This is a genomic window from Bradyrhizobium sp. P3_C3 (genome assembly GCF_056402655.1).
Map to the genome: position 1 here is coordinate 1 of NZ_JBFUGY010000021.1, position 55956 is coordinate 55956.

The 55956-nt window shown below is 64.8% G+C and carries 51 protein-coding genes (1 of these 51 only partly in view); 18 read left to right on the top strand and 33 right to left on the bottom strand.

Translation table 11 applies throughout. From position 1 onward, the window contains the following. Window positions 1-159 precede the first annotated feature (159 nt). Entirely contained in the window at window positions 160-915 is a 756-nt protein-coding gene (fliP, locus tag AC1DW2_RS23280) for a flagellar type III secretion system pore protein FliP (RefSeq protein ID WP_063982286.1), read from the top strand. A gap of 162 nt (window positions 916-1077) precedes the next feature. Here fliP and AC1DW2_RS23285 read toward each other — a convergent pair whose 3' ends face one another. The 5 genes from AC1DW2_RS23285 to AC1DW2_RS23305 form a co-directional block, all read right to left on the bottom strand. After that, window positions 1078-1314 carry a hypothetical protein gene (locus AC1DW2_RS23285; protein WP_063982285.1) on the bottom strand — a complete coding sequence of 79 codons (237 nt, stop codon included), beginning with the start codon at window positions 1312-1314 and terminating at the stop codon, window positions 1078-1080. A gap of 81 nt (window positions 1315-1395) precedes the next feature. Further along, complete coding sequence (locus AC1DW2_RS23290; protein ID WP_283017040.1) at window positions 1396-5157, bottom strand: tetratricopeptide repeat protein; 3762 nt, start codon at window positions 5155-5157, stop codon at window positions 1396-1398. A gap of 232 nt (window positions 5158-5389) precedes the next feature. Continuing rightward, on the bottom strand, window positions 5390-5584 hold the full coding sequence (locus AC1DW2_RS23295; RefSeq protein ID WP_135214595.1) for a hypothetical protein: 195 nt from the start codon (window positions 5582-5584) through the stop codon (window positions 5390-5392). Window positions 5585-5620: 36 nt separating this feature from the next. Continuing rightward, window positions 5621-6394, bottom strand: coding sequence for a tetratricopeptide repeat protein (locus AC1DW2_RS23300; protein WP_245328614.1), 774 nt, complete (start codon window positions 6392-6394; stop codon window positions 5621-5623). A 144-nt stretch (window positions 6395-6538) separates the two neighbouring features. Then, on the bottom strand, window positions 6539-7231 hold the full coding sequence (locus AC1DW2_RS23305; RefSeq protein ID WP_084795356.1) for a FecR family protein: 693 nt from the start codon (window positions 7229-7231) through the stop codon (window positions 6539-6541). A gap of 371 nt (window positions 7232-7602) precedes the next feature. Between AC1DW2_RS23305 and AC1DW2_RS23310 the strand changes: the two genes are divergently transcribed. After that, window positions 7603-11007 (top strand): VCBS domain-containing protein, encoded by a 3405-nt coding sequence (locus tag AC1DW2_RS23310; protein WP_354130457.1) that lies wholly within the window; start codon window positions 7603-7605, stop codon window positions 11005-11007. A 22-nt stretch (window positions 11008-11029) separates the two neighbouring features. On the opposite strand, the gene AC1DW2_RS23315 is transcribed toward AC1DW2_RS23310, so the two are convergent. The 5 genes from AC1DW2_RS23315 to fliL form a co-directional block, all read right to left on the bottom strand. Further along, window positions 11030-11227 carry a hypothetical protein gene (locus AC1DW2_RS23315; protein ID WP_187388008.1) on the bottom strand — a complete coding sequence of 66 codons (198 nt, stop codon included), beginning with the start codon at window positions 11225-11227 and terminating at the stop codon, window positions 11030-11032. 660 nt (window positions 11228-11887) lie between these two features. Then, window positions 11888-12649: a MotE family protein gene (locus AC1DW2_RS23320; RefSeq protein ID WP_071912216.1), complete on the bottom strand. Its 762-nt coding sequence runs from the start codon at window positions 12647-12649 to the stop codon at window positions 11888-11890. 9 nt (window positions 12650-12658) lie between these two features. After that, window positions 12659-13105, bottom strand: coding sequence for a DUF6468 domain-containing protein (locus tag AC1DW2_RS23325; protein ID WP_063982280.1), 447 nt, complete (start codon window positions 13103-13105; stop codon window positions 12659-12661). After that, window positions 13102-14304 carry a flagellar motor switch protein FliM gene (fliM, locus tag AC1DW2_RS23330; RefSeq protein ID WP_063982279.1) on the bottom strand — a complete coding sequence of 401 codons (1203 nt, stop codon included), beginning with the start codon at window positions 14302-14304 and terminating at the stop codon, window positions 13102-13104. Before fliM ends, AC1DW2_RS23325 begins: the two co-directional genes overlap by 4 nt. 19 nt (window positions 14305-14323) lie before the next feature. Further along, window positions 14324-14824, bottom strand: coding sequence for a flagellar basal body-associated protein FliL (gene fliL, locus AC1DW2_RS23335; RefSeq protein WP_063982278.1), 501 nt, complete (start codon window positions 14822-14824; stop codon window positions 14324-14326). A gap of 381 nt (window positions 14825-15205) precedes the next feature. On the opposite strand from fliL, the gene flgF reads away from it, so the two are divergent. From flgF to flgH, 4 genes are read left to right on the top strand one after another with little or no spacing between them, the layout of a single operon-like run. After that, window positions 15206-15967, top strand: coding sequence for a flagellar basal-body rod protein FlgF (gene flgF / locus AC1DW2_RS23340; protein ID WP_283017042.1), 762 nt, complete (start codon window positions 15206-15208; stop codon window positions 15965-15967). Between the two features lie 16 nt (window positions 15968-15983). Continuing rightward, window positions 15984-16772, top strand: a complete 789-nt coding sequence (gene flgG / locus AC1DW2_RS23345; RefSeq protein WP_014494004.1) for a flagellar basal-body rod protein FlgG — start codon at window positions 15984-15986, stop codon at window positions 16770-16772. 10 nt (window positions 16773-16782) lie between these two features. Beyond that, window positions 16783-17925: a flagellar basal body P-ring formation chaperone FlgA gene (gene flgA / locus AC1DW2_RS23350; protein WP_354130458.1), complete on the top strand. Its 1143-nt coding sequence runs from the start codon at window positions 16783-16785 to the stop codon at window positions 17923-17925. A 3-nt stretch (window positions 17926-17928) separates the two neighbouring features. Then, a complete protein-coding gene (gene flgH, locus AC1DW2_RS23355; RefSeq protein WP_063982276.1) occupies window positions 17929-18693 on the top strand; it encodes a flagellar basal body L-ring protein FlgH in 765 nt (254 codons plus the stop codon). Between the two features lie 146 nt (window positions 18694-18839). Here the strand turns inward: flgH and AC1DW2_RS23360 are convergent, their stop codons facing one another. Beyond that, a complete protein-coding gene (locus AC1DW2_RS23360) occupies window positions 18840-19619 on the bottom strand; it encodes a 2-keto-4-pentenoate hydratase (protein WP_063982275.1) in 780 nt (259 codons plus the stop codon). A gap of 102 nt (window positions 19620-19721) precedes the next feature. Then, the gene (locus AC1DW2_RS23365) at window positions 19722-20750 is read right to left on the bottom strand and encodes an SDR family oxidoreductase (RefSeq protein ID WP_063982274.1); all 1029 of its coding nucleotides are present in this window, start codon (window positions 20748-20750) and stop codon (window positions 19722-19724) included. Between the two features lie 94 nt (window positions 20751-20844). On the opposite strand from AC1DW2_RS23365, the gene AC1DW2_RS23370 reads away from it, so the two are divergent. Further along, a complete protein-coding gene (locus tag AC1DW2_RS23370; protein ID WP_187388007.1) occupies window positions 20845-21243 on the top strand; it encodes a winged helix-turn-helix transcriptional regulator in 399 nt (132 codons plus the stop codon). Between the two features lie 297 nt (window positions 21244-21540). Here AC1DW2_RS23370 and dksA read toward each other — a convergent pair whose 3' ends face one another. Next, window positions 21541-21906, bottom strand: coding sequence for an RNA polymerase-binding protein DksA (gene dksA / locus AC1DW2_RS23375; RefSeq protein ID WP_008554760.1), 366 nt, complete (start codon window positions 21904-21906; stop codon window positions 21541-21543). Between the two features lie 213 nt (window positions 21907-22119). Further along, window positions 22120-22731: an NAD(P)-dependent oxidoreductase gene (locus AC1DW2_RS23380; RefSeq protein WP_063982273.1), complete on the bottom strand. Its 612-nt coding sequence runs from the start codon at window positions 22729-22731 to the stop codon at window positions 22120-22122. A gap of 164 nt (window positions 22732-22895) precedes the next feature. Here AC1DW2_RS23380 and AC1DW2_RS23385 point away from each other — a divergent pair, with 164 nt between their 5' ends. Further along, complete coding sequence (locus AC1DW2_RS23385; protein WP_063982272.1) at window positions 22896-23267, top strand: winged helix-turn-helix transcriptional regulator; 372 nt, start codon at window positions 22896-22898, stop codon at window positions 23265-23267. Here the strand turns inward: AC1DW2_RS23385 and AC1DW2_RS23390 are convergent. After that, a complete protein-coding gene (locus tag AC1DW2_RS23390) occupies window positions 23264-23677 on the bottom strand; it encodes a flagellar assembly protein FliX (RefSeq protein WP_063982271.1) in 414 nt (137 codons plus the stop codon). The genes AC1DW2_RS23385 and AC1DW2_RS23390 overlap by 4 nt on opposite strands. Before the next feature lie 270 nt (window positions 23678-23947). On the opposite strand from AC1DW2_RS23390, the gene AC1DW2_RS23395 reads away from it, so the two are divergent. The 4 genes from AC1DW2_RS23395 to AC1DW2_RS23410 all read left to right on the top strand — a co-directional run bounded on the left by AC1DW2_RS23395 (window position 23948) and on the right by AC1DW2_RS23410 (window position 26471). Then, the gene (locus AC1DW2_RS23395; RefSeq protein WP_028148517.1) at window positions 23948-25072 is read left to right on the top strand and encodes a flagellar basal body P-ring protein FlgI; all 1125 of its coding nucleotides are present in this window, start codon (window positions 23948-23950) and stop codon (window positions 25070-25072) included. Next, window positions 25072-25440 carry a flagellar assembly peptidoglycan hydrolase FlgJ gene (gene flgJ / locus AC1DW2_RS23400; protein WP_028148518.1) on the top strand — a complete coding sequence of 123 codons (369 nt, stop codon included), beginning with the start codon at window positions 25072-25074 and terminating at the stop codon, window positions 25438-25440. Before AC1DW2_RS23395 ends, flgJ begins: the two co-directional genes overlap by 1 nt. Window positions 25441-25451: 11 nt before the next feature. Beyond that, window positions 25452-25949 carry a hypothetical protein gene (locus AC1DW2_RS23405; protein ID WP_063982269.1) on the top strand — a complete coding sequence of 166 codons (498 nt, stop codon included), beginning with the start codon at window positions 25452-25454 and terminating at the stop codon, window positions 25947-25949. A 159-nt stretch (window positions 25950-26108) separates the two neighbouring features. Further along, on the top strand, window positions 26109-26471 hold the full coding sequence (locus AC1DW2_RS23410; protein ID WP_063982268.1) for a hypothetical protein: 363 nt from the start codon (window positions 26109-26111) through the stop codon (window positions 26469-26471). A 52-nt stretch (window positions 26472-26523) separates the two neighbouring features. Here AC1DW2_RS23410 and flaF read toward each other — a convergent pair whose 3' ends face one another. From flaF to AC1DW2_RS23425, 3 genes are all read right to left on the bottom strand, one after another. After that, window positions 26524-26892 carry a flagellar biosynthesis regulator FlaF gene (flaF, locus tag AC1DW2_RS23415; protein WP_014493991.1) on the bottom strand — a complete coding sequence of 123 codons (369 nt, stop codon included), beginning with the start codon at window positions 26890-26892 and terminating at the stop codon, window positions 26524-26526. Between the two features lie 290 nt (window positions 26893-27182). After that, on the bottom strand, window positions 27183-28790 hold the full coding sequence (locus AC1DW2_RS23420; protein ID WP_028148522.1) for a flagellin N-terminal helical domain-containing protein: 1608 nt from the start codon (window positions 28788-28790) through the stop codon (window positions 27183-27185). A gap of 244 nt (window positions 28791-29034) precedes the next feature. After that, a complete protein-coding gene (locus AC1DW2_RS23425) occupies window positions 29035-30639 on the bottom strand; it encodes a flagellin N-terminal helical domain-containing protein (protein WP_063982267.1) in 1605 nt (534 codons plus the stop codon). Between the two features lie 322 nt (window positions 30640-30961). Between AC1DW2_RS23425 and flbT the strand changes: the two genes are divergently transcribed. Then, the gene (gene flbT, locus AC1DW2_RS23430; protein WP_063982266.1) at window positions 30962-31387 is read left to right on the top strand and encodes a flagellar biosynthesis repressor FlbT; all 426 of its coding nucleotides are present in this window, start codon (window positions 30962-30964) and stop codon (window positions 31385-31387) included. A 79-nt stretch (window positions 31388-31466) separates the two neighbouring features. Here the strand turns inward: flbT and AC1DW2_RS23435 are convergent, their stop codons facing one another. The 9 genes from AC1DW2_RS23435 to AC1DW2_RS23475 form a co-directional block, all read right to left on the bottom strand. After that, on the bottom strand, window positions 31467-32966 hold the full coding sequence (locus AC1DW2_RS23435; RefSeq protein WP_063982265.1) for a pyridoxal phosphate-dependent decarboxylase family protein: 1500 nt from the start codon (window positions 32964-32966) through the stop codon (window positions 31467-31469). Further along, the gene (locus AC1DW2_RS23440) at window positions 32963-34216 is read right to left on the bottom strand and encodes an ATP-grasp domain-containing protein (RefSeq protein WP_063982264.1); all 1254 of its coding nucleotides are present in this window, start codon (window positions 34214-34216) and stop codon (window positions 32963-32965) included. Before AC1DW2_RS23440 ends, AC1DW2_RS23435 begins: the two co-directional genes overlap by 4 nt. 1 nt (window position 34217) lies before the next feature. Beyond that, entirely contained in the window at window positions 34218-35867 is a 1650-nt protein-coding gene (locus AC1DW2_RS23445) for a hypothetical protein (protein WP_283017047.1), read from the bottom strand. Continuing rightward, on the bottom strand, window positions 35857-36639 hold the full coding sequence (locus AC1DW2_RS23450) for a methylenetetrahydrofolate reductase (protein ID WP_063982262.1): 783 nt from the start codon (window positions 36637-36639) through the stop codon (window positions 35857-35859). Before AC1DW2_RS23450 ends, AC1DW2_RS23445 begins: the two co-directional genes overlap by 11 nt. Window positions 36640-36711: 72 nt before the next feature. Then, on the bottom strand, window positions 36712-38586 hold the full coding sequence (locus AC1DW2_RS23455) for a flagellar protein (RefSeq protein ID WP_354218419.1): 1875 nt from the start codon (window positions 38584-38586) through the stop codon (window positions 36712-36714). A gap of 20 nt (window positions 38587-38606) precedes the next feature. After that, on the bottom strand, window positions 38607-40490 hold the full coding sequence (gene flgK, locus AC1DW2_RS23460; RefSeq protein ID WP_063982260.1) for a flagellar hook-associated protein FlgK: 1884 nt from the start codon (window positions 40488-40490) through the stop codon (window positions 38607-38609). 34 nt (window positions 40491-40524) lie between these two features. Then, window positions 40525-42804: a flagellar hook-basal body complex protein gene (locus tag AC1DW2_RS23465; RefSeq protein WP_063982259.1), complete on the bottom strand. Its 2280-nt coding sequence runs from the start codon at window positions 42802-42804 to the stop codon at window positions 40525-40527. Between the two features lie 292 nt (window positions 42805-43096). Further along, window positions 43097-43609 carry a peptide-methionine (R)-S-oxide reductase MsrB gene (gene msrB, locus AC1DW2_RS23470; protein ID WP_477007188.1) on the bottom strand — a complete coding sequence of 171 codons (513 nt, stop codon included), beginning with the start codon at window positions 43607-43609 and terminating at the stop codon, window positions 43097-43099. Between the two features lie 108 nt (window positions 43610-43717). Continuing rightward, window positions 43718-45154 carry an NAD(P)/FAD-dependent oxidoreductase gene (locus tag AC1DW2_RS23475; protein ID WP_354130462.1) on the bottom strand — a complete coding sequence of 479 codons (1437 nt, stop codon included), beginning with the start codon at window positions 45152-45154 and terminating at the stop codon, window positions 43718-43720. A gap of 93 nt (window positions 45155-45247) precedes the next feature. On the opposite strand from AC1DW2_RS23475, the gene AC1DW2_RS23480 reads away from it, so the two are divergent. Continuing rightward, on the top strand, window positions 45248-45784 hold the full coding sequence (locus AC1DW2_RS23480; RefSeq protein WP_038956013.1) for a SixA phosphatase family protein: 537 nt from the start codon (window positions 45248-45250) through the stop codon (window positions 45782-45784). A gap of 60 nt (window positions 45785-45844) precedes the next feature. After that, on the top strand, window positions 45845-46270 hold the full coding sequence (locus tag AC1DW2_RS23485) for a universal stress protein (protein ID WP_231142320.1): 426 nt from the start codon (window positions 45845-45847) through the stop codon (window positions 46268-46270). A gap of 150 nt (window positions 46271-46420) precedes the next feature. On the opposite strand, the gene AC1DW2_RS23490 is transcribed toward AC1DW2_RS23485, so the two are convergent. Beyond that, window positions 46421-46657 carry a DUF1127 domain-containing protein gene (locus AC1DW2_RS23490; RefSeq protein WP_038933822.1) on the bottom strand — a complete coding sequence of 79 codons (237 nt, stop codon included), beginning with the start codon at window positions 46655-46657 and terminating at the stop codon, window positions 46421-46423. A 184-nt stretch (window positions 46658-46841) separates the two neighbouring features. Between AC1DW2_RS23490 and AC1DW2_RS23495 the strand changes: the two genes are divergently transcribed. Next, on the top strand, window positions 46842-48185 hold the full coding sequence (locus AC1DW2_RS23495; RefSeq protein WP_063982256.1) for an aminotransferase-like domain-containing protein: 1344 nt from the start codon (window positions 46842-46844) through the stop codon (window positions 48183-48185). 70 nt (window positions 48186-48255) lie between these two features. Here AC1DW2_RS23495 and AC1DW2_RS23500 read toward each other — a convergent pair whose 3' ends face one another. Then, window positions 48256-48855, bottom strand: a complete 600-nt coding sequence (locus AC1DW2_RS23500; protein WP_354130463.1) for a YdcF family protein — start codon at window positions 48853-48855, stop codon at window positions 48256-48258. A 62-nt stretch (window positions 48856-48917) separates the two neighbouring features. After that, on the bottom strand, window positions 48918-49505 hold the full coding sequence (locus AC1DW2_RS23505) for a hypothetical protein (RefSeq protein ID WP_063982254.1): 588 nt from the start codon (window positions 49503-49505) through the stop codon (window positions 48918-48920). A gap of 79 nt (window positions 49506-49584) precedes the next feature. On the opposite strand from AC1DW2_RS23505, the gene AC1DW2_RS23510 reads away from it, so the two are divergent. Then, window positions 49585-50019, top strand: a complete 435-nt coding sequence (locus AC1DW2_RS23510) for a hypothetical protein (protein ID WP_063982253.1) — start codon at window positions 49585-49587, stop codon at window positions 50017-50019. 3 nt (window positions 50020-50022) lie between these two features. Here AC1DW2_RS23510 and AC1DW2_RS23515 read toward each other — a convergent pair whose 3' ends face one another. The 3 genes from AC1DW2_RS23515 to AC1DW2_RS23525 form a co-directional block, all read right to left on the bottom strand. Then, entirely contained in the window at window positions 50023-52422 is a 2400-nt protein-coding gene (locus AC1DW2_RS23515; protein WP_063982252.1) for a bifunctional diguanylate cyclase/phosphodiesterase, read from the bottom strand. Window positions 52423-52526: 104 nt separating this feature from the next. Then, window positions 52527-53960 (bottom strand): MFS transporter, encoded by a 1434-nt coding sequence (locus tag AC1DW2_RS23520; RefSeq protein WP_477007189.1) that lies wholly within the window; start codon window positions 53958-53960, stop codon window positions 52527-52529. 143 nt (window positions 53961-54103) lie between these two features. Continuing rightward, window positions 54104-54610 carry a YciE/YciF ferroxidase family protein gene (locus tag AC1DW2_RS23525; RefSeq protein ID WP_439035215.1) on the bottom strand — a complete coding sequence of 169 codons (507 nt, stop codon included), beginning with the start codon at window positions 54608-54610 and terminating at the stop codon, window positions 54104-54106. Window positions 54611-55054: 444 nt separating this feature from the next. On the opposite strand from AC1DW2_RS23525, the gene AC1DW2_RS23530 reads away from it, so the two are divergent. Further along, window positions 55055-55956: the 5' portion of a lysylphosphatidylglycerol synthase transmembrane domain-containing protein gene (locus AC1DW2_RS23530; RefSeq protein ID WP_063982249.1), read on the top strand. Its footprint extends 181 nt past the window's final position; 902 of the gene's 1083 nt are visible here — the first part of the coding sequence; its start codon is at window positions 55055-55057; the stop codon falls past the right edge of the window.

Genomic DNA, 55956 nt, shown 5'->3' on the forward strand with positions numbered 1-55956 from the left:
CGCCGCCGCCGCCCCGCGCCCGCCGCCGCCGCCCCGCGCCGCGCGCAGCGAGCCGCCGGCACCCCCGGCTCCGCCCGCAAAGCCGGCCGCGGAGAAGACCAGCTTTGAAAATCTCGAAGACGAGATGGCCTCGCTGCTCGGCCGTCCGAAGCCGTCTTCGTGAGGCTGCCGGCCCTCCCGCGTAGAGTTGTTTTTCTTTCTGTCCTGATCGCCGCGGCTTCGCTCGCGATGCCTGCGCATGCGCAGGACATCAGCATCAATCTCGGCGGTCAGGGGGGCGGCGTCACCGAGCGCGCGATCCAGCTCATCGCGCTGCTCACGGTGCTGTCGATCGCGCCGTCGATCCTGATCATGATGACGTCATTCACGCGCATCGTGGTCGTCTTGTCGCTGCTGCGCACCGCGATGGGCACGGCGACCGCGCCGCCGAACTCGGTGATCATCGCGCTCGCGATGTTCCTCACCTTCTTCGTGATGGGACCTGTCCTGCAGAAGTCCTACGACGAGGGCATCCGCCCGCTCGTCGCCAACCAGCTTGGCGTCGAGGACGCACTCCAGCGCGCTTCCGTCCCCTTGCGCGGCTTCATGCAGAAGAACGTGCGCGAGAAGGACCTCAAGCTGTTCCTGGATCTCTCCGGCGAGCCGCCGCCGGCCACGCCGGACGACCTCGCCCTGCGCATCCTCGTCCCCGCCTTCATGATCTCCGAGTTGAAGCGCGCCTTCGAGATCGGCTTCCTGCTGTTTCTCCCCTTCCTGATCATCGACCTCGTCGTCGCCTCCGTGCTGATGTCGATGGGCATGATGATGCTGCCGCCCGCAACGATCTCGCTGCCGTTCAAGCTGATCTTCTTCGTGCTGGTCGATGGCTGGTCGCTGGTGGCGGGAAGCCTGGTGCAGAGTTACGGGGGCGGATAGCTGCGGCTCCATCCGCCGTCATGCCCCGGCTTGACCGGGGCATCCAGTACGCCGCGGCCTTTCGATTTCATCACTGCGGTCTCTGGAATACTAGATCGCCCGATCAAGTCGGGCGATGACACCGAGAACGTGGCGTACAGTGAGACGGCGTCGACAGCGCCCCTACCCCTTCACGTCATACTGCTTGCTGAGGTGATCGCCGATCTGCACCAGCATGGCGACGCTTTCGGGGAAGCCCGGCTTATCCGTCGCGGCCTGGTCGGCATCGGCGCGGAATTCCCAGCTATCGCCGTCGCGGACGATCAAGATGACGAGGTCATCCGGACCATCGGCATGGACCTTCAATTCGGCCCGCGCCATGGCGATGAGTTCGGCTTCGGTCTTGGCAGGCTTGCTCATATCGACGCTCTCCCGGCATGAAGACGCGCAGGTTGCCGCTTCAACGGGCACCTGTCGAGAGGCCTCGTAGTAGCAGGGTTCCTACCGCGTCATCTTGATCTGCCGCACGACGGGGATCGTGGGCAGCGAGCCGGTGTGGTCGGCCTCGTCCTTGGCTTGCGGCGAGGCCGGCGCGCGGGCGGTTGCGTCGGGGAAGCGCTGCTTCATCTCGCGCAGGAAGCCGTCGAGCGTGTCGACGCTGGCAGCGAGCTTGGCGATCTCGGCAAATTCGGCGCTGGAGGACGCTGCCGGCTTGCTCGCGATGTCGAAGGCGACCCGGTCCGCACTCTCGCTCATCAGCGGCGCATATTTCTCGCGGAAGCGCGACAGGCCGATCGAATCGTCGGCGAGCGCATAGCCGACGGCGGCGCGGATGATGTCGCTCTTCTCCACCGCGTTGAGTGGCTTGAAGTCGCGGAAGCGGTCGCCGTAATAGAGCTCGATCTGCTCGGCGGATTCGCGCCAGCGCCGCGCCGCCCAGAAGATGTCGGAGCGCAGGCGGAGCACCTCGCGTCCGGAAACGTTGGAGACGATGTCGAGCGCGAGATCGTGGCGGCCGACGTCGCTCTGCGCGCGCGCCTCCAGCAGCAGCCGCTGCTGCCGTAGCTCACCGGAGAGATCGCTGATGCGGCTCGCGCGCAGCGCCGAGATCGCCATGTCGGGCTTGCGGTTGGCGAGGTAGATCATGGACAGGCGCGCGGCGACCTGGGCGCGGGCTGCGCCTTCGAGGCGATGGTCGACCTGGTACTGCAACAGTTCGGCGGCCTGGTCGAGCAGGTCAATCGAGGCGAGACGGTCGGCGAGGCGGCGGATCAGTTCGTCGCCGCGGCGGCCGATCGGCGTCAGTTCGCGGAACTCGTAGAACATCCCGAGCGCCTCGACCGGCGGCAGCTCGTCGCCCTTGGGCCCCAGGAAGATCTGCGTGAACAGGTCGGAGGCGAGGTCCTGCGCCTGACGCGAGGCCTCGGCGTTCGGCTGGAGCCTTGTCGCGGTGCGCGCCGCCCTGAGCGCGTCCCGGTAGCGCCCGTTCTCGGCATATATCTGCGACAGCATCTGGAGCGTCTTGACCTCKATCGAGTCGCCCCGCCAGGTCATCGACAGCGTCTCGAGCTCACGCAGCGCGTCTTCCTTGCTGATCTCGTCGCGCTTCTGCCGCAGCGCCACTTCGAGCTGCTTGGCCTCGGCCGCCGCCTGACGATCGTTCGAGGCGACCGCGAATTTGTAGTCGTCGAGCGCATCCCTGTCGTGCCCGAGCGCCTCGGCGAGCCGGCCGCGCAGCACGGCGAAGCCGGGCGCCGCCTCTGGCGATATGCCGACCACCTCGATCTCGCTGCGGCGCTTGGAGGCGCCGGCATAATCCTTCACCTCGAGCGAGGCGCGCATCGCCTCCATCGTCACGATGCGCTGGATGTCGATCGGCAGCGAGGCGATGGCGAATTCGACGTTCTTGAACTTCTCGCGCGCATCCGCCCACTTGCCCTGGCGCGCATAGGCGAGCGCCTTCCAGAGTTGGGAATCGTGGCTGTTGCCGATCACGGGATTGGCGAGGTCCTTCAAGCCCTGCGCCGGCCGGCCGATCAAGATGTTCGCGATCGCATGCATGATCAGCGCGCCGCTCTCCTCCTTGTTGAGGGGATCGGCCAGCATCAGGTCGGTCACCGACTTGGCTTCGTGGTACATGGCGCGCGACATGTAGAACTGCGCGAGATCGAGCCGCGGCAGCGAGCGCTGCGCCGGCTCGACGGCCGCGATCGCCGTGATCAGACTGCCCTGGCGCGTCCAGAAATCCTCCGACTGGCCCTTGCGCCAGCCTTCCGGACTGAAGACCGGCCGCACCGCGGTCGGCGCGCGCTCGGCGGAGATATCGACCGGCGACAGCGTCAGTCCGCCCTTCTTGCCGAGAATGACCTTGTCGGATCCGACCTCGACGCCGACCTCGTCGGAGTTCGGCCGGATCGCGATGCCGTGCGCGGATTCCAGCAGCGAGAGATCGACGAGATCCTGCCGCTTGATGAAGCCGCGCACCGGCCGCTGCCCGGTGACGACATAGAGCGTGTCGCCGGCGTCGGGATCGGTCAGCTTGTGCAACAGGCCCGGATTGGCGAAGGGGATCGCGATATTGGCGAGTGCGGGGTCGGTGATGTTGCGCGACATCATCAGCGGCAGCGGCGTCGCCTGGATCTTGTCGGCGAGCGTCAGGAGCCAATTGGTCTCCTTGCCGACCTCCTCGCTCGTCAGCGAGTAGACCAGCGGCCGGGTGAGACGGATGCGGACCGCCTGCCCCTTGTCGAGCGGCATGCGGCTGACCTCGCCGATCATCGCACCGCCCCGACTGCGGATCGCCTCGACGTCGATCGGCTTCGGCGTATCGAACACCAGCCACACCGTATCACCGCGGCGGAACGCCGCCGCAGGCGTTGCCACCTGAAGCGGGAAGATCACGCGCAAGCCATCGCTGTCGCGGCGCACATCGACGCTGGCCACGGTGGGCTGCGGCGCAGCCGGCGCCTCGGCAGGTGCGACCTTGACGCTGTCCTTGACCGGCTTTTTCGCAGCCTCCTTCACGACCTCCTTGGGCGCTTCGGACACCGCGGGCTTGACGGGCGCGACCACAGCTTCCGTTGCCGACGCCGCAGGCTTCGACACGTCCTTGTGCGGTTCCGCGGCATGCGGTGCTTCGGCCGCTGGAGCCGGCGCAGGCTTCGGTGCTTCGGCCGGCGGCATCGCCGCCGGAGCTTCCGGCTTCACCTCGGGCTTGGCTTCGATCTTGGCTTCGATCCTGGCTTCGCGCGCGATCGTCTCGGACGTCGGCGGCGCGATCTCGCGATGGACCTCCTTCGGCTTCTCCGCCGCCGGCTTTTCCGCCGCCGGCTTTTCCGGAGCCGGTCCATGGCCTTGGGCCATAGGCTTCGCCTGCGCGATCACCGCCTCAGCCGTCGCGGCGGTCTTGCCCTTGTCGGGTTGGAAGGAGATGTCGACGACGTAATTCTTCTCGTCGCGGAAGGAGTGCACGTCCGAATCGCCGATCAGCGCGATCTCGACACTGGTCTGGTCGATGTCGGACTTCTGCTTGATCGAGGCGACGTTCGGGGGCGCGGCGACGACCGCGTCCGCCAGATCGAAATTGAGGCCGGCATTGAACGCGAGCGTCAGCTTCTGCTCGTTGAGCACGGAGGACACGCCGACGCCGTCGGGCATCTCGAACACGAAGCGCACGAAAGTCGGCTGCACCGAGGCGCGCACGCGGATCTGCGGACGCTTCTTGGTCTCGGCTGCGGCGCGCTGGGCGCGCAAGGCACGTTCGGCGACACGCGCACGCTCGGCCAGTTCCCTGACCACGTCCATGGGCAGGCTTGGCGGCGGCCCCTTCCAGCCCTCCGGCAAGAGATCGATGAAGGTGCGCTCGCCGGCATTCATGGTGTTGACGGTGACGCGCCGCGCCAGCGACAGGCGGATGGCGCTGCCGTCGGGATCGCGGCGGGCAGAATTGACGTAGTCGGGCGCACCTTCCGGAACGCGATCGACGGGAACGTCGACCGCCCGGTCGAAGCGAATGATGAGAATGGAGCCGGCCGTCGTCACCTCGGAGGGAACGTCCTCGCCGAGCTTGATCACCAGACGGGCAAAGCCGCCACCGGCCGAGAAAGTCGCCTCGCCCCGGACCACATCGGCGGCGCGGGCGGGCGCACCAAGGCCGATAAGCAGGCAGGCCGCCAGCACGGGCGCCTTGCGGACATGGCGCGACAACCCCCGCGCCAAAGCGCGGGCTCGCGACATAAATCCAGCGGCAGCCTTCTGCGCCATTGGCGGCGTTTCTTCCAATTCGGCGGTCCATGCCGGCACTGGCGCCGGCCCGTGCCGTCGACTGTAGGTTTTGCCAATTAAGGACTTGTTAATGCTGTAATGACGAATTCACCCGGCACAGTGCGTCGCGACGCCTGCTTGCGGGCTCGGGCGTTCGTGCTTCGAAATCTGGGGAGCAAGTGGTTAAGGAGGTGTTAACACCCCCTTCGTCCGCACCCGTCAGGAATGCCAATCAAACCCCGCGATTGGCCGGCAAGGCATTCAACTTGCCTCGCGCTTCGCGAATTGACTGCAAGGTCAATCGCTTTTCCGAGATTCGGCTCTCGATGTACTCACGCTCGAGATCGGTCAACTGTGTGTTCAACAACCGCTGATAGCGGCGAATGCTATCGTCGTGAGCTTGAATGAGCGCGAACCTTGCATCCATATTCACCTCCGATTCGTTCCGCCTCACCGAGCCAACTCAGTCGTAATCGACGCCATAACGCGCGAACTCGTCGCCGATGTTCTTCTGAATTGTCCTTGCAGTCGAAATGTCAGATTTTCCGCCGATCGCATCGCCTTGCTTCAGCTTGGCAAGCCCGCGACCAAAAAGCGCGCTCGCCAATTCGGGGGCGACTCGCAAGGCAGCATTGTAGTCATCGATCGCCGCACCGAACTCACCCATCTTCAGGTGGATCAGCCCACGCGAGTCGTACACGGCAGCGCTGGTCGATCCCGATTGAAGCGCTCTGTCGCAATCCTCCAGCGCTTCTCGCGAGGCGCTGAGAACCGCGCGGGTCCAACATCGTCCGCTCCATGCCGCCCGCGAGGCGGGCTGGAGACGGATTGCCTCGTCGTAATCATGCGCCGCGCGCTGGTGGTCGTTTTTCTTCAGATAGGCTCCGGCGCGGTTGACGAAGGCAGCGCCATAGCCGGGATCGAGCTTGATCGCATCATCAAAGGCTTCGATCGCGAGCTCATATTCACGTCTCCTCAAGTGAGCCACGCCGCGGTTGTTGAAGGCCTTTGCGTATGTCGGATTGAGTGCGATCGACTGATCGAAGTCGCTGATGGCGCTGTCGTAGTCGCCCTTTGCCGTGTAGGCGTTGCCGCGATTGTTATACGCGATTGCCAGAGCTGCCGACGAATCTGGACGCGCCTGTATGAAAGTCGTGCAGGCGCCGATCCGGGCATCGAGCGAGGTGGTACCCGTCCCGTTGCACAGTTCGATATTGCTGAGATAGCTGTCCTTCACCCCGGAGTTCTGGGCCGCGACCGGCAAGCCGACCCACATCAGGACGACAAGCGCCAGTCCGCCTTCGGCAACGGAGGATCCTGGTTTCATGTCAGGCTCCCGATCTTCTGAGATCTGGCGATTGCACCGGCTCGGACCAATTCTCTAGCAGCCGCGACAGATGTTCAGATTGAGCCTTTGCTCGGCCCTTTGCTCGGGTTGGCGTGGCCCCGCTGCGCCGGGCTTCTTCGTATATTTGGTCTTGCCCTCTTCGATCAGAGTGGAAAACCTGGTGGTTCCGTCGTCCGAGATTTCGACGTGAGGTGTAGTGCCTCGAATGCCCATCGTCGCGACCGGCGTTTCGATCTTCATGTCACCGGTCTTCGCAACCTGGCCGGCAACAAAAACGAACGTACCCTTGGTCAGGTTGAAGGCTGTCGAATTGGACTTTCCACCCGGCTCGTAGACGTATTCGTCCAATGTCATGCGGGCGTTGCTCGACAAGTTGAACGAAGTTCCATCGACGAAATTGATGCCGACCCGACTGTCGGCACCGGTTCGAACCACATCGCCCAAATAGACGGGATCACCGACTTTCGTCTGGATGGATTCGGCCCCGACGTTTGCCTGGACAATGGCGGCGCCCGCATGCTCGATGATGACCGAGCCATCGGCTGTCACAACTTTCCCGATTGGCTTTGACGACGAGTCCAGCACGGCGCGCCGCGGAGAATCGTCCTGCGCCTGAACCGGGCGGGGTGACGAAGCGGCCAGCGCAAGCACGAGACCTGCCACGAGAACAATCGCTGCACGAGCGCCCATGGCTTCCTCCTTTTCGAAGATATGATCCTCGAGCATCCGAACGGCTCCGACAGCGCTGGCGAAAGCCATCGGGGATAATGGCAGACCAGCAACAGCAAACCACGACAGCCAAAATGGTTATTCCGGGGTAATCCGAATGGCTGATCGCCGTGTCCAAAAGAGTCACTATCCGCGCCAGGCAATTTCAAACAGCTTTTAGCGCTGAAAGCGGTACCGTCGGGCGAAACGTCAGCAATTCTGCCGTGATCAGCCTGGGCGGAATTCTCAGAAACGACAACTTTTTAGCGGGCATAGCTGAGGTTGCCGGCACAAAATTGTTCCCGATCGCGTGACGCGGCAAGCCGGCCAAGACGCGGCGGCATAGGGCGACGCCTGAGGCCGACCGCTAGGGCAATCGAGGTTGAAAAATGGCCGTCACGTCCACTGCAGAGCACGGGGGCGAGCGCGAAGCCGCTGCGGGCCTGCATCGCCGCGTGAAGACGGCGAAGAGCAATCCTCCTGATGTACCCGCTATTCAATCTCATGAGCGAGCCTCTGCCGGCCGTTTCGGGATGCTGTCGCTCACGGCATTGCTCTTCTCGATGATCAAAGAGGTCAGGGCCGCAGACCCGAACGCAACGTTCCTGGACGACGATACGATTACATACAAGGACTTTGCACACGGCACGTTCGAGCTCACGACCAAGGAATCAATCCCGCGGCACATCATCGTCGAGGACCCCGGACAAACGGTCGTGCTGAGCAAGGTCGGCTCCGGGCTTACCGTGAATCAGCTCGACAACAGCGCGACCCGCATGGAGGAGCTGCGGGTGGCCCAGCAGGAGGCGCTCGAAAATTTCTCGAAGGGATTTGGCAAGAACGGGTCCGGCACGCCTCCGTTCGTCGAATCTCTGCCGCTGGAGCCGATCAATTTCATAGCGCCCGCGGCGCCAAGCGCACTGCTGCCGTTGCAGCCGATCATCGTCACGGTGCCCGACATCATCACGCCCGTGCGGACGCCGCCGATCTTGAATGTGCAGGCGGGCCCGCTTGAACTCGACACGGTCGCGTTCGACGTCTTCGCCGCAACGAGGGGAACCTTCAGCGCCAGCAGCTCCAGCGCCGCGCTGACTTTCGGCATCAGCGGAGGCGCTACGGGCGCTACCGCGCTGCAGGGAGCGATCTACGACGTATCGAAGACCAGCTCTTATGGCACGCTTTATCTGAACAGCTCGACTGGCGCCTATGCCTTCGTTCCCAACAGTGGCGCGATCAACGCGCTGAAGACGCCGACCACCGATAGCTTTGTGATCACCGTGTCCGACGGGTCGCTTTCGGCTCAACAGGCCTTCACGATCAACATCAACGGGGCCGACGACGCGGCGATCATCTCCGGCACGACGACCGGCTCGTCAGTCGAATCCGGCGGCGTCGCCAATGCCGCATCCGGCCCACCTGGCCCACCTGTCACAACCGGCAAGCTTTCGGATATCGACGTCGACGACCCCGCCAACACTTTCACGGCCGTCAATTCCCCGACGAAGAGTGCACACGGCTACGGCACTTTCACCATGACCGCCGACGGCGTCTGGAGCTACACGCTCGATCAATCCAACAGCGCAGTGCAGGCTCTGAACGTCGGCAAGACGCTGACAGACACCTTCACGGTGACCAGCATCGGCGGCACCCCGCAGTTGATTACCATCACGATCAACGGCGCCAACGATGCTGCCATCATTTCCGGGACGACGACCGGCACCGTGACGGAAGCCGCATGTTGGAAGCCCGGGACTCCGATCGCGACCGGCAAGCTTGCAGATACGGATGTCGACAATACTCCCGACAGCTTCACGCCGGTGACCTCGCCAAGGGCGAGCGACCATGGCTACGGCTGCTTCCGGATGACGGCTGACGGCGTCTGGACCTACACGCTCGATGACACCAATTGCGCCGTCCAGGCGCTGAACGCCTACGACACCCTGACCGACACCTTCACCGTGACCACCGTCGACGGCACCGCGCAGGTGGTGACGATCACCATCCACGGCACGAACGATCCGGCCATCATCCACGGCTGCATCACTGGCTCGGTGACCGAGCCCGATTGCAGGGAACACGGCAAGCCGACGGCGAGCGGCAGACTGACTGACACCGACGTCGACAACACGCCGAACACATTCACGCCGGTCACTTGTGCGACCCGGAGCGCGGGCGGCTACGGCGCTTTCACGATGACCGCCGCCGGTGTGTGGACCTACACGCTCGACACCACCAACTGTGCCGTGCAGGCGCTTCCTTCCTGCGAGACTTTGACCGACACCTTCACGGTCACGACCATCGATGGGACGGAACAGACCATAGCCATCACAATCCACGGCGCCGACGATCGCGACCATTTCGGCCACGCGGCAGCTCTCAATGCCGCCGATCCGCCCCACGCCACCGCGCCCCCCGAAAACAATGCGGCTGCGAGAGCCTTTGCCGCCGGTCCGACGGTGGCTGCGAGCACCCATGACGCGAACACGGATGGCATCGGCGCCTCCGGCGAAAGTCCCGATCATGGCAAGATCGGCACAAACGGCGGTCGCGACACCTCTCACGACGGGCACGAACAGACCCTTCTTGCCGGCGGCTCCAGAGACGATCATTTCGTCTTTGCCTCGACGTCGAATTCCAGTGCAGCGCGCCCTGATATCATCTCTGGTTTCAAGGCAGACTCTGAGCGGGGCGACCTGATAGCTCTCGGCGCGCTCACCCTCTCCGTTCTGGCACTCGACCCCTCCAGCACGACGGTGCCCGCACATACGATCGCCTGGCTCTACGACAGCTCGGCGAACCAGACCATCGTGTACGTCAATCCGACGGATCAAAGCTTGAGCATCGGCGATTCCAGTCTGGTGGAAATCCATCTCGATGGCTTCTCCACCGTCCAGACGTCGGATTTCATGCTCGCGCTGGAAACGTCGGGTCATGCGATGGCAGCCGCGCCGGCCAATCTGGAACCGGGCGCGGACAACGACGCGACCGGTAGCCCGACGACGGCGGCCAGCCTCTCATCGGGCGAAATCGTCCATGAGCGAGCCGCCCTGATCGACGGAGACGGGCCCGGGCAAGCTGCGAAGGCGAGCGGGTGCACATTCGATGCCGATTGCGAACGGGTTGTCCGGGTCGGGCACACCCAGTTCGTTCAGCCCGACGATACGAACACGCGATCGGACGCCCCCACCGGCGGGAACGCGGCCTCCGCGGTGAGCCACGTGCAGCCCGTCCACCAGCTGCATTCCACGGCAGTCGCGGAGAATAGGTTCGTATTCGACAAGCTGACACCGTTCGGCAACGGCAAGGAGATCGCGCCCGCTCCAGAGAGCGTGGCCACCAAGGACAGCGGCCCGGTCACACCGTCCACGGTCGACCCGAGCATCGAGTCCGGCCCAGACTCCATCGAGACGTCACACCACGAAAATCACTTGCGCGAGTATCATCATGGGGACCCGATAGCCGAGAACGGCCTTCCTCGAGTTGCTTCGGTTCACCTCGGGGACTCATTTCATTTCAAGCAGCACGGCTCTGACGGTTCGGGTGACATTGCGCCCGCGCCCTGGCACGCGGCGGTCGAACCCTACGCCATCAAGGATGGCGCTTTGCATGGCCACCATTCAGAGCTCAGCGCAGGATGGGACGATCCTTCGGACCCGTCCGGTCATCACGAACATGCTGGCGTCGTCCACGGATTCAGGGCGGCGTCGATGCCTGAGCCGTCCCCGCCGCATATTGATCCGGCTCACGGCGCAGGCTCAGCTCACGCCCACGTGCCCCACGATCTGATCGTGTGATGTCCGCAGGGCAACTGGATCTTCAGTGTTGTATTCCGGTGCCATCCGATGCGGCGGAGCTGTCCCGCTCGGGACAAACATCGTCAGTGTCGCCATCTTCTTCTTGCGGCGGCAATGCATGCTGATGGTCAAGCGCGGATGTCCAGGCCAACGTCATCGCCGCGATGAGCAGCCGATTGACGGCTTCGATTGCGCGTTCTGCTACGGACGAGTAATTCATGGCTTCCGCCCGCGCGGCTGATTGCCGATGGCGGGAGCCTAGGACGAACTCTCCAGCACCACTGTACTCCAGTTCACAGTTGCACGCGTCAACTCATCGCAGCCTCAGAAGATGCCGCTTGCTTCAGCTGCATCTGCAACGCGAGCCGACGAGCTTCGTGCGGCAAAGACATCAAGCTCGCGATCACCCCACTCCCCGGCGCGTTTGATCTGCGTACTTGGTTGCCGAGTAGGCTCGCACAACCTCAGAGGTGTTGCGGTCCATCAACGACTCTGAATCAAATGTGATCATTGCGATGCGAATGCGATTGGTCAACTTTTTTGGGGGAGCAATCAATGAGCGGAGAAGCCAACTGCATTGTATGTAGCCAGGCAAGAGCGGTCGTAGCCGTCTTTCCAATCGCGCGGGGCTATGCACTAAAGGTATACGAGTGTTCCTGCTGCCACAGCACCCTTCATCTCGTGACTCGCACGACGAAGGCTGCGCTGATCAGGCAGCACTGCGAGACCCTCCTTCCCGTCGAGAAGCCGCTGAGCGCGACGGGTCCCAGGGTTCAACAGCGGTTCGCGAACTAGACACGCAAGGCGTCTAGCCGCGTACAGGCCGAACGACCGCGCGATTGCGCGCAGGCTGCCGCAGCGCGCCGCGCCTCCGGAGCCTTCAATTCGGCTTTTGCGTCGGCTTGCCGTCGATCTTGGGGAGATCGCCGGCCGCGGCCGATTGATCGCCGCCGCCATTGGCCCGGCGGGCCATCTCGACCGTCAGCCGCTCGGCGGCCTCCGGCGACATCACGCCCATGATGTCCGACATCTTTCGCGGCGCGATCTGCGAGGCGATCTCGATCAGCACGCCCATCTCGAGCCGGTCGAACACCCGTGCGGCGTCCTTGGGCTTCATGCCCTCATACATGGTCACGAGGCCCTTCATGCGCTGGGCTTCAGCGGCCTTCTGCTCGGCCTGGGTCGCGGAGATGCGGGATTCCACCGCCTTCATCTCCTCGACCTTGTTTTCGATGCGCTTCTCGGCCGACTTCAGCAGGCTCTCGCGGATGTCGATCTCGCGCTGGCGGGACTCGATCTCCTGGCGGCGTGCCTGCAAGCGCTCCAGGATCGCGCGCTCGGAGGCCGAGACCTGCGGCTGGGCCTCGTCCATCTTGACCACGGTGCCCTCGGGTTTGGTCTCGGGCGCGGCAAGCTTTGGCGCCTCCTTCGGCGCGCCGTGGGTGGATCCCGTGATATCGGGGTCTTCCCGCCCCGTCGGAAAGTTCAGATTCTCCTGCGCCCAGGATTTCTTGATCTGGCTCGGCTGGTAGTCGAAGACATAGCCGCCATTGATCACGAGGCCCACGACCTTGAGCGTGGCGAGCCCTGCGACGGCGACCAGAACGACCGGAATGACGCGGATGTTACGAAAGGATTTCATACCCTGACTTTATGCCGCAAGGCCGTTGGATCGTCGGCGCTCGGAGAAGGCTTCGGCCGCAGCCGCCACCGCCTTCGCCGATGAGGGCTTGGCCGCGGGCACCGCGGCCGCTTCCGGGCTCGCCGCAGGGCGCGCGGCGATCGCGATCTTGGACAGGCGCCGCACCACGTTGTCGGCTTCGCCGAGCTGCTTGTAGAGCTGGTCCGACATCTGCGTCGCCGCCGCCAGCTGGCTGCCGAGGTTCTCGTTGACGTCGCGTACCGCGAGCTTCAGCCCGCCGATCGCGCGCTCGGCGATCTCGGTGGCAGTGATCAGCTCGCCGATGACCGCCTTCAGCGAATGCTCGTCCGCCTTCAGCCGCGTCAGCCGCTTGTTGAGCATGACACAGTAGACGATGGTCAGCATCAGCAGGATAGCCACCAGCGTCTCGATCGCCATTCCCAGGGAGTGGTTCATGGGGCCTCCATCATCTTGTTCTGCTCGTCCACCTTCTCGAACATCGCAAGTGTCGTACTTGGCTTGCGCAGGGGTTTCGTCACCCGTATCGCGACGCGGTCGCCGACCCGGCCCATCCGCCCCTCGGTCAGAGTGACGTCGCCGCAACGCACGGTCACGTTGGCATCCGCGCGCATGTCGAGCGGCAGGGTGTCGCCGACCTTGAGCCGCATCAGCTGCTTGAGCGGGATTTCGGCCTCGTAGAGCACGGCATCGACCGCGATCTCGGCCTGGTTGATCTCGGTGGCGAAATGGCCCTCCCAGATCGTGTCGCGGCCGAATTTTTCGCCCATGAACATCTGGAGCAGGACGCCCCGGATCGGCTCGATGGTCGCGTAAGGCAGCAGCAGCTCGATGTTGCCGCCGCGATCTTCCATGTCGATGCGCAGGCGCACCAGGATCGCGGCGTTGGCGGGACGGCTGATCGCGGCGAAACGCGGATTGGTCTCGAGCCGGTCGATCGTGAAGGTGACCGGCGACAGCGGCCGGAACGCCTGCTCGGCGTCGACCAGTACCACCTCGACCAGCCGCTTGACCAGCTCGGTCTCGATCGTGGTGTAGGGCCGGCCCTCGATGCGGAGCTGGCTGGCGCCGCGGCGACCGCCGAGCAGCACGTCGATCATCGAATAGATCAGGCTGGAATCGACCACCGCCATGCCGAAGTTTTCCCACTCCTCGGCCTTGAACACCGAGAGAACGGCCGGCAGCGGGATCGAGTTCATGTAGTCGCCGAAGCGCACCGAGGTGATGCGGTCGAGCGAGACCTCGACGTTGTCGGAGGTGAAATTGCGCAAGGAGGTCGTCAGCAACCGCACCAGGCGGTCGAAGACGATTTCGAGCATCGGCAGACGCTCGTAGGAGACCATCGCTGAATCGATGATCGCGCGAATGCCGGAATGGTCGTCGAGCGTGACGTCGCCGACCGCGAAGCCGAGAAGATTGTCGATCTCCTCCTGCGACAGCACCCGCTCGCCGGAATTCTTGCCGGCGCCGAGATCGCGGCTGCCGTCCTCGACCATGGCCGCCCATTGCAGGGCCATGGTCTCGGATAGTTCGTTTGCGGCAGCAGCCTTCGCGGCCTCCGCGGGATCCTCGGAATCAAGCGAGGCCTCCCATTGGGCGGCAATTGCATCCTGGTCTGGTTGGTCGGTGCCTGCCATGATCCCTAGCCCGTCATGCTCACTGGATCACGACTTCCTTGAACAGCACCGCGCTGACCTGGATCGGGGAAACCGCCGCATTGACGCGCTTGGTCAGCTCTTCCTTGAGGCGGAAGACGCCGGCGGAGCCGTTGAGGTCGGAGGAGCGCAGCTCGCGCACATAGGTCTGGAAGATGTCGGTGATGCGCGGCATCGTCGGCTTGATCGCCTCGATCTGCTTCTCTTCCTTGAGCTCCAGCACGATCTTGAGCTTGAGATATTGCACGCGCTCACCGGGCGCGCCGGCGAGGTTGACCATGATGTCGGGCACGTCGACGAAGGCCGGCGGCTTCGGCGGCGGCGCCGCCTCGGCGTGATGCTCGTCGTCGCCATGACGGAAGAAGAAGAACCAGGTCGCGGCACCGCCACCGAGGACGGCGAGCAGACCGACGGCCATGATGATGAGCTTGAGCTTGTTCTTCGGCGGAGCGGCTTCCGCGCCTTCGACGGCTGCGCCGCCTTCCGCTTCATTGTCTGCCATGGTCGATAGGCTCGCTCATCTCATAAGGGATCGAAAGAGCGAAGCCTCCTGGCAGACAGTGACGCGATACAAATGCCCCAGCGCAGTGCGCTCCTCTTACACGCAAACGCTACGGTAATAATGGTTAACGGAATCTTTCGATTGGGCCTCCACTAGGAAAAATCTGCCGGGCAAACATGGCTAACAGAACCTTTCTGCCGCCTCCCCGCGCCCCTCAAAAATCGACAAAACATTGAAATTACGACATTTTTCGAGTTGGCACGGCTTTCGCTGAGAGAGGACCGAGGCCGGAGGGTTTGGGAGAACCTGGCGGTCTCGTTCACGGGTCGGCCAAGGCGCTTGGGAGAGCGAGGTGGCAGGCTCACTCAGGGGAGATTTCCGATGCAGAACGCGCTTCTGATCGGCTTGTCACGGCAGATGACGTTGGAACGGCAGATGGATGTCATCGCCAACAACGTCGCCAATGCCAACACCAACGGCTTCAAGGCCGACCATTCGCTGTTCGAGGAGTTTCTCAACTCGAACGCGCGTGAGGACAATTTCATCGCGTCCGACCGCCGGGTCTCCTATGTGCAGGACCGCGGCACCTTCCGCGACGTCGGCCAGGGGCCGATGGAGCCGACCAACAACCCGCTCGACATGGCGATCGACGGCAACGCGTTCTTCGCGGTGCAGGCCAATGGTGGCGAACGCTACACCCGCGACGGCAAATTCTCGCTCAACAGCACCGGCCAGCTCGTCACCTCCGATGGCAACCTCGTGCTCGGCATCGGCGGCCCGATCACCTTCCAGCCCACCGACCACGACATCAATGTCGCGCCCGACGGCACCGTCACGGTGCTCGAGGGCACCGCCAAGACCGACTCGATCCGCGGCAAGATCCGCATGGCTGCGTTCGACGATGCGGCGAAGCTGACCAAGCTCGGCGCCAACCTCTACGACGTCGGCTCCGCGACCCCGCAGGCCATCACCAAGTCGACCGTGCGCCAGGGCTACATCGAGAAGTCCAACGTGAACTCGGTCGGCGAGATGAGCCGCATGGTCGAGGTCATGCGCAGCTACACCGCCATCGCCAACCTGCTCCAGCAGCAGAGCGACCTCCACAAATCGGCGATCGAGAAGCTCGCCGACGTTCCGGCCTGATTAGGGGATCATTGACATGCAAGCGCTCCACACCGCTGCGACCGGAATGGCGGCCCAGGAACTCAACGTCCAGGTCATCTCCAACAACATCGCCAACCTGCGCACCACCGGCTTCAAGAAGCAGACGGCGGCGTTCCAGGACCTGATCTACGAGCACGTCCGCCGCGTCGGCGCGCAGGCCTCGGACCAGGGCACCATCGTGCCTGTCGGCGTCGACATCGGCGGCGGCGTCAAGACCGTCGGCACGCCGCGCAGCATGACGCAGGGCACGCTGTCGCAGACCGGCAACGACCTCGACCTCGCGATCTCGGGCGAAGGCTTCTTCAAGATCCTGATGCCCGACGGCACCTTCCAGTACACCCGCGACGGCACCTTCCAGATGGACAACCAGGGCCGCGTCGTCACCGCGCAGGGCAACCCGGTGCAGCCGACCATCACCATCCCGAACAACGCCTCCGGCCTCGCCGTCAACGAGCAGGGCCAGGTCTCGGTGACGCTGCCAGGTTCGTCGACGTCGGCCGTTCAGGGCCAGATCGGCGTGACCCGCTTCATCAACAAGGCGGGCCTCCAGCCCGTCGGCAACAATCAGTTCGTCGAGACGCCCTCTTCCGGCCCGCCGCAGGACGGCACCGCGAACTCCGAAGGCTACGGCAAGGTCACGCAGGGCAGCCTGGAGCAGGCCAATGTCGACGTCGTCTCGGAGATGAGCGACCTGATCGCCGCGCAGCGCGCCTACGAGATGAACGCCAAGGTCATCAGCGCCGCCGACCAGATGATGCAATCGACCACGGCGCTGTTCCGCTGAGGTAATGACGATGATCCGCACCACCCTCGCCACGATCTCCGCTTTCCTGCTGCTGGCGCTGCCGGCGCAGGCCGCCGACGATTTCATCGCAGCGCCGACGCTGCGCGCGAGCGTCACCGTGACCTCGGACGTGGTGCGGGTCGGCGATCTCATCGACAATGCCGGCTCGGCCGCGCTGATCCCGGTCTACCGCTCGCCCGATCTCGGCACCACCGGCGCCCTGCCGGTCGCGCATGTGCTGTCGGTGCTGCGCGCAAAGCAGGTGATCGGCGTGATGACCGGCGACATCAAGGAAGTCCAGGTCACCCGCCTCGCCCGCACACTCGCCAACAAGGACCTCGAAACCGCGGTGGCCTCGGCGCTCGAGCGCCGCTTCGGCCTTGGCGATGCCGCCAACATCGCCGTCACGTTCGACCGCGGCGTCGCCGACATGCGGCTCGACGCCTCCAACACCGGTGTGCTCCAGCCGGTCGCAACCCGCTATGACGCCCGCAACGGCCGTTTCGACATCGCCTTCGAGATCAACAACGACAACAATCCGACGCCGACCAAGCTGCGCTTCACCGGCATCGCGATCGAGACGGTGGAAGTGGCCGTGCTGACGCGCGACATCGACCGCGCCGATCTCCTGAAGTCCTCCGACATCGCGCTCGAGCGCCGGCCGAAGGCAGAGGTCACCGGTGAGGCCGCCTCGCGCGAGCGCACGCTCGGCATGCAGCTGCGCCGGCCGATGCGGGCGGGTACGCCGATCCGCGTCGCCGACATCGTCAAGCCGGACTTCGTGTCGCGCGACCAGAGCGTCACCGTCATCTACCAGGTCCCCGGGATCTACCTCACCACGCGCGGCAAGGCGCTCGAGAGCGGCGCCGAGGGCGACACCGTGAGCGTGCTCAATCTCCAGACCAAGCGCACGCTGGCAGGCATTGTCACCGGTCGCGGCCAGGTGACGATCCAGGGCGCGAGCCAGTCCGCGCCGATGGCGCCTGCGGTCGAGCAGACCTCCTCGCTCAAGCGCGACGAAGCGCCCACCCCGGCGGCCGCTGCTGCAGCGCTCGCACAGAGCCTGGTCCAGCCCCCCGCGTCTCCGGCCCAGATCGCCCAAGCCCAGATTCCGCAAGTTCGCGTCCCGCAAGCTCCAGCCAAGTCAGAGTAAGTCATGTCCAGGTTCAGTTCGGCTTCCCGCCTTCGTCGCGTCGCGATCTCTGGTCTGCTGCTGGCAGTTTGCGCGCTGGCGAGCGGCTGCTCCTCGATCGACCGCCTGTCGCAGATTGGCGAGCAACCGAAATTGTCGGCGATCGACAATCCGACGACGCAGCCCGGCTACAAGCCGGTGCAGATGCCGATGCCGAAGCCGGAAGTCGCCTCCTACAATCCGAACTCATTGTGGCGCAACGGCAGCCGCGCCTTCTTCAAGGACCAGCGCGCGACCCATGTCGGCGACCTCCTGACCGTGACCGTGAACATCACCGACAAGGCCAACATCGCCAACGAGACCCAGCGCAGCCGAACCGCCAAGGAGGATTCGGGGATTACGGATTTCATCGGCAGCAAGACGGTCACGCAGCCGCTCAAGATCCTGCCCGGCCGCCTTCTCACCACCGACTCGACATCCTCCGCCGACGGCAAGGGCTCGGTCAATCGCACGGAGGCCTTGCAGACCAACGTCGCCGCGGTCGTGACCCAGGTGCTGCCGAACGGCAACCTCGTCGTCGAAGGCAAGCAGGAGATCCGCGTCAACTACGAGATCCGCGAGCTCATCGTCGCCGGCATCGTCCGCCCCGAAGACATCCAGAGCGACAACACCATCGATTCCAGCAAGATCGCACAGGCCCGCATCGCCTATGGCGGCCGCGGCCAGATCACGGACGTGCAGCAGCCGCGCTACGGTCAGCAGGTCATGGACGTGCTGTTGCCCTTCTAAGCCTCTCCGGAGCTCCCACATCGTGTTCGCGAACCTAGGCGCGAACGACGATGTACTACGCGGCCTCCGGTAGCTCCCCTGCCGGAGGCCGCATGTATTTTGTAAAGACGATTGGGACGACTGACGGCGGGAATGCCGTAGCAGCCTCACGTAAACTCCGCCTCCACCACGCCCAGCCCGTCCAGCTCCATCCGCACCTTGTCGCCGGCCTTCAGCCACAGCGTCTTCACCAGGCTCCCCGTCAGGACGAGTTGTCCAGCGTGCAGACCCTTGCCCTCGGCGGCGAGGTGGTTGGCGAGCCAGGCGAGTGCATTGTGGGGATGGCCGAGCACGTCGGCCCCGGTGCCGTGGCTGACCTCTTCGCCATTGACGATGGCGCGGCCCTTGACCGCCTTCAGATCCGGCACCGACGAGCGCGGCACCGCCTCACCCAGCACGCAGCCGGCGGCGAAGAAATCGTCGGCGATCAACGTCGGCGCGCCCATCGATTCCCACTTCACATAGCGGTCGTCGACGATCTCGATCGCGGGATGATAGGCCTCGACGGCCTCGCCGACCCATTCGGCCGTGAACGGCGCCTCGCCGGCGGCGAGATCGCGCTGCAATCGCACCGCGATCTCGCACTCGACGCCGACACGGACATAGTCGGCAGCCGCGAGCTTCGCCCCGCTCTCGTGCACGCCCTTCTGGAACACGCCGCCGCCGCAGGGATGCGGGATGCCGATATAGTCCTGCATCACCTGGCTGGTGCAGCCGATCTTGTAGCCGACCAGCGGCCCGACATGCGGCAACAGCAGATCGTGCAGCGCGCGCTGGACCTGATAGCCCTCGGCTTCGTCGGCCGGCGGATGGTCCAGGGCTGCGAGCGGCGCGTGGTTGCGGCGCGCGAGCGCAATCGCCTTTGCGGCTTTGAGAATTTTGTCCATCGGCGCCGGCTCCCACGCTACGCAATTGAGGTCGGCACTTCAGCATCCCCGCCGGGGCGTGACAAGCGCGGGCCAAAGGCAAAGGACGGCCCAAGGGCGCCCTCAGCGCTTCACGAGGCCGAGCCGGATCAGGCTTTCGGCCGTCGCGAGGATCGCCTCGTCGTTGGAACGGGCCTGCCAGCCGAGCAGCGACCTCGCCTTGGCGCTGGTGGAATGCCGAACCCTTCCAAGCATCGGCACGACCGCGCGCAGCAGCGGAATCCGGTTGGCGGCCAGCCGCACCAGCCAGTCCGGGGCCTGGAGCCGCGGAACCCGGCGCGCCCTGGGCCCGAGTTCCCGCCGCAGCACCCTGGCGATATCGAGGATCGACATCGTCTCGCCGGAGACCGCGATGAAGCGCTCGCCTTTTGCTTCGGGCGCCGTCATCGCGCGCAGGTGCAAATCGGCCACGTCGCGCACGTCGACCACGCCGAAATAGACCCGCGGCACCGCCGGCATGGCGCCGTCGAGCAGCGATTTGACGATCTCGATCGAGCCGGAGAAGTCCGGCCCCAGCACGGGGCCAAAAATGCCGGCGGGATTGACGACGGACAATTCGAGCCCACCGCCCTCGCGCGCGACGAAATCCCAGGCCGCCCGCTCGGCCAGGGTCTTGGATTTGATGTAGGGCTGCACGTCGGCGCCGTCGAGATTGGTCCAGTCGGCCTCGTCGAACGGCCTGTCGCGCGCCGGATGGCCATAGCCGATCGCGCCCAGCGACGAGGTGACGACGACCCGCCTGACGCCGGCCTCGCGTGCGGCACGCAGCACCCGCAGCGTGCCGTCGCGGGCCGGGATGATCATCTCGTTCTCGTCCTTGGGAACACTGGTCGACAATGGCGAGGCGACATGGAGCACGTAATCACAGCCGGCGATGGCTTCGCGCCAGCCGTCGTCCGCAGTGAGATCGGCGGTGAAAAAGGACAGGCTTTCAGGCGACGCAGCCCCACCCTCGCGCAACATCGCCAGCACGTCGGCCTGCCGGTCCGGGCGGCGCACCGTGGTCCGCACCTGATGGCCGGCGGCCAGAAGCTGCAGGACGACATGGACGCCGACGAAGCCGGACCCGCCGGTGACCAGAACAATGCTCATTGCCGAGTTCCCCTCATTGCGCAGGCTGGGCGAATTGGTTCCGCCACCCTGCTCAAGGCCGCATCTGGTCACTATCTGCCGGGGAACAAGTAGAATGGATTTCGAGACCGGTATGGAAAACCTGACCAGCGTTTGCGACGGCGACTGCGATTGCAGCCCCGACCCTGCCCTGCTCGCCGACTTCAAGCGCGCCATCCATGCGCTCGGCGGCAAGTGGAAGCTGGAGATCCTGTTCGCGCTGATGAACGGCGCCGTTCGCTTCGGTGCGTTGCGGCGAGCGATCGGCGGCATCACCCAGCACATGCTGACCACGCAGCTGCGCGAGCTTGAGCAGGACGGCCTAGTGTCGCGAACCGTCTTCGCGGAGAAACCTTTGAGGGTCGAGTACGAGTTGACGGATGCGGCCTACGGCCTGTTGCCGTCGTTTAAGGAAATATTGAGCTGGTCCAGGCTTTATGGCGATGCGCGCCTTGTGGCGTCGCAGCAAGCCTGATTGCAGCCAAGCCTGATTGCAGCGATGTGTGAAGCTGCCGGATCGTTGCCTCAGCATTCGAGTCGATCTCGTTGATGCGACTCGCAAAACCTCCCGCACCTGAAGTGAAGGCTGTTTCTCATCGGAACTTACGTGAGCTCGGAGGAAGTGACTCCAGCCCATTGATCGTGATTCACTTTTCACGATCGCGCCTGCGCTGATGCGCGTCACGGCAAGCGGCAGACAAAATGCTGATCACGGCGCTCAAGCGGCACCGTGCGTCCAAAAACAAAGAGCCGCATCGCTGCGGCTCGGACTCTATTCGTCGCGGTAGACCTTCTCGCGTTTCTCGTGGCGCTCCTGCGCTTCCACCGAGAGCGTCGCGATGGGCCGGGCTTCGAGCCGCTTCAGAGAGATCGGCTCGCCGGTGTCCTCGCAATAGCCGTAGGTGTTGTCCTCGATACGCTGGAGCGCGGCGTCGATCTTGGCGATCAACTTGCGCTGGCGGTCGCGGGCGCGGAGTTCGATGGCGCGGTCGGTTTCGGACGATGCCCGATCGGCGAGATCGGGGTGGTTCACGTTCTCCTCCTGCAGAGCCTGCAGCGTGAGCTTGGACTCTTTGAGGATCTCATCCTTCCAGGCGAGGAGCTTCAAACGGAAGTACTCCTTCTGCCGGTCGTTCATGAAAGGCTCTTTTTCGGTCGGTCGGTAGTTTTTCAACTTTTCCAAGGGCGGCCTATCTGTCTAAGCAACGACTCGCAACGGAACGGGGTCCGTTAAGCCGGGCTTATATAGCGGCCTCCTGTGACAGACAATATTTCCCTGATCGTTCGGTTAGCGCCCCCAAGCCCTTGCACAGGAAGGTTTATCCTGGAGAACCCGGGGGCGGCCGAAGGCCTAGTAACCGACCGTGAAACGCTGCCTCGGATGGGCCGGCCGCTCGATCTCGTCGGCGAGCGCAATGGCGTAGTCAGCGAAGCTGATCCAGCTTTTCCCGTTCGCATCTGCGAGAAGCTGATCGGTCCCGAGCCGGAACTTGCCGGTTCGCTCGCCCTCGATGAAGAGGGCCGACGGCGAGATGAAGGTCCAGTTCAGGTCCTTTTCCTGTCGCAGCAGGTCAAGGAAAGCCCCGCCCGCTTCCGCTTCGGCCTTGTATTGGGCGGGAAAACCCGGGGTTGTAACCAGTTTGACGCCGGGAGCGACTTCCAGGCTGCCGGCACCGCCGACAACGAGGTAGCGACCAACGCCGGACGCCTTCGCCGCGCCGATCAGCTTGAGCGGGTCGCTGGCCAGGAAGTGCACGGAACTCACGGCGACGTTATGCCCGGCCCACAGCTTGGCAAGGCCGGCCTGGTCGAGCACGTCGCCCTTGGTGGACGTGACGTTCGGCAGGGTCGCGATCTTCTCGGGGTTCCGAGCGATTGCCGTGACGGCATGGCCGCGGCGCGACAGTTCCTTGGTGATCTCCGACCCGGCCCGGCCCGAGGCGCCGGCGACTGCGATTTTCATGGAAGGCTCCTTTGCTTCTTTTGGTAACTATCGGTTACTAGATATCGCAAAGGATGCTGGTGTTAAGAGAGCACTTTGTGCTTACCTGATTACGCAAGAGTAACCGGGACCCGTCACCGGCGCGCGAGCCGGCAAGGGGCCAAACGGATCGTGAGGAGTTGACGATGAAGCCAGACGTCTATGCTGCGAACTGCCCCACGCGCCAGATCCTCGACCGCGTCGGCGACAAATGGGCGGTGCTGATCCTGCTGCTGCTGCGCGAGGAGCCGATGCGCTTCAATCAGTTGCGCCGAACGATTGAAGGCATTTCGCAGAAGATGTTGAGCCAGGTTCTCAAGTCGCTCGAGCGCGACGGCCTGATCAAGCGTCACGCCATCGCAACCGTACCGGTGACGGTGGAGTATTCGATCACGCAGCTCGGTGTGACGCTCGCGGCCGCCGTCGATCCCCTGCGCGATTGGGCCGAGCAGAATCTGAAGGACGTGCTCGCCGCCCAGAGCCGCTACGACACGCAGCAGAAGGACGAAGCGGCCTAAGCCTGCCCAGCCTTGGCCAGCTCGACCTCGACGCGCAGCTCGATCTCGGACAGCAGGGAATCCAAACCAGGATCGCCCGAGGATGATTTCAGGTTCGCCGCGGCATCGCGCAGCCGCATCACGGTCGAGGCGTCGAGATTGCCGGACAGTAGTCCCATCTTGAGATCGTCGAGCACGTCGAGCGCGGTCCTGCCGCGGGCGACCGAGCGCTTGCGGCGCTCGACCGGATCTTCCTCGATGCCCTGCAGCGCGAGCAGCCCGTCGATGTTCGCGGCGGCCTTCGGTGCGGCAGCGCCCCGCGTCTCCTGCGCCGACGAGGTGTCGGGCAGCACGAAGGTGCCGGAGCTCGTCCGCCTGGCCTGGCTGGCCGGCGTACCAAGCGTGGTGCCATTCGGTCCGTAGATGCGCATCGCAGGAATCCGGGTGATCGATGCCGTCACCTTCGCCGTCTTATGGTTAACGGCGCGTAAACGGCCCGGCAAAATCTGCCGACAGGCGGCAGTTTCGCTCCTCAGGGAGAACGCTCCCTGACACCGGTGGAAACAGGTTTATTCAACCTATTCAATCGCGTAACCCCGCTGCCCCGCGTTGGCACAGCACTCGCAAGGAAAGCGTCGGACCAGCTCGTCATGGGAGTGTCGAGGATGGTCCGAGATGTGAGGAGCCTCGGGGAGCAGAGGATGCCAGGCGTTCGTTGGGTGAGGATTGTTGGGGTGGCCTGCGCCGCGCTGTCAGCGCTGGCGCTCTCGGTCACGTCTGCAAGCGCGACATCGCGCATCAAGGACCTCGCCAATATCGAGGGTGTGCGGCAGAACCAGCTCATCGGCTACGGCCTCGTCGTCGGCCTCAACGGCACCGGCGATACGCTCAACAACATCCCCTTCACCAAGCAGTCGCTGCAAGCGATGCTCGAGCGCATGGGCGTCAACATCCGCGGCGCCACCATCCGCACCGGCAACGTCGCCGCCGTGATGGTCACGGGCAATCTGCCGGCCTTCGCCACCCAGGGCACGCGCATGGACGTCACAGTCTCCGCGCTGGGCGACGCCAAGGATCTGCGCGGCGGCACCCTGCTGGTCACGCCCCTGCTCGGCGCCGACGGCAATGTCTACGCGGTCGGACAGGGCTCGCTCGCGATCTCCGGTTTCCAGGCCGAGGGCGAAGCCGCGAAAATCGTGCGCGGCGTTCCGACCGTCGGCCGCATCGCCAACGGCGCCATCATCGAGCGCGAGATCGAGTTCGCGCTCAATCGGCTGCCGAACGTGCGGCTCGCGCTGCGCAACGCCGACTTCACCACAGCCAAGCGGATCGCGGCTGCGATCAACGACTATCTCGGCGTCAAGACCGCCGAACCGATCGATCCCTCGACGGTGCAGCTTTCGATCCCGCCGGAGTTCAAGGGCAACGTCGTCGCCTTCCTCACCGAGATCGAGCAGCTCCAGGTCGATCCTGATCTCGCCGCCAAGATCGTCATCGACGAACGCAGCGGCATCATCGTGATGGGCCGCGACGTTCGCGTCGCCACCGTCGCGGTGGCGCAAGGCAACCTCACCGTCACCATCTCCGAGAGCCCGCAGGTCAGCCAGCCCAACCCGCTGTCACGCGGGCGCACGGTGGTCACGCCGCGCACCGGCGTCAGCGTCGTCGAGGACGGCAAGAAGTTCGCCGTCGTCAAGGACGGCGTCTCGCTTCAGCAGCTCGTCGACGGCCTCAACGGCCTCGGCATCGGCCCGCGCGACCTCATCAGCATCCTCCAGGCGATCAAGGCCGCCGGCGCGATCGAAGCCGACATCGAGGTGATGTAATGCAGACCAGCATGATCAACACCCCGCACGTCGTCACCTCCTCGGCCTTCTCGGTGGAGAGCCGCAACGGCCGGCCCGACTTCGAGCTCGCCGCCGCGTTGCAGAAGGTCTCGCCACAGCAGCAGTCCAAGGCGCAGAAGACCGCCACCGATTTCGAGGCGATGTTCCTCAACAGCATGTTCTCGCAGATGACCTCGGGCCTGAAGGGCGAAGGTCCGTTCGGCGACACTCCGGGCACCGGCGTGTGGCGCTCGATGCTGACCGAGCAATATTCCAAGAACTTCGCCAAGGCCGGCGGCGTTGGTGTCGCCACCGAAGTCTACCGCACCCTCATCATGCAGCAGGCGAAAACGATCCGCACGGCATAAGGTCAACCGAGATGAACCATTTCAACGCCTCACGTCAGCCGGTGCAAGCGCAGCGCCCCAACACCGCACCCGGCAACGCCGAGGCTCGCAAGGTCGCCGAGCAGCTGATGGATGCGATGAACGCCCTGCTCGGACTGGTCGAGCGCGAGACCGAGCTCGTTCGCGCCGGCCAGGTCCGCGAAGCGATGACGCTCGAGGGCAAGAAGCAGGAGCTGTCGCGCAACTATGTCAGCGCCGTCAGCGAATTGAAGACGAACCAGGCCCAGCTCGCGAAATCCGCGCCCGAGCTGCTCTCGACGCTGCATCGGCACCACGATGCGTTCCGCGCGATGCTCCAGGTCAATCTCACCGTGCTCGCGACCGCACACGCGGTCTCCGAGAGCGTGGTGCGCGGCGTCAACGCCGAGATCCAGAAGCGCAACGTGCCGAACACCTACACGGCGGCGGGACGCCGCGCGGCTCCGGGCCCACGCCATATCACCCCACTCGCAGTCAGCCGCTCGCTCTGAGCGCGCGCGAAAACTCCCTGCAATTTTACGAAAAACCGCGCGGCGATATCGTCGCGCGGTTAGGCACGTTTGCTTACCCGGTCTTCAATCCTGGTGTTCCATGGTTGCGTATTGAGAGGGGTTGGGATTTGACTCAGACGAGGCAACCAGGAGGCTGCCATGAGTACAGATTTCAGCATCAGGCCGGTGGGGATACCGGCCCCCGTGCAGATCATAACGACGTCCAATGCGGCGGCGAACGAGGCCGTGCAAACTGATTTGCCGGTGAGCCAGACGGTCGCCGCGAGCAATACGAGCGCGGCTGCGCGCAATGATTTGCAGAGCACCAACGATAGCGTTTCACGCCAGGTCGTTTTCAACCAGCCCGCCGCGTCCTTCGTGTTCCAGGTTGTGAACGAAAGGACCGATGCGGTTGTCGATCAGTTTCCGGACGAAGCGATGCTGCGGCGGCGGGCCTATTTCCACGCACTGGATATGAAGTCCGAGCCCCCGCGTCCACTCAGCACCGATCGCAGCGCCTGACGTTCACGCAGCGGGTCGCGACGGCCGTATCGACGTCGCGAACCGGTCGCGTTTACGACCGTCCCGAAAGACCGGCGGCGATATTGCGATTGATCTCGATCAGCGGGCGGAAGTGATCGAGCTGCGGGCTCATCAGCAGCGCTGCAGTCTGGCTCAGCACGAACACGCTGATGTTGGCGATCCTCTGCCGAACGTCGAGCGGCTGCGGATTGGTGTCGCGCATCGCCTCGCTCAGGAAGATGGTCCAGAGCTTGCGGTTGAACATCAACGCCTGCGTCGTCTGCTCGTTGAAGGGATCGGCACTGTTGATGGCGTCCTGCAGCTTGTTGGCGGCCTTCAGGAGCGTCTGCGCCTCGATATCGCGAGGAGACGCAGTGGTCGTGGCTACACGCGCGTAGGCCGAAGCAGCAGAACTCGACATCGATCACCCTGGAGGTTTCCTCGCCCGTTGTACAGGCTTAAGGATTTCTTTCCCAACCCTAGGCAGCACCGCTTAAGATTTGCTTACGTGAGAGTGCGGACGATCTCCGGACAATTACGGGTCGCGGCATCCACCTTCACCTCCAGGCTAAATCCGAGTGCGCGCACTGTAAACGATTGCATCCATCATGCGCTGATCTGAGCTAATCGACAGTTAGCGATCTCGCTCAAAACAACGGCGAAGCCTAGGCTTCGCCGTTGAATGATTCATCGTGTACGTCAGCGTCGCGCTTAGCGGAGGAGCTGAAGCACGCTCTGCTGCGACTGGTTGGCGAGCGACAGCGCGGAGACTGCGATCGACTGGCGCGTCGAGAGCGCCTGGCTGTTGGCCGCTTCCTCGTTGGTGTCCGCGAGCGTCAAGCTCGACGAGCCGGTCTGCAGCACGTTGATCAGGTTCTTGCTGAAGTCCTGACGGATCTGCACGATCGACAGGTTCGAACCGAGCGTCGACGCCTCGGCACGCAGTGTGGTGCTGGCCGAGTTGAGCGAAGTCAGAATGGCGTTCGCCGATTTCGAGTCCAGGAAATCAACGCCCGAGGTCAAGGGAGCAAGGTTGAGGCCGGCGTCGTTGAAGGTCACGCCCTGAATGTTCAGCGTCGAACGCCCGGTTTCGTTGAACACGAGCTTGAGCGTATCGCCGTTCAGCAGATTCACGCCGTTGTAGGAAGAGTCCTGCGCCGTGGTGTTGATTTGCGCGAGCACGTTGTTGTACTGCCCGACCAGATTGGCGCGCGTGGCTTGCGAATCCGGGTCGACGGTGGGCGCTTGCGCGATCAGGCCATAGAAGGGCTGGCCGCTCGCCGCGGCCGTGCCGCCGATTGCGCCGATCGTCGAGGACGCCGAGTCGTTGGAGGTCACGATGTTGAGATGACCGGTCGTGTCGATCGTTGCCTGCAGGTTGTTCGCCGCCAGCGCCGCGTTGAGCTGATTGAGCGTGGAAACCTGCCCGACGCCGGCGCCGAAGGTGATGCTGGTGGCGGTGCCGCCGCCGGTCGCGCCGATCGTCAACGTCTTGCCGCTGAGCGGGGGCGGAACGCGGGCGGTGGTGCCGGCAGTGAGGCCGAGCGCCGTGAGCACGTTGCCCGAGCCGGAGATCGCCAGATCCTGGCTCGTGCCGGTGCTGAGCACGAGCTTGCCGCCGGAAACGGTCGAGGCCGTGCCCGTACCCGTGATGCCGTCGATCGCGCTCAGGACCGACTGCACCGTGAGTGTGCTGCCGGCACCGATGCCGATCGTGACGTTGCCGAACGAGTCGGTGGTCGAGGTGGTTTGCGCGGTCGAGAAGGTGATCGTCTTGCCGTCGACAGTCAGGACCGAACCGTTGGTGATCGTCGTACCGAGATCGTCGGAACCCGCACCGGCGGTACCGACCAGCTTGGTCGCGCCCGTGATCGGCGCCGCGCCGCTCGTATCGTCATTGTTGACGACGGTGCCGGTGACCGTGTTGTTGGTGTATGCCGTGCCCAGCAGGTTGTTGGCGGTCGCACCGGGGACCGCGGCCGCCGTCACGTTGGACTTGGGCGAGTACCCTGTCGGGCTCTGCAGCACCTGGCTGGCGATCGATTTGGCGCTGTCGACCAGCTTTTGCAGCGAGGTGATGCCGGTGTTCGCGGCCTGCAGCACCTGCACACCGTTGCTGATGCCATCCAGGAGATTGCTGATGTCGCTGGCGCGATTGTCGAGCCCCTGTGCGGTGAAGAAGTTGGTCGGATTGTCCAGCGCCGTGTTGACCTTCTTGCCGGTTGCAAGACGTTCCTGCGTGGTAGCGAGCAGGTCGGCTGTCGACTGCAGCGACAACAGGTTCTGGCGGACTGATGCCGAGAGAACGATGTTGGACATTGGCAGATCTTCCTCTTGGAGCGCGACGCGTACGAATCGGAGCCCGCCGGTCTGGCAAATGGGCTTTTGTCTAGTTCTAGGCGCACTCCTTTAAATTAAGGTTAATGGCCGCTTAAGCCACAGGGTTAACAAGGTATTAGCCGGTCAGGGTTCCCTGAAACCCGGCTCACGCAGCATCGCGCGCAAAAAAACGGCGGGGCAAAAGCCCCGCCGTAATGCCTTGTTTGACGATTTTCGTCGCGTATCAGCGCAGGAGCTGCAACACGCTCTGCTGCGACTGGTTGGCCAGCGACAGCGCCGAGACCGCGATCGACTGGCGGGTCGACAGCGCCTGGCTGTTGGCCGCTTCCTCGTTGGTGTCGGCCAGCGTCAGGTTTGACGAACCGGTCTGCAGGACGTTGATCAGGTTCTTGTTGAAGTCCTGACGGATCTGCACGACCGACAGGTTCGAACCCAGCGTCGATGCTTCCGAACGCAGCGTGCTGCTGGCGGCATTGAGCGAGGTCAGGACCTTGTTGGCCGAAGCGTTGTCCAGGAAGTCGGTGCCCGAGGCGAGGGTCGAGATGTTGAGACCCGCGGTGTTGAAGGTCACACCGGTGATGCTCAGCGTCGACTTGCCGGTTTCGTTGAACGTCAGCTTCAGCGTGTCGCCGTTGAGCAGGTTGACGCCGTTGAAGGAGGCATCCTGCGCGGTCGTGTTGATCTGCGCGAGCACGTTGTTGTACTGCGCAACCAAGCCTGCACGCTGCGTCTGCGAGGTCGGATCGGCAACCGGAGCCGCGATGGCAGCGCTGTGGAACGGACCGGTGGCGGTAAAGGCCGAGCCGCCGAGCGTGCCGATCGTCGAGGAGGCCGCGTCGTTCGTGGTCGTGATGGAGATCACGCCGGTCGAGTCGATCGAGGCCTGCAGGTTGTTGGCCGCCAGCGCCGAATTGAGCCCGTTCAGCGTCGAGACCTGGCCGGTGCCGGTGCCGAAGGTGATGCTGGTGGGCGTGCCGCCGCCGGTGGCTGCGATCGTCAGCGTCTGGCCCGAGATGGCGGGCGGGACGCGGGCGGTGGTGCCGGCCGTGAGACCGAGCGCGGCGAGCACGTTGCCCGAACCCGCGATCGTGAGATCCGAGGTCGTGCCGGTGCTCAGCGTGAGCTTACCAGCCGCGACGGTCGAGGCGGTGCCGGTGCCGGTGATGCCGTCGATCGCGCTCAGCACGCTCTGCACCGTCAAGGTGCTGCCCGTGCCGATGCCGATGGTGACGTTGCCGGCGGTGTCGGTGGTCGAAGTGGTCTGCGCGGTCGAGAACGTGATGTTCTTGCCGTTGACCGTCAGGACCGAGCCGTTGGTGATGGCCGTAGCAAGGTCGTCGGACGTCGCGCCCGCGGTGCCAACCAGCTGGGTGGAAGCGGTGATGTTGACCGCAGTGCCGGTGTTGTCGTTCAGCACGGCGGTGCCGGCGACGGTGCTGTTGGTATAAGCGGTACCCAGCAGGTTGCTGGCGGTCGCGCCGGTGATGGCGGTCGAGGTCACGGTCGACTTGGTGGAGTAGCCCGTCGGGCTCTGCAGCACCTGGTTGGCGATCGACTTGGCGCTGTCCACCAGCTTCTGCAGCGAGGTGATGCCGGTGTTGGCTGCCTGGAGAACCTGAACGCCGTTGCCGATGCCATCGAGCAGATTGCCGATGTCGCTGGCGCGGTTATCAAGGCCCTGGGCGGTGAAGAAGTTGGTGGGATTATCCAGAGCCGAGTTCACCTTGCGGCCAGTCGACAGACGGGACTGGGTGGTGGCGAGGAGGTCGGCGGTGGACTGGAGGGAGAGCAGGTTCTGGCGAACCGATGCGGAGAGAACGACGGACATACTGTTACCTTTCTGGTAGCTACGCGTCCTATCTGACCAATTGATCAGACGACCGCCGGACCGTGCGTCCAAGCCTCTAACAATCCGTGAAATGAAACCCGCAGTTTTTCCCGCCGCGACGCCGGAAGCCCCCTTCGAGGCCGCGGCAGACGGCTGGACATGCCGCTATCGGCCTTGAAATTGTTGCATTTTCCGTCCCCGGCGCCGTCGTTTACGGCCTGTTAACCATGTTGCGCAAGGATCGGCTCCAAATCACGAACGATCGCCCTCATCGCACGAACGCCGCGACGGATCGTTGTAAAAGGGTTGATGGAGAACAGGCATGGCTCTCAAGGTTGAGCTCAAACCGCACGAACGCATCATCGTCGGCAATTCGGTGATCACCAACACCGACCAGCGCGCCCGCCTCCTGATCGACGGCGAGAACGTGCCGATCCTGCGCGAGCGCGACATCCTCACGCCGGAGACCGCCGACACGCCGGCCAAGCTCGTCTATCTCGCGGTCCAGCTCATGTACATCTCGCCGGATCCGCAGAGCCAGCACGGCACCTACTTCAACCTGGTGCGCGACATCGTCACTGCGGTGCCGAGCGCCTGGCCGATCATCGAAAGCATCAACAACAACATCATGAGCGGCGATCTCTACCGGGCGCTGAAGGATGCCCGCAAGCTGATCGCCTATGAAGAGAAGCTGCGGGACCAGTACCAAGCGACGCATCCCAAGGGCGACGTCAGCTCGGCCGCCTGATCGGCACGTATCAGCCTGCCCAAACGACAACGGCCCCGGATCATCTCCGGGGCCGTTGTCGTTTCACCTGCGTTCCTGGTCACTGCGCCGCCAGCGGCGGCGCCTCGACCTCGATCAGACCATCGCCGGTCCGCCGCGCGCCGAACTCCAGCACCGCAGCAACAAGCGCGTCGATGTCCGTCTCGTCGGTACGGTGATTGACGATGGCAGCGCGGATCGCGAACCTGCCGTCCAGCGTCGTGCTCGAGGGCGCCGCAACGCCGGACTCCTGGACATCGGCGACGATCTCGCGATTGACCGCATCGTCGGCGCGGTAGCGGAAGCAGACGATATTGAGGTTCACCGGTGCCAGCAATTCCAGCCGCGGCTCGGCCAGCACGCGCGTCTCCAGATATTTCGCCAGCGCGCAGCTTCGCGCGATCACCGCGCCCAGCCGGTCGGTGCCGAACGTCTTGAGCGTGAACCAGGTCTTCAGCGCGCGGAAGCCGCGCGACAGGTCGGGGCCGAGATCGCAGGGCCAGACCGCGCCCGCCGCAAGCCCCCTCGCCTCGCGGCGCAGATAGGCCGCCGGCTGCGCAAAAGCCTGCCGGTGCTGCTCGCCGTCGCGCACCAGCAGGAAGCCGGCGTCGTAGGGCACCTGCCCCCATTTGTGGAAGTCGAGCGCAATGGAATCAGCGAACTCGATGCCGCCGAGCATGGGCGCGAGCTCGGGCGAGAAGATCGCGAGCGCCCCGAAGGCGCCGTCGACGTGAAACCAGATTCCCTCCTCGCGGCACAGTTCAGCGATCGCCTTGAGGTCGTCGATCGCGCCGATATCGACCGTGCCGGCGGAAGCGACGACGAGAAACGGCCTGAAGCCGACCTCGCGATCGATCGCGATCTGCGCGCGCAACGCGGCGACGTCGATGCGATGATCGGCATCGACATCGATCTTGCGCAGCGCATCGGTACCGAGTCCGGCAATGTCCATCGCCCTGGAGACACAGCCATGCGCGGCCTGCGACGTGTAGGCGGTGAGCAGCGCGCCGTCGTTGCCGATGCCGTGCTGCCGCGCCAGCGTGCCGAGCGCGCTCGTGCGCGCCACCAGCACCGCCATCAAATTGGCCATCGACGTGCCCGTGACGAAGATGCCGCTCGCACTCTCCGGGAAATCAAACAGGCGGCGCATCCACGCGACGATCTGGCGCTCGACTTCGATCGGCATGTGATCGCGTCCGCCGAGATTGGCATTGAGGCCAGCTGCGAGCATCTCCGCGAGCATGCCGACCGCGGTGCCGCCGCCATGCACCCAGCCCATGAACCCGGGATGGACGTTGCCGGTCGCATAGGGCGCTACATGCTCGGCGAATTCGCGATAGACATCGGCAAGGTCGCTCGCCTCGCGCGGCACGTCGGCCTTCAATGCCGTGCGGATGCCGTCGGGAATCGGCTGCCACACCGGCCGCGCGCGGACATTGGCGATGCCGTCGATCGCCTCGTCCAGCATACGATGGGCGAGCGTACGAAATTCGCTCCAGTCCTGCGGATCGAGCGAAGCCTGCGCGACGGAGCTTTGCGCGTTGCGGATGATCTCGTTCATGCTGCGCTCGCCTTGCCTTCTCTTGCGTGCCGCGACAGCATCGCCGTGAACGCGGCAAAGATCTTGCGCATCTGCGGCGGCTTGTACGGAAACACGACCGGCGAATCCATGTTGTGCACGACGGCGGTGTTGTCGGCTTCGAAGACCAGCAGCTCGCGGTTCTGGTTCTCGGCGCAATCGACGATGAAATAATCGAGGCCGACGCGCCGGCTCATCTCGTCGAGCGCGGTCTTGTGGCGCGCGGCGAAGGCGTGGTCAAAGTCCAGCATGAAGACGGCCTCTTCAGCCCGCTTCTCCTCGCTGAACGCCATGTAGGCGTTGAGATACCAGATGTCCCAGCGATCGGCGATCGCCATGTGGCAGGCGTAGGGCTTGCCGTCGACCATGGCGAGACGATATTTGCGGTAGAGCCCGTCGGGGCTCGCATAATCGACGAAGCGTGCGACGAAGAAATCCTGCTCCTCGCGCTCGGCGAGATAGGCCGCGAGCGCCGGCGCATCGTCGAGCTTCGCGAGCCCGACACCGGCATGCGTGCCGCGCGGCCGCGCGATCATCGGAAAGCGTAATTCGCCGGCGATGTCCTCGCAAGCGATCCGGCCCTGCGCGAGATCCGTCAATTGCGCGCGCGTCGCGTGGATGGTCGATGGAATCTCGAGACCAGGGATGCCCGCCAGCAGCCGATACAGCTTGTCGCGATCGAGGTTGCCGATGAGATCGGGGCGATTGAGCAGCGGCCGCGGCCAGCGCGGCGCAGCCTTTTCGATCAGGGCGAGCGTTTCCCGGCATTCCTCGGAATCGGATGCAACCACGATGGCAACGTCGTGATCGGGCAACGTTTCAGGCAAGCCGACATCCTTGGTCACATAGAGTGTCAGCAGCTCGAAATCGGAGCCTTCGAGCAGGAATTCGATCGGCGTGTTGCCGCCCATGTCGATGTCGGCCGCAAGGGCGAGCACGCGCAAGCCGGGCTTCGGAGCCGCAGCGGGCGTGCGAAACAATTGATGGAAGGTCAGCACCTCCGACTGGATCGCCAGCCCCGCCGCCTTGTCGCCGAGTAGCTGGACGATCAGCGATAGGTCAAGGCCTTCGCCCGCGTGCGCTGCTCCTTCCGTGATCCGCGTGACGAGCTGATCGCGCAGTGGCTGCAGATCGACACCTTCGAACGCCTGGCGCGTCAGCTGCGCAAAGCCGATGCGGTCGGCATAGTTCGGCACGGTCACGCCGATCGGCGCGGAAACTGGATGCTGCATCTCATACCTCGAAGGCGGATTTTTCCGGCGCGGTTGCGGCTGCGCCGCGGTCAAGCAGCAGCTCGATCTTCACCAGGACATGGGCGATGCGATCGAGCAGGTGCTGCACATTGCGTTGCGCCTGCGCCATATCCGGCGACCAGGCCTCGGTCACGAGCCGGGCGCCGACGCAGAGGCGCAGCACGGCTTGCGGCGCATCGTCCTGCCGCTCCAGCCGGACCGGCTGGCCGATCAGGCTGCGCTGGACGGCGATCTGCCGGTCCGCCGCGCTGCCGCTAATTTCGTTGTTCATGTCACGCCGCAGCGCCCGATGGACGGCGCCGGTCTCGGCCATCGAGACCGGCTTGCCGTCGCGCAGCAGCATGAACGGAAAGATCGTGGCGTGCGCGAACTCCTCGTCGTCCCCGGCAGTCTTCTCGGTCGCCGTTGGAATGGGTTGAAGCGACGGCGACAGCGCGATCATGCTGTCGATGCCGGCGGCAAGCTCGGCCAGCGCCCTGACGCGGAAAGCTCCGGGCACGGCGTAGTAGCTGCCGATCTCCGCAAGCGCCGCCTCCCAGCGCAGCCATTGTCCGAAATTCGGCCGGCGCTCGAAGCGTGAGCGCAGCGCCGTCCAGGCCATCGGCCAATCGCAGCGGCCGGCATAGTCGAAGAAGCCCGGCGCAATCCCCTCAATCCGGTCGAGCGACCGCGAAAACCCCTTCGGCACCAGCAGCGCGCCGCTGAAGGCAGGGCCACCGAAGAATTTCGAGCCGGTGATCAGCACCATATAGCCGCGGTCGAGATAGGAGCGCAGCCGGCGGCGGCCGAGCCGCGCCTGGCAGGCGTCGACGACGACCTGAACCTTGCGCGGCCAGCGCCGCGCGATCTCGTCAAGACACGCCACGCTCGGCGCGCGCCAGCCGAGCTTCGAGGAATCCATGATCTGAAGCAGCACGGGCGCACCTTGCGCGATCGTCGCCTCGATCGCCCCCAGCACCGCGGCATCGGTGTCGGCGCGCATCGCGATCCCGGGCCCGGCGCGAAGCAGCGGCAACGTCACGCTGGCGCCGGCGAGTCCGGCAACCGCGCCGTCCTTGCGCACGGCAAGGCCGCTCGCCGTCATGGAGCTGAAATGGTGACCGCGCGCGGTCTGGGCCGTGCCGCTACCGGTCTGGTCGGCGCCGACCACGATCGTCACTGGCGGGGCGCCGAGCACCGCACGCGCCAGGAACAGGGCGTGGAGCTGAGAATCCGTCCCGGACGGCGAGAACACGACGTCGACGCGCGGCGAGAGCTGGAGATGGCCGCGCAACTCCTCGCGCATGTCCTCGCAGCGCGCATCGAAGGCGATCTCGACCTCGTCGAACAGGCACCTGTGCATCAGCTCTTCGCGCGCCAGCGCGGCGCGGTCATAGGCGGATTGCGAGATCGTCGATGCCGTCGAGGAAGCGAAATTCCAGATCTCCGGTTCCGGCGAGGCCGCACAGCCATAAGCGTTGACGCGATCCCCAGCGTCGAGCGCCAGCCGCGGATCTCCGCCGGAGACGAGCAGCGTGTCCAATGGTGTGAAGAGATCGCGCAGGCGGTAGCGCGAGCCGCCGTCGAATGTGCGCTCGGGGACTGACAGACCGGATGCGCCGGCGCTCATCCCGGAAGGCTCACGCCGCATCGGCAGCTGCCGCGGGCGCGGCTGCGAATTGCGAGGCGATGTCGCCGTGGAACACCGACGGCCCGACGTGATCCAGCGAGCTCTCGATGTCGGCCCAGATCTCGCCGCCGATGTCGGTCCAGCGCTTGCAGAAGGCGAAGTCCTCGGAAAGATAAGTCCCCGTCGCCGGATCGATCATGCATTCGAACAGCGCGAAGCGGTTCTGGCTCGCAGCCAGTGTGTCGTGCGAATGCTCGCGGAAGAATTGCAGGCCGGCATAGTTGGGGTGGCGGCACATCGCCTCCAGCACGTGGCGGCGGATCATCAGGAAGCCGGTGCCGGCGTAGCGCACGCGGGTAAAACCGTTGACCACCACGATGCGGTCGGGATCCTCGATCTCGAGTACATAATCGAGCGCGGCCGCCGGCACATCCGCGCGGCCGGACTCGATCGCCCGCCTCGCCTTGTCCCAGTTGACCCGCTTGATCGGATAACAGCCGGCGACGACATCCGCGCCGCATTCGATCAGCCGGAACACCTGCTCGGGCTTGAAGCCGATGTCGGCATCGATGAACAGGAAATGGGTCGCCTTTGGATCGTCGAGGAACATCGCGGCCAGATTGGCCCGCGCGCGCGTGATCAGCGCATCGCCGTCACGCAGGAGCACCTTGAGCTCGAGATTGGACATGCCGTGCACGGCGCGCTGGAGCGCGAAGATCGAGCTCGCATAAATGCTCGAGACCTGCCCGCCGAAGCACGGCGTGGCCACCACCAGCTGCATCTTGTCCGACATCGACGGCCCCCGCCCCGCTCAACTCCTCACCAAAAGGTAAAGAGGCATGGTTAACGGCGTCTTAATGCGCCGTTACAGGAACTTGACGAGCGACAGCTGCGCGAGTTTCGAGGTAACCTGGTAGGACGCTTGAAGCGCATTCTGGAGCGACAGGAGCTCGCTCGCCACCTGATCCGGCGAGGCCGATTCCGCCTGGTCGATGATGGACTGGAGCTGCGCCTTGGCCTGGGTCTGGCGCGTGCCTGCGTCCTTCATCGTGTTCTGGGCCATCGCGAGGTCCGTCTGGATGTCCTCGATGTGCTGCTGGCCGGGCTGCTTCGTCAGCGACTGCGTCACCCGCAGGCTCAGCGCGGAGACCTGCCCGCCCGCATACTGGCTGGTCGGCGAGGTCGAGAACGTCCCGAACACGGCGATCGCCTGCAATTGCTGGCGGATCGCGTCCTCGTTGGCCTGCGCGCCATATTGCACGGTGACTGAATCATCGACCCGCGCCATCGCCGTGGAGCGCGGCGAGCCGGGCCCGTCATTGCCGGTGTACCATTTCACGGTATTGGCCGAGCCGTTGACCAGCATCGTCGCCGAACTCGCCGGTGAAGAACCGACGCGCAATGGCGGCTGCGTCGCGGTGACCGGCGTCGAGCCGAAACCGAGCGCGTTGAGTGCGCCCGAGTTCGAGGTCGTGATGTTGAGGCTCGCCGCGTCGTCCGTGTTGATCGTGATCGAACCGCCATGCACGGTCGAAGGCTTCGACGTGCCCGTGATCTGGTCGATCTTGCTCATCAGCGTCTGGATGCTGTCGCCGACATTGAGCTGGTTGCCGGTCGCGCCCGAATTGACGAAAGTCAGCGTGGTGCCGTTCACGGTGATGGTGTCGCCGGCGACGAAGCCCGGCGAGATCGAATTCGAGGGGCTCGCGCCGGACAGCGCCGTTGCTCCGCTGACCGGCGCCGGCGGCGCCGCCTGGTTGTTGGCGGGCGCACCGATCGCGGAGCTTGCGGTGTTGAAGAAATTGTCGCCGGCCGTGATCGCGGATGCCGCGACAAGCGAGGTGTTGGCGAGCTTCGTGATCGCGGTGTTCAATGCCGTGTTAAGATTCGTGGCGGTGTTGCCGGGAGTCGTCGCGTCAATCGCGAAGCTGCCGATCGGCGTCGGCGTGGCCGAGGACGCGGTCAGGTCGACCTGCCCGGTGGTGCCGTCCGGCAGCGTGAACTGGACGCTCAGCTTGTCGCCGTCGTTCGGGTTGAGGCCGTTGAGATCGACCGAGAACGACACCGGCGAGCCGCTCGGGCCGGTGACCGTCGCACCCGTCAGCGTCGAGGACACCGCCGCGATCTTCATTCCGAACGGCGATCCGGCGACGTCCTCGGATACCCGCACCGAGCTCGGCGTCGGCTGCGTCTGCACCAGCCGTCCCATGCCGTTGGCACCGAGGTCGGCGGCCTGGCGTTCCGCGATGACGGTCTTGAAGCCCGCCTGCGTGGTCGTGCCGTTGATGATGTCGCCGGCATTGGCAACCGACTGCGTGTTGAACGCCGTCCCGGAGAACAGATAGCGGTTGCCCGACTGCGTGTTGAGAACACCGACCATCGAGCCGAACTGCGAAGCGGCCGTGTTCTGCGCGACGGTCTGTCCGTTGACGTTGAGATCCTGCGCGGTGCTTGCGGAGCCGGTCTGCACCGTGTTGCGGATCGTCGTGAGCGACTGGAGCGCGGTATTGGCGAGGTTGATGTTCACGTTCACGTTCGTGATCGTGTCGGTATAGGCGGCGATGTTGGAGAGCTGCGAACGCCCGGCGATCGCAAAGCCCTCGTTGGTGCCCATCCCGGAATAGTTCTGCGACAGCTTGCCGGTTGCGAGCTGCGTCGACAGGTCGGTAAGCTGCTGATTGATGTTGCGGATCTGCGCGCCGAGGACCGACGAAGAGTAGTTGATGCTGCTGATCGACATCTTTCAGAACCCTGTACTGGTTACACTTGAGCCTGGATCAACGTGTTCATCATGCTCTGCACCACCGACATGACGTGGGCGTTGGCGGCATAGGCATTCTGAAGCTGGATCAGGTTCGACATCTCCGAGTCCAGATTGACGCTGGAGGTCGAGTCGAACTTGGCCTGGAGCGTCGAGACCACGACGCTCTGGCCCTGCTGGAGCTGGGTGGCCTGGGTCGAGGCGTTGGCCTGGACGCTCAGGAACTGCTGGAGGTAGTTCGAGACGCTGCCGGTGAAGGGCTGGTTCGCCGAGCCGAGGCCGGTCGTCGGCGAATAGGAAAACACCGCATTGGTGAGCTGCGAATAGAGATAGTCCGAGCGCGTGGTGTCGCCGGCGGGCGTCACCGGCGACGTGTTGTAGACGGACAGCCGCGTGGGATCGCTGACCAGCTGCGTGTTCACGGCGATGCGCCCGGCAAGGCCGGTCATCTGCGAGCCCGAGGCGGTGATCGCACCGGTGTAGAGCGCCTGCCCGCCGTCGGTGAACACCGCCAGCTGCGGGCTGCCCGAGGTCAGCGACGAGATCGTCTTGGTGGTCGAGGCCGAATTGACCTGGGCAAGGCCGGTATTGTCATCGGTCACCCGCAGCGTCGTGGCAATCGCCGGCGACGGAGCGGCAGAGAACGTCAGGTGCGAACCTGAGAGCGCGGTGTTGAGCGCAGCGGCGATCGCATTCATGCCGCCGGAGAAATTGACGCCCACCCGCATCGGGTTGGCATTGGTGGCGTTCTGGAGCGGCAGCGCCGCCGGATCGGTCACGTTGACGAGCGTGATCTGGCGCTGGGTGTTGGTCGCCGTGTCTTTGTAGGTGATGTTGACCGTATTGCCCGGCTGCGCACCGGCAAGGTCGAGATCGAATCCGGCCGGCGGGCCCGAGACCGTGCTGCCGGCCGTGGTCTTGTCCGACAGCGCGCTCGACATCGTCGCGGCGAGCTGGTCGATCTGGTCCTGCGCCTGCACCAGCGTCTGGTCGCGCAGCTTGAGATCGGCCGCGATCTGGCCGGAGGAGACCACGTTGTTGGCGACGACGTCGAGCTGCGAGCCGTTCGGCAGCTTGATGTTGAGCGCACCGACGCCGGACTTGGCCGGGTCGGCGTTGTAGAGCGAGGTCGCCGACAGCGCGCCGGCGGAGGCAAAGGTGAATTGCGAGGCGAGCCCGGCGCCGACGAGCTGGATGCCTGTCGTGGTGTAGATGTTGGCCTGGTTCGAACCGTCGGTGGTGACGCGAACGTCGACATATTTCGACAGCGTGTTGATGGCCTGGTCGCGCTGGTCCATCAGCGTCGCGGCGGACGGGTCGTTTGCCGACAAGCCCTGAAGCTTGGTGTTGATGTCGGCGACCTGCTGCATCGCCGCGTTGGCCTGCTGTGCGGAGGTGCCGAGATCCTGCTCGACATTGGAGCGCAGCGACTGGATGCCGTTGGTGGTGACGTTGAGCTGCTTCGCCAACGCCTGCGCCGCGCCGAGGGCAACCGTCTGCGCCGACGACGAGCCGGCGCTGGTCGACAGCGCCTGCAACGCCGTGGTGAATTTGTTCAGCGCGGTTTCGAGCGTGCCGCTGTTGCCGGGCGTGCCGTAGACACTCTGAAGCTGCTTCAGGATGTTGGCCATCTGGTCGGCGTAACCGCTGCCGCCGGTCTCGGTGCGCAGCTGGTTCTGCACAAAGGTGTCGAGCTCCCGGCTGACGCCGGTCGTCATCGCCGTCGAGCCGAAATCGCCGGTGGTGACCTCGATCTGGTTCGGCCTCTGGACGACGTAACCCGGCGTCTGCGAGTTGGCGACGTTCGAGGAGACGATCGAGAGCGCGGCCTGGTTGGCACGCAGACCGCTCATCGCACTGGCGAGGGCTGAACTCAAACCCATATCACTAGCCGCCTTTGGTTACGTCACGCGCCGATCAGCGCAACACGTTCAAGAGATCCTGCACCATCGAATTCGCTGTCGTGATCACCTTGGTGTTGGCCGAATAGGCCTGCTGGGTCACGATCAGCTTGGTGAATTCGTCGGCGATGTCGGTGTTCGAGCCTTCCAGCGACGAGCCGCTGATGCTGCCCGACGCGCCGTCGATCGCTGTGCCCGACTGTTCGGTCGCGGCGTAAGCGCCGCCGTCGAGGGCCTTGAGGTAATTGGTGCCGTTGAAGTGCGACAGCGTCACCTGGGCGAGGTTGAGGTTCTGGCCGTTGGAGAAGGTGCCGACCACGAGGCCGCTGTTGTTGACGGCGACCGAGCGGAGCTGACCGGCGGCGTAGCCGTTCTGCGTGATGGTGTTGATCGTCACCGCGCCGCTGGTGCTGGCATATTGCGTCAGCCCGCCCGAGGACATGTTGAAGGCGACCGAGCCGAGCGACTGGCCGCCGACGCTGACGTTGTTGATGGTGATGCCCGATCCGCTCGGCGAGGTCAGCGAGCCGTCGCTGGCGAAGGTGAAGGCCTGCCCGGTGTTGACCCAGCCGACCGCCGTGCCGGTCGCATTCGGATCGGTCTGGTAGAACAAGTTCCAGGTGTCGGAATGGCCGGTGCCCAGCGAGGCGCTGTCGGTCTTGGCCCAACGCAGCTGCAGGTTCACCGGCGTGCCCGCGGCGTTGTAGGCGGTGACCGCACCGCCGCTGATCGATTCCTTGGTGAACGTGGCGATGTCGTTGCCGATCACGCCGCCGGTGCCGGCCGTGCCGCCACCGCCGCGGTTCTTGGAGATGGACGACGTGAAGCCGAGCGCGGCGAAGGCGCTGCTGTTGTTGGGGCTCGTCACCGTCAAGGTGGGATTGGCGATACCGGTATTCAGGGTGATCACGCCGTTGCTGATCGAAGAACCGCTCGCACCGCTGAGCGTGTCGATCTGGCTGAGCAGAGTCGCTATGGAGTCGGTGATGTTGATCTGGTTCGGAGGGGTAGCGCCGGAGGCCACGAAGGTGATCGTATTGGCAGCTCCCGTGCCGTTGACCTGGATCGTGTTGCCGACCACGAAGGGCGTCGAGAGGACTTCCGCCCCGCCGGGCGTCGCGGTGCCGCCGAGCTGTGTACCACTCGTAATCGCGGGAGTGGACAGCACGTTACCGCCGCGCGTCACGCTGCTGACGCCGAGCAATCCTGCCGCAGTGCCGCCGATCGTCACGTCGGCCGTGGTGCTGGTCGTGATCTGGATGTTGCCGCTGGCATTCATAGTCACGCTGGAGGCGGGAACGCCGGCTCCAGACGCGATCGCGCTGAGGACATCCGACATCAGTGCGCTGGTGGGCGACTTCAGACCAATCGTAGTGACCGCCGGGGGGCCCGCAACCGTCGAAACGCCCGAGACGGTGTTGTCGAAGTTGATTGTTTGGCCGTTGACCGTCAACGACTTGCCGGCCAGGTTGGTGAGAAGGCTGGTGTTGAGATGCGTGGCCAAGCCCGCATCGAGAGACGTGCTGCCAGTTGCCACCGCCGAAGCGCTGTCCAGCAGTGCCACCGAGCCAGTCGCGGTCGTCGCCGTATAGGCCGAGCGCAGATTGCCGGTGGCCGCCGCGCCGGAGACCGTCGCATTCGAATAGGGCGGCGGCGGCGTGCCGACGATCAGCGGGTTGGCGGCGAAATCGGACGGGTTCAGCCCGCCGGCCGCCAGCAGCGTGCCGCTCGCCGCAGTCGAGCTCGCCCCCGTGTTCGGCACGCTCGGCAGGTTCGCGGCGTACTGGATCGCGGTTGTCGCCTGTGCCGGGATGAAGTTGTTCTGGAATTTCAGGACGGACGCCACATTGCCGGTCGGGTTGCCGGTCTTGGGGTCGACCGTGACGCCCATCAGGTAGTAGCCGGCGCCATTGACGAGATTGCCGTTGGAATTGAGCTGGAAGTCGCCGCGGCGGGTGTAGTAGGTAACGCCGCTGAACTGCGGCAAGTTGTCGACGACGTTAGTCGCCTTCTGGATCGAGAAGAAGCCGTCGCCGGTGATCGCCATGTTGGTCGCGACGGAGGAGGACGAGATCGTACCCTGGGTGGTGATGGTCGCCTTGGCGTTGGCCGTCACACCGCCCGCGACCTGCTTGCTCGGGACCGAGGCGTCGGGGATGAGATCGACGAAGCTGGTGCCGATGCCCTTGTAACCGGTGGTGGATGAGTTCGCGATGTTGCCGGAAATGTTCTGCAGCGCGTAGGACTGCGCCTGCAGGCCACCCACCGAGGTGTTCATTGCATCGAAGATACCCATAACTTTGTCTCCAGATCCGATCTCGGCGGCCGGTCGACCATGGCCGCAGTCGGAAGAGACAGTCGCAAGGGCTATGCCAATGCGGGTATTCTCAGGAAATCAATGACTTGAATGGGCAAGCCCAGGTCCGATGACCGGGGCACAATTGCCGGGCCGGCAACAATTGCCGGGGCATCGGGTCATTCCGGGGGCGGCACGCAGCACCGAACTCAGGTGCGCAATTGCGCACCTGAGAAGCTCGAGATTCCGGATTCGATGCTCACGCATCGCACTGGAATGACTCCAGCGAGACCTACGTTGCCGACGCGGCGGCCGGGTGGAAGACCAGCCCGAAACCGTCGATGCAATAGCGCAATCCGGTCGGCTTCGGACCGTCGTCGAAGACGTGGCCGAGATGGCCGCCGCAGCGCCGGCAATGCACTTCGGTGCGCACCATGCCGAAGGTGCGGTCCTCGGTCTTGCCGACATTGCCTTCGATCGGCTGGTAGAAGCTCGGCCACCCCGTGCCGCTCTCGAACTTGGTCTCGGATGCGAACAGCGGCAGGTCGCAGCCGGCGCAGGCGAAGATGCCCTTGCGGTGCTCCTTGAGCAGCGGGCTGGAGCCCGGCCTTTCGGTGCCCTCCTTGCGGAGGATTTCATATTGCTGCGGCGTGAGCTGGGCGCGCCACTCGGCGTCCGTCTTCTCGATCTCGAATTTTTGCGCGGCCTTCTCTCCAGCCTCGGCGGGCGTTCCTCTCAACCAGCGGAAGGCCGAAAGGCCGAACAGGCCGGCAACAGTTGTCAGCAGGATGCGGCGGTCAAACATCTGATTCTCCGTGCGCGGGGGAGTCCACGCTCTGAGATACGGGCTCTAACGGCCGACGTTACACGTCCGGGCGGGGTTTTTCTCAACTTATCGCGAGACACCCTGGTCCTACGAGGCCGGTTCCACATCCTCGGCCACAGGTTTCGGCGGAGGGGCCGGCTGCGGCCGGACGCTGGGCGGCGGACGGCGAGGACCAGTGCCGGCGGCCCGGTTGGCTTCAGCGAGGCGCGCCTCGCGTTCCCGGTCCTTGACCCGCGCACGCTCGCGGTAGCGGGCGAGCGAGCCTGCGGCGGCGGAACTCGCCCTGCCCCAAACTCCCACCAATTGGCCCGCGACCCGCCCGGTCGTGCCGCCCGCCCAGACCAGCTCGAATGGCGAGAACAGCTTCCAGCGGTCGTCGCCCCACAAAATGCTACGCGCGATCAGCTGCCCGGCCATGGCCGAGGTGTTCATGCCCTGGCGGCCGAACCCGCTCGCCACCCACAGGCCTTTGCGCAACTGGCCGATCTGCGGCATGCCGTGCACGGTCTGGCCGGTGGCGCCGCCGAACATGTCGGTGATCTCGACATCGCCGAACTGGGGGAAAATCGATCTGATCCGCCGCCTGACCGCGCCCGCAAAGCGCTGCGGACGCGCGGCCCAGGTGGTCTCGGGGCTTTCCCACATCAGGCGGTCACCGTCGACGACACGGAAATGGTCGACCCCGTCGGAATCCATCACCGATCCCTTGAACGCCACGATCTCGTGCACGCGTTCGCCGAGCGGCGCGGTAATCCCGGCATAGCGCCAGACCGGCAGCAGCGTCTCCGACAGGCGCCTCAAGGGCGCGCCGAGGTGGATGTTGCCGGCCAGCACGATGTGGGTGGCGCGCAGCCGCGCCGAGGGCGTGACGATGCGCTTGCGGATGCCGGAATGATCGATGCTGACGACCGGCGTGTCCTCGAAGATGCGCGCTCCCGCCCGCCGCGCCAGCGCTGCGAGGCCGTGCACATATTTGCGGCCGTCGAGCTGGAATGCCCGGGGATAATAGACGCCGTGGAAGTAACGGTCGGTCTTGAGCGCCTCGCGGACGCGATCCACCTGCCAGCCCTCGACCTCCGTGTCGAAATCCTCGTGGAGCATCTGCAACCGGCTGATCAGCCGGTCGCCGGCATCGACGTTGGAGACCTCCAGCACGCCATCGCTCGGGCCGATGCCGGACATGTTCTCTTCGGTGGCGTTGGCCCGGACGAACTCGGCGCCCTCCTTCGCCAGTGTCCACAATTCGCGCGCGTCCTCGAAGCCGATGCGCTCGATCAAATCGGCGAGCGGCAGCGCAAAGCCCGGCATCACGGTGCCGAGCTGGTTTCCGGAGGCGTTCCAGCCGATATGGCGGCCCTCGAGCACCGCGACGCTGGCTCCAAGCCGGGCTGCCTCCAGCGCGATGGAGAGCCCGGCAAGCCCGGCCCCGATCACGCAGATGTCGGCATCGAGATCAAACGACAGTCGCGTGCGTTCACGAAAGCCGGCTTCTTCCTGGGACACGCTTGTGAAAGTCTCGCTCATGTCGTTTCCTTAAAGGACCGATCGGGCCCTTGTCACCTTGTCCTCAACCGGCGCCTGTAGATTATTCTGGACGCGTAACGATTCGAGAATGCCATGCGCCGTTTGATGCTGCTGCGTCACGCCAAGACCGAGACTGACGCGCCGAGCGGCCGTGACCAGGATCGTCGCCTCGACGACCGCGGCCACAAGGACGCCGCGCAGATCGGGGATTGGCTCGCCACCCATCCCCCCTTCCCCAAGGCCGTGCTGGTGTCGCACGCCGTCCGGGCCCGGCAGACCTGGGACATTGCCTGGGAGACGATGAAGGACCGCGTCGCAGCGCCGCAGGTGGAGGTCCTGCCCGAACTCTACGGCGCCGATCCCGCCCAGATCCTGGAATCCATTCGCACTGCAACCGTTCCGGCCAACCCGAAGCAGTTGCTGCTGGTGGGCCACAATCCCGGCATGCACGAGGCCGCGCTGATGCTGATGGGCGGCGGCGATCCGGCCGGCGCCAAGGCGCTCGCTCACAATCTGCCCACGTCGGGGCTTGCGATCTTCGACTTTGACGTCAAGGATTGGGGTGACGTGGCCTACCGCCGCGGCAAACTGGTGCTGTTCGTCAGCCCCAAGCTGCTTCGATCGGGTTGAGACGCGCGGGGCGCGCCGTCTCGACCGGTTGATCCTAGCTTGGTCAATTGGGAGGCGCAGATGTTCAAGTCCATCCTCGTGCCCATCGACCTCGCCGACACCGATCTGGCCAAGCCGGCGCTCGCGACCGCGATAACGCTGTCGCAGACCTGGAGCGGATCGATACGACTGCTCAACGTGCTGCCGATGACGCCGGTGATGCTCGCCGAATACGTCCCGGCCGATTTCGACGAGCAGCAGCGCCAGACCTCCGAGGAAGCGCTCGCCATCGTCGCGCGGGAGTCAGGCATCGAGACGGGGCGCATTTCCAGCGTGGTGCGACAGGGCGGCATCTATCATGAGATCCTGGAGGAGGCCGTGCACATGAAGGCCGACCTGATTGTGATGACCTCGCACCGGCCGGCGATGCGCACCTATTTCCTCGGCTCCAATGCCGGGCACGTCGTGCGCTACGCCAAGTGCTCGGTGCTGGTGGTCAGGCACTGAGCGCCACAACAAACGCTGTCATTGCGAGCGCAGCGAAGCAATCCAGAGTCTTTCCGCGGTGGCAGTCTGGATTGCTTCGCTCCGCTCGCAATGACGACGCGGAGGCATTGTCACCACGCCCGGACTTGCGGGCGTGGCGGCCGAACAAACTCACAGATACCGCGTCAGCTCGGCCTTGAACTGCCCGTAGACGGCGTCCTCGATCTGGCTGCGCGTGATCCCGATGTCGCGCAAGGCGTGGTCGTCGAGCTCGTTCAGCGTCTTGACGGCAGAGCGACGCTCCAGGCGATCGAACAGCGCATGGGCGGCGTTGGCGAGCGTGCTGAAAAATCCGCCCGACGAGGATGGGCGTAAACTCCGCCCGGCAGTTTGCGAGATCGTGGTCATTTTCTTCTCCGGCCTATTGTCCGCGCAGCGAAGCAGGTGCCGTTGGCGCGGACGCTGTGAGCGCCTGCACCTCATTTGCCATCGGATTGCTCTCGCTCTCCTCGGCTCAATCGCGGAACTTGATGGAACTTAAATGCTCCAGTACACTACTCGGAGCAAGTAAAACATTGCTCTCGGTGCAATAATGTCCAAGTTCGAATACGTGAAGCTTGCCGATGCCATTGCGGCCGATATCACTAAAGGCACGTTAAGGCCCGGCGACCGGCTGCCGCCACAGCGCAACTTTGCCTATGACCGCGGCATCGCGGTCTCGACCGCGAGCCGGGTTTATACGGAGTTGCTTCGCCGCGGGCTCGTCGTCGGCGAGGTCGGCCGCGGCACGTTCATCTCCGGCGACATCAAGCGCGAGGTCGAGGCGTTGAGCGAGCCGCGCGACGCGCGGATCGATTTCGAGGTCAATTATCCGTTATTGCCGCAGCAATGGGCGATGATCGCCAAGAGCCTTGCCGGGCTGGAGCGCGTCGATGCGCTCGAATCCGCCCTGCGCGTCTCGACCAGCACCGGCACCAAGAGCGCGCGCAATGCGGCCGTCGCCTATCTCGCGCGCAAGGATTTCACGCCGCAGGCCGAGCAGATCGTCTTCACCGCCAACGGCAAGCAGTCGCTCGCCGCCGCGCTCGCCGCCCTCGTTCCCACCGGCGGCCGCTGCGGCGTCGAGGCGCTGACCTACCCTTACGTCAAGAGCATCGCGGCGCGGCTCGGCGTGACGCTGGTCCCGATTCCGATGGACGAATTTGGCGCGCGTCCCGATGCGATCCAGAAGGCGCATCGCGAAGCGCATCTGTCGGCGCTGTATCTCCAGCCCATCATCCAGAACCCGCTCGGCGTCACCATGAACCCGACGCGGCGCGCCGACATCATGCGCGTCGCCGAGAAGCTCGATCTCACCATCATCGAGGACGCCGTCTACGGCTTCCTCGCCGACGACACGCCGCTGGCAGCGCTCGGGCCGGACCGTTGCATCGTGATCGACAGCCTGTCCAAGAAGGTCGCACCGGGCCTCGCGCTCGGCATCCTCGTCACCCCGCCGCATCTGCGCGAGAGCGTGATGAGCGCAGTCCGGACCGGCGGCTGGATCGCCTCGGGCCACGCGCTGGCGTCCGGGCAGCGGCTGATGGCCGACGGCACCGTCGCCGAGCTGACGCGGCTGAAACGGATCGACGCTGCGCGCCGGCAGCAGACCGCGGCAAGGCTGCTTGCCGGCTACCAGATCGCGGCCGACGCGCGCTCCTATCATCTCTGGCTGACACTGCCGCCGCACTGGCGCTCGCAGACCTTCGTCGCCGCAGCAGCCCGGCGGGGCATCGCACTGACGCCATCCTCGACGTTTGCAATTGCGCACGGACATGCACCGAACGCGGTGCGGCTCGCGCTCGCCCCGCCCTCGCTCGAGCAGCTCGATTCCGGCCTGCGCACGCTCGTGTCGCTGCTCGGCACCAAGGAAGAGGATTTCGACTCGACGGAGTAAGCCAGAGCGTTGCGAGCGAAGTGATACCGGTTCGAAAACGCGTTGCGACAAAGATCCGGCCCTTCGCCGCTCAGGCCGCCGGCCATTCCGCGATAAAGCCCCTCGCCCTGTACGGCTCGATCTTGTCCCATTCGTGCAGGACACGCCGGCGAAACTCGACATCGGTGTGCCAGAGCGCGCGCGGCGTCGCAAAGCTGTCGACGGTGAGCAGCATCTTCTCGGCTTCAGGCCAGTGCCGGTGCAGCGTCATCGGGTAGCGGCGCGCCGTCCAGGTGTTGCCGAGGCAGATCACGCTCCGGATGTTTCGCAGCCCCAGCGCCGCATCAATGATCGGCAGCGAGAAGATCACGTTCTCGCCGGTGTTCATTGCGCGATGTTCCTCGAGGATAAGGTCCGCCGGAATGCCGGCCGCGGCCATCGCTGCCTTGATGATGGTGCACTCAGATTGCTCCGAGCCCGGCGTCACACCACCGCTGACAATCGACCAGCGGAAAAGGCCCTCGCGCCACAGCCTCGCGGCGGTGTCGGCGCGCAAGCCAACGTCCTCGCGGGTGCCGAACATGAACAACAGATCGGCCGGCCGGAGCGGCGTATCGATCAGATGCGTACGGTTGATTTCGACGATCTCATCCGCTGTAGGCTGGCGCCTGTTGCGATCCATGGTTGGCATGACAGCACGATGCGACACCGGCGCAGGAGCGCGAAGTCACGTTTGATTGCGGCCGATTGCACCTAAGGCAGCAACGCCTTCGGCACACGATCAAAACTGTAGCTATGCGGCTGGTTGCGCCGCACGAAGCCGCCGACCTGCCAGGCGAACAGTGCGGCAAAGCCGATGATGAACAGGGCGCCGGCGAACTCCCCGATCATGAGCGCGCGGATCAGAAGCCCCGTCATCGCCACCGTCAGCACCGCCAGGAAGGCCAGCACCGCCGCATAGGTCTTGCGACCGAGGCCTGCGGTCAATTCGGCGCGGCTGCCGGCTTGCGCCATACGTGCGTGCAGTTCGATGATGAAATCGCGAAAACCGTTGTCCTGCGGCGCCATCAGCGCCGCGGTCTGCCAGCTCGTCGACAGGATCCTGACGCGGCCGCCGCCGGTGTGGCTGACATCGGCGCGAAAGCGGTGCTGCTGCATCGACACCGGGCGAAACGACAGCCGGATCGCCGAGATCTCGTCATAGCGCCACAGGCCGGAGCGCCCGGCGATGTGCCAGGACAGGCCCTCGTCCGTCAGCTCGAAACGATGCGCCGAGCCGATCAGCGACGCCTTGTAGGCGTAGCTCGTGACCGACGGGCCTTGCGCTCCCGAAACCTGCATCCCCACAATCAATCCCGTCCGCGCAATCCTGCCTGCGATCGGCTTGCGCGATCGCCCTCGCCCATCCTACAAGCGGGGCATGGCTGAGACGACCTTTTTTCCGCGCCGCCTGATTCTCGGTGCCGCCGTGATCTCCGGCGTGCTGCTCGCGCTCGCGGTGCACATGCTGGGTGCGCGCTACGGGCTCGACCTCGGCGGGCTCTGGCATTCCGACTCGCATGAATTCATACCCGCGGGCGCAGCGATCGCCTGGTGGCTGATTGCCACGGTCGGTTTCTCCGGCGGCTATTTCACGGCGACATTGATGCAGAGCGCCGTCTCCGGGCAGATCCCGCAGCGGATGCGGCAATTCCTGATCGCGGTCGGCGTGCTGCTGCTTGCCGGTGCGGGCCAGGTGGCCGCGGCGCCGAGCCCGATCCCGTCCGTCTCGGGCGTGCTCGCCGGGCTGGCCGCGCTATGTCTTGGCGCCGTGATGGCGTTTTGCGGCGCGCATTTCGCGCTGCGCCGCGGCTAGACATCAGGCCGAGGCGAGCAGCCGCGGCCGGTTCAGCATCAACGCGACATCGGATGCGGGCCGCGGCTTGCTGAAAAGATAGCCCTGCGCCTGGGTGCAGCCCTCGCGCCGTAGCAGCTCGAGCTGCGCGTCGTTCTCGACGCCTTCCGCCGTGGTGACGATGCCGAGGCTGCGCCCGAGGCCGGTCACGGCGCGGATGATCGCCATGGAATCCTCGCGCGTCGCAAGCTCCGACACGAAGGAGCGGTCGATCTTGATCTTGTCGAATGGGAAGCTGCGCAGGTAGCTCAGCGACGAATAGCCGGTACCGAAATCGTCGAGCGAGATCCGCACGCCCATGGCCCGCAGCTCGTGCAGGGTGGTCAGCGTCGCCTCGCTGTTCTGGAGCAGCACCGATTCGGTGATCTCGAGCTCGAGCCGCCGCGCCGCGAGCCCTGAGGCTGCAAGCGCATCGGTCACGGATGCGATCAGGTTCGGGCTCTTGAACTGCACCGGCGACAGGTTGACGGCGACATCGACATCGTCCGGCCAGGTGGCGGCGTCACTGCAGGCGCTGCGCAGCACGAACTCGCCGAGCTGGACGATGAGGCCGGTCTCCTCGGCCACCGGGATGAAGTTGATGGGGGCGATCAGGCCACGCTGCGGATGGTTCCAGCGCAGCAGCGCCTCGAAGGCGACGACGCGGCCGCTGGCGACGTCGCGGATCGGCTGGTAGTACGCCTCGAACTCGTCGCGCAGCAACGCTGCCCGCAAGTCCATCTCCAGCAGCCGCCGCGCCTGCGCGCGCGCATCCATGCCGGTCTCGAAGAAACGATAGGTACCGCGGCCGTCCGCCTTGGCGCGGTACAGCGCGAGGTCGGCGTTCTTCAACAGCTCGTCCGGATTGTCGCTGTCCTGCGGCGACAGCGAGATGCCGATCGAGACGCCGATCACGATCTGATGGTCGTCGATCTCGTAAGGCGCGGAGATCACCTCGACGAGGCGGCCGGCAAGGGCTCGCGCCGCGGCTTCCTCGGAGCGCCCGATCTGGACCACGGCGAACTCGTCGCCACCGAGCCGCGCGACGGTGTCGCTCGCGCCGACAGTGGCCTTCAGCCTGCGACCGACTTCCTTGAGCAGCGCATCGCCGATGGGATGGCCGAGCGAGTCGTTGATGTCCTTGAAGTGATCGAGATCGAGGCACAGCACCGCGAGCTGGTCGCCCGACTTCGCCCGGCCCAGTCCCTGCTCGAGCTGCTCGTGGAACAGCACGCGGTTCGGCAGATTGGTCAGCGCGTCATGGCGCGCCATGTGCGAGATCTTGGCCTGCGCCTCCAGCCATTCGGTGATGTCCTCGAAAGTCGCGACCCAGCCGCCGCCCTGCATCGGCTGGTTGACGACCCGGATGGAGCGACCGAACCGGGCGACGACCTGGCTGGTCGTGCGGCCCTCGCGCGCGTCGGCCACGAGGCGTGCGAAGAATTCGCCCGCATCGCCCTGCCACTGGCCCTTAGCCTGCTCTTCCCGCAACACGTCGACGAGCAGGCGGCCGGCGAGCGGAATGTCGGTGCGGCCGAGCAACGCTGCGTAGCGCTCGTTGAAGAGCTGGATCTTGCCGTCCGCATCGAACATGCACAGTCCCTGCGACATGTTCTCGAGCGCGGTATCCAGCACGACTTGCTGGCGTCCCAGTTCGCCCTTGGCGCGGCGGTCGAGCAGAGCCGCCGCGAGCGCAATCGCGATGATCGCAGCGGCGGCGCTGGCGGTGAGGATCGACAATGAGGCCGGCGGGATCGACAGGCCGCTGATCACGACCGCAGGATCCGGCGTCAGCTCCACGGCGCCCATGGCGGTGAAATGATGCGAGACGATGGCAAGCGTCAGCAGCACCGTCGCGCCGAGCGCGCCGGCAAGGCTGTCGCGCCGCCCTGCAACGACCATGGCAAGCGACCCGAGAACGATGCCGAGGATGATCGAGACCGTCACTGTGCCGGTCGTCCAGCCGATGTGCGCGGGAATCTCGAGCGCCATCATGCCGGTGTAATGCATGGCGGCAACGCCGCCACCAACGACGGCGCCACCGAGCGCAACCAGGCCCGCCCGCGTCACCGAGACCGAGATGCTCAGCCCGATGAAGGTGACCGCGATCGCGAAGATCAGCGACAGGACCGTCAACGGAATGTTGTAAGCGCCGCCCGCACCAGGACCGTAAGCCTGCATCGCGATGAAATGGGTTGCCCAGATGCCGCCGCCGGCGACGACGGCATCAAGCGCGACCCACGATACGCGAGCTCCCCCGCGCGCCGCACGCGCGCGGTGGAACAGGCTGATCGCCGCCGCGCTGGCGAGCAGGCACACCGCTCCGCCAAGTGCGACCAGACGCCAATCATGCTGATCCGTCAGGCAGTAAAGTACTTGATACATTGCCGGCCCCTATTCCAATCGCACTAGAGCCGGCAGAGATGGACAGTCGGTAACCGGCTATGCGCCGGTTTCGGGAATGGTGAACAGAGAATGTGTGGGATCGCTCACATTGAGCGGCCTTGCGCCTTTGCGTCAGGTGCAATTGCGCCGAGGCCGATCACGGCGGCGGCGAGCAGCAGGACGGCCGCCGATATGATTAGCGACTGGTGAAGGCCCGTCATGAATGCACTGTCCGAGGCCACCAGCGAGCCGAATAGCGCGACGCCGAGCACGCTGCCGGTCTGCCGCGTCGCGTTCAGGACGCCGGCGGCGATGCCGGAGCGCGCCTTGTCGATGCTGCCGAGCAAGCTGGAGGTCAGCGGCGGCACCAGCAGGCCAAGTCCGCCGCTGATCGCGATCATCTGCGCAAAGATCGCCCAGTAGCTGGTCCCGGCTTCGGTCCAGAGCAGCCCGAGACAGCCGAGTGCCGAGATACAGGCGCCGACCACGATGGTCGGGCATGAGCCGATGCGCTCGGCCAGACGCGGCGCCAGCAGGTTGACGGGCAGCACCGCCCCCATCATCGGCACGAAGGCGAGCCCGGTCCACCAGGCCGACAGCCCGTTGATCCTCTGGAAATACAGGCTCAGCACGAAGATCAGGCCGTAGATCGCGATGTTGACGAAGAGGCCGACGATCGTGGTCAGGGTAAACAGCCGGTGACGGAACAGCGACAGCGGCAGCATCGGCTGCACGGTGCGGCTCTCGCGCCAGACGAAGAGCACCGCGAATGCGGCTGAGGCAACGAATGCTGCGATCACGGCTGGATGGCTCCAGCCGAACGCACCAGCTTCGATGATCGCGCCGGCGAGCGCGCCCAACGCACCGATCGCGGCGAGCTGTCCCGGCAGATCGATCTCGCGCGAGCGCGACCGCGTGGTCTCGCTGGCGTAGCGCCAGCTCAGCCACAAGCCGGCAAGACCGATCGGCAGGTTAACCAGGAAGATCGCGCGCCAGCCAACCAGCGTGATCAGCGCGCCGCCGACGAAGGGACCGGCAGTCAGCGCCAGGCTCGCTCCGGCGGCCCAGACCGCCACGGCACGGCCACGCTCGCGGTCGTCCGCATAGGCATGATTGAGCAGCGCCAGGGAATTCGGCACCAGGATCGCCGCCGCCAGCCCCTGCACCAGCCGCGCTGCGATCAGCACGACCGCATTGGGCGACATCGCGCAGGCGAGCGAGGCCGCGGTGAAGATGGCGAACCCCGCCATGAAGATGCGCTTGGCGCCGATGCGATCGCCGAGCGCACCGGCGGTCAAAATGAAAGCGGCAAAGGCGATGGTATAGGCGCTGACCACCCATTGCAGCTCGGCGACGCCGCCGCCGAGCGATTTTCCCATCGCATCCAGAGCGGTGTTGACGATGGTGACGTCGAGCTGGACCACGCCATAGCCGAGGCTCATCGCGGCAAGCGTGAGGGAGGTCGCAAGGCGCGAGCCGGCACGCTGCGCGCCGGCTCCGTTGTCGAGAGGTTCATATTTGATGGTGCTGGCTCGCATGCTGCCACCTCGGTTGCAGCCCCATGCGAAACATACGCTTCCAGCCCGCATTCATGCTTCGACAATGATCGTATTATGGATGCGTCAAATGCGAACGCCGCGCGGATGACCGCGCGACGCCTTTTTCGCAGCTACGCCCGGTCCTAGCTCGCCGCGCGCAGGTTCACCTTGCTCTCGGCGAGCGCGGTCAGCTTCCTGTCGGTCGCCTTCTCTTCTTCCAGCGTCTTGGCGAGCACGGTGGCGCAGTCGTTGCGGCCGAGCTGTTTGGCCCAGGCGATCAGGCTGCCGTAGCGGACGATCTCGTAATGCTCCGCGGCCTGGGCCGCGTTGATCAGGGCGGCGTCCAGCACCGCCTTGTCGGCGACTTCACCGGCGGTCTCGTCGGCTTCCTCGATGATGCCGTCGATGGCCGGGCAGTCGACCGCCTTCACCTGCGTGCCGTGCATCTTGAATACTTCCTCGAGCCGCTTGACGTGCTGCTTGGTTTCTTCGAGGTGCGTCAAAAAGCCCTGCTTCAACTGCGGATCGGTGGCCTTATCTGCCATTTTCGGCAGCGCCTTGGTGAGCTGCTGCTCGGCATAATAGATGTCCTGAAGCTGGTGCATGAACAGGTCGTTCATGGTTTTGATATCTTTTGTGAACAGTCCCATCGTTCCGATCCTCTCGGTTTCGGGAACACGGAGGCGTCGGCTCGCACGAAAAGCCGATTATTCCGCCATGTTCGATTGCTGATGGAGCGCTAACCAGCGCACGGTACCGACGTTCCAAAAAAGCTCGCATCGCTTGCGCTGGAACAATGCCGACTACGGGCGGACACGAAATCATGTCAAGATGCGGACGCGCGTTCCAGGCAAGTGCCTCGACTCATATGCTTAACGCGCGCCCGATATGAACCACATATGACAAAAGCGGCGGTCCACCGCAGAACCTATCGGTCGAACGCAGAACCTATTGTTGTCAAGGGCTGCACAAGTCGCTGTTTTTGCCTTAAATGAGCTACAACATGCCTAGCGGTCGAAGCCCATTTCGGGCAGTGATCGCGCCCGACCGGTCAATGTCTGGCCGATCGGTCTTGCCCCCCGCCGGGAGGATGAATGCACGGACTGCTGCCCGCGCTGAAGCGCGGCTTCAAGAGATGGATCGGCTGGCGACGGCTCGGTGTTGCCGCGAGCGTCTTCATCATCGCCTTCGCGATCACCACGCTTGCGCGCACCCTCAAGGACATCGATACCGGCGTCATCCTGACCGCGTTGACCGAGATTCCCCGCGGGAATATCGGTCTGGCGGCGATCTGCGTCGTCTTCGCGTTCTGTACGCTGACCTTCTACGATTATTTTGCACTGCGAACGATCGGCAAGAAACATGTGCCCTATCGCATCGCAGCACTCTCCAGCTTCACGTCCTATTCGATCGGCCACAACATCGGCGCCACCGTTTTTACCGGCGGCGCGATCCGCTTCCGGATCTATTCGGACTACGGGCTGAACGCGATCGACGTCGCGAAGATCTGTTTCCTGTCAGGCCTGACCTTCTGGCTCGGTAACATCTTCGTGCTCTCGATCGGCATGGTCATCCATCCGGATGCCGCCTCATCGATGGATCAACTGCCGTCGTCGATCAACCGGCTGATCGGGCTCGGCGGCCTCGCCTCGATCGGCGCCTATCTGGTCTGGCTCTGCATGGGCGAGAAGCGCCGCGAGCTCGGCCAGAAGGGCTGGAAGGTGGTGCTGCCCTCGGCGCCGCTGACGCTGGTCCAGATCCTGATCGGCGTGGTCGATCTCGGCTTCTGTGCGACGGCGATGTACCTGCTGATGCCGGCCAATCCGTCGATCGACTTCATGTCGCTGGCGGTGGTGTTCATCCTGGCGACGCTGATCGGCTTTGCCAGCCACGCGCCCGGCTCGATCGGCGTGTTTGATGTCGCCATGCTGGTCGCGCTGCCCGAATTCGGCCGCGAGCAGCTTCTGGCGACCCTGCTGGTCTTCCGCATCCTCTA

What these genes read in the sequence shown, in the direction of transcription:
- AC1DW2_RS23285 (WP_063982285.1), bottom strand. Translation starts at nt 1,314, where the DNA reads ATGAGCAAGCCTGCCAAGACCGAAGCCGAACTCATCGCCATGGCGCGG.
- AC1DW2_RS23295 (WP_135214595.1), bottom strand. Translation starts at nt 5,584, where the DNA reads ATGGATGCAAGGTTCGCGCTCATTCAAGCTCACGACGATAGCATTCGC.
- AC1DW2_RS23305 (WP_084795356.1), bottom strand. Translation starts at nt 7,231, where the DNA reads ATGCTCGAGGATCATATCTTCGAAAAGGAGGAAGCCATGGGCGCTCGT.
- AC1DW2_RS23310 (WP_354130457.1), top strand. Translation starts at nt 7,603, where the DNA reads ATGGCCGTCACGTCCACTGCAGAGCACGGGGGCGAGCGCGAAGCCGCT.
- AC1DW2_RS23315 (WP_187388008.1), bottom strand. Translation starts at nt 11,227, where the DNA reads ATGAATTACTCGTCCGTAGCAGAACGCGCAATCGAAGCCGTCAATCGG.
- AC1DW2_RS23320 (WP_071912216.1), bottom strand. Translation starts at nt 12,649, where the DNA reads ATGAAATCCTTTCGTAACATCCGCGTCATTCCGGTCGTTCTGGTCGCC.
- AC1DW2_RS23325 (WP_063982280.1), bottom strand. Translation starts at nt 13,105, where the DNA reads ATGAACCACTCCCTGGGAATGGCGATCGAGACGCTGGTGGCTATCCTG.
- fliM (WP_063982279.1), bottom strand. Translation starts at nt 14,304, where the DNA reads ATGGCAGGCACCGACCAACCAGACCAGGATGCAATTGCCGCCCAATGG.
- fliL (WP_063982278.1), bottom strand. Translation starts at nt 14,824, where the DNA reads ATGGCAGACAATGAAGCGGAAGGCGGCGCAGCCGTCGAAGGCGCGGAA.
- flgF (WP_283017042.1), top strand. Translation starts at nt 15,206, where the DNA reads ATGCAGAACGCGCTTCTGATCGGCTTGTCACGGCAGATGACGTTGGAA.
- flgG (WP_014494004.1), top strand. Translation starts at nt 15,984, where the DNA reads ATGCAAGCGCTCCACACCGCTGCGACCGGAATGGCGGCCCAGGAACTC.
- flgA (WP_354130458.1), top strand. Translation starts at nt 16,783, where the DNA reads ATGATCCGCACCACCCTCGCCACGATCTCCGCTTTCCTGCTGCTGGCG.
- flgH (WP_063982276.1), top strand. Translation starts at nt 17,929, where the DNA reads ATGTCCAGGTTCAGTTCGGCTTCCCGCCTTCGTCGCGTCGCGATCTCT.
- AC1DW2_RS23360 (WP_063982275.1), bottom strand. Translation starts at nt 19,619, where the DNA reads ATGGACAAAATTCTCAAAGCCGCAAAGGCGATTGCGCTCGCGCGCCGC.
- AC1DW2_RS23365 (WP_063982274.1), bottom strand. Translation starts at nt 20,750, where the DNA reads ATGAGCATTGTTCTGGTCACCGGCGGGTCCGGCTTCGTCGGCGTCCAT.
- AC1DW2_RS23370 (WP_187388007.1), top strand. Translation starts at nt 20,845, where the DNA reads ATGGATTTCGAGACCGGTATGGAAAACCTGACCAGCGTTTGCGACGGC.
- dksA (WP_008554760.1), bottom strand. Translation starts at nt 21,906, where the DNA reads ATGAACGACCGGCAGAAGGAGTACTTCCGTTTGAAGCTCCTCGCCTGG.
- AC1DW2_RS23380 (WP_063982273.1), bottom strand. Translation starts at nt 22,731, where the DNA reads ATGAAAATCGCAGTCGCCGGCGCCTCGGGCCGGGCCGGGTCGGAGATC.
- AC1DW2_RS23385 (WP_063982272.1), top strand. Translation starts at nt 22,896, where the DNA reads ATGAAGCCAGACGTCTATGCTGCGAACTGCCCCACGCGCCAGATCCTC.
- AC1DW2_RS23390 (WP_063982271.1), bottom strand. Translation starts at nt 23,677, where the DNA reads ATGCGCATCTACGGACCGAATGGCACCACGCTTGGTACGCCGGCCAGC.
- AC1DW2_RS23395 (WP_028148517.1), top strand. Translation starts at nt 23,948, where the DNA reads ATGCCAGGCGTTCGTTGGGTGAGGATTGTTGGGGTGGCCTGCGCCGCG.
- flgJ (WP_028148518.1), top strand. Translation starts at nt 25,072, where the DNA reads ATGCAGACCAGCATGATCAACACCCCGCACGTCGTCACCTCCTCGGCC.
- AC1DW2_RS23405 (WP_063982269.1), top strand. Translation starts at nt 25,452, where the DNA reads ATGAACCATTTCAACGCCTCACGTCAGCCGGTGCAAGCGCAGCGCCCC.
- AC1DW2_RS23410 (WP_063982268.1), top strand. Translation starts at nt 26,109, where the DNA reads ATGAGTACAGATTTCAGCATCAGGCCGGTGGGGATACCGGCCCCCGTG.
- flaF (WP_014493991.1), bottom strand. Translation starts at nt 26,892, where the DNA reads ATGTCGAGTTCTGCTGCTTCGGCCTACGCGCGTGTAGCCACGACCACT.
- AC1DW2_RS23420 (WP_028148522.1), bottom strand. Translation starts at nt 28,790, where the DNA reads ATGTCCAACATCGTTCTCTCGGCATCAGTCCGCCAGAACCTGTTGTCG.
- AC1DW2_RS23425 (WP_063982267.1), bottom strand. Translation starts at nt 30,639, where the DNA reads ATGTCCGTCGTTCTCTCCGCATCGGTTCGCCAGAACCTGCTCTCCCTC.
- flbT (WP_063982266.1), top strand. Translation starts at nt 30,962, where the DNA reads ATGGCTCTCAAGGTTGAGCTCAAACCGCACGAACGCATCATCGTCGGC.
- AC1DW2_RS23435 (WP_063982265.1), bottom strand. Translation starts at nt 32,966, where the DNA reads ATGAACGAGATCATCCGCAACGCGCAAAGCTCCGTCGCGCAGGCTTCG.
- AC1DW2_RS23440 (WP_063982264.1), bottom strand. Translation starts at nt 34,216, where the DNA reads ATGCAGCATCCAGTTTCCGCGCCGATCGGCGTGACCGTGCCGAACTAT.
- AC1DW2_RS23445 (WP_283017047.1), bottom strand. Translation starts at nt 35,867, where the DNA reads ATGCGGCGTGAGCCTTCCGGGATGAGCGCCGGCGCATCCGGTCTGTCA.
- AC1DW2_RS23450 (WP_063982262.1), bottom strand. Translation starts at nt 36,639, where the DNA reads ATGTCGGACAAGATGCAGCTGGTGGTGGCCACGCCGTGCTTCGGCGGG.
- AC1DW2_RS23455 (WP_354218419.1), bottom strand. Translation starts at nt 38,586, where the DNA reads ATGTCGATCAGCAGCATCAACTACTCTTCGTCGGTCCTCGGCGCGCAG.
- flgK (WP_063982260.1), bottom strand. Translation starts at nt 40,490, where the DNA reads ATGGGTTTGAGTTCAGCCCTCGCCAGTGCGATGAGCGGTCTGCGTGCC.
- AC1DW2_RS23465 (WP_063982259.1), bottom strand. Translation starts at nt 42,804, where the DNA reads ATGGGTATCTTCGATGCAATGAACACCTCGGTGGGTGGCCTGCAGGCG.
- msrB (WP_477007188.1), bottom strand. Translation starts at nt 43,609, where the DNA reads ATGTTTGACCGCCGCATCCTGCTGACAACTGTTGCCGGCCTGTTCGGC.
- AC1DW2_RS23475 (WP_354130462.1), bottom strand. Translation starts at nt 45,154, where the DNA reads ATGAGCGAGACTTTCACAAGCGTGTCCCAGGAAGAAGCCGGCTTTCGT.
- AC1DW2_RS23480 (WP_038956013.1), top strand. Translation starts at nt 45,248, where the DNA reads ATGCGCCGTTTGATGCTGCTGCGTCACGCCAAGACCGAGACTGACGCG.
- AC1DW2_RS23485 (WP_231142320.1), top strand. Translation starts at nt 45,845, where the DNA reads ATGTTCAAGTCCATCCTCGTGCCCATCGACCTCGCCGACACCGATCTG.
- AC1DW2_RS23490 (WP_038933822.1), bottom strand. Translation starts at nt 46,657, where the DNA reads ATGACCACGATCTCGCAAACTGCCGGGCGGAGTTTACGCCCATCCTCG.
- AC1DW2_RS23495 (WP_063982256.1), top strand. Translation starts at nt 46,842, where the DNA reads ATGTCCAAGTTCGAATACGTGAAGCTTGCCGATGCCATTGCGGCCGAT.
- AC1DW2_RS23500 (WP_354130463.1), bottom strand. Translation starts at nt 48,855, where the DNA reads ATGCCAACCATGGATCGCAACAGGCGCCAGCCTACAGCGGATGAGATC.
- AC1DW2_RS23505 (WP_063982254.1), bottom strand. Translation starts at nt 49,505, where the DNA reads ATGCAGGTTTCGGGAGCGCAAGGCCCGTCGGTCACGAGCTACGCCTAC.
- AC1DW2_RS23510 (WP_063982253.1), top strand. Translation starts at nt 49,585, where the DNA reads ATGGCTGAGACGACCTTTTTTCCGCGCCGCCTGATTCTCGGTGCCGCC.
- AC1DW2_RS23515 (WP_063982252.1), bottom strand. Translation starts at nt 52,422, where the DNA reads ATGTATCAAGTACTTTACTGCCTGACGGATCAGCATGATTGGCGTCTG.
- AC1DW2_RS23520 (WP_477007189.1), bottom strand. Translation starts at nt 53,960, where the DNA reads ATGCGAGCCAGCACCATCAAATATGAACCTCTCGACAACGGAGCCGGC.
- AC1DW2_RS23525 (WP_439035215.1), bottom strand. Translation starts at nt 54,610, where the DNA reads ATGGGACTGTTCACAAAAGATATCAAAACCATGAACGACCTGTTCATG.